The sequence below is a fragment of the Mesorhizobium sp. M0802 genome (genome assembly GCF_040320115.1).
Classification (GTDB): domain Bacteria; phylum Pseudomonadota; class Alphaproteobacteria; order Rhizobiales; family Rhizobiaceae; genus Mesorhizobium.
The window spans coordinates 1-54,436 of sequence record NZ_JAMYOY010000017.1 but is presented as its reverse complement, the minus strand read 5'-3'; the positions used below and the strand labels follow the sequence as shown (position 1 = coordinate 54,436).

61 protein-coding genes, 1 tRNA gene and 2 pseudogenes are annotated in these 54,436 nt (G+C 63.9%); 38 read left to right on the top strand and 26 right to left on the bottom strand.

Going from position 1 to position 54,436, the window contains the following annotated elements; all coding sequences use genetic code 11:
• Positions 1-265 precede the first annotated feature (265 nt).
• Positions 266-637 carry a hypothetical protein gene (locus NKI10_RS22365; protein ID WP_023681251.1) on the top strand — a complete coding sequence of 124 codons (372 nt, stop codon included), beginning with the start codon at positions 266-268 and terminating at the stop codon, positions 635-637.
• Positions 638-831: 194 nt separating this feature from the next.
• Here the strand turns inward: NKI10_RS22365 and NKI10_RS22360 are convergent, their stop codons facing one another.
• Positions 832-1,152, bottom strand: coding sequence for a hypothetical protein (locus NKI10_RS22360; RefSeq protein WP_023692961.1), 321 nt, complete (start codon positions 1,150-1,152; stop codon positions 832-834).
• Positions 1,153-1,315: 163 nt separating this feature from the next.
• Here NKI10_RS22360 and mbfA point away from each other — a divergent pair, with 163 nt between their 5' ends.
• Positions 1,316-2,299: an iron exporter MbfA gene (mbfA, locus tag NKI10_RS22355; protein ID WP_023681248.1), complete on the top strand. Its 984-nt coding sequence runs from the start codon at positions 1,316-1,318 to the stop codon at positions 2,297-2,299.
• A 159-nt stretch (positions 2,300-2,458) separates the two neighbouring features.
• On the opposite strand, the gene NKI10_RS22350 is transcribed toward mbfA, so the two are convergent.
• The 3 genes from NKI10_RS22350 to NKI10_RS22340 form a co-directional block, all read right to left on the bottom strand.
• Positions 2,459-2,803, bottom strand: a complete 345-nt coding sequence (locus tag NKI10_RS22350; RefSeq protein WP_352861984.1) for an antibiotic biosynthesis monooxygenase family protein — start codon at positions 2,801-2,803, stop codon at positions 2,459-2,461.
• A complete protein-coding gene (locus NKI10_RS22345) occupies positions 2,800-3,156 on the bottom strand; it encodes an NIPSNAP family protein (RefSeq protein ID WP_352861982.1) in 357 nt (118 codons plus the stop codon). The genes NKI10_RS22350 and NKI10_RS22345 overlap by 4 nt, the downstream gene beginning before the upstream one ends.
• Positions 3,157-3,241: 85 nt before the next feature.
• Entirely contained in the window at positions 3,242-3,445 is a 204-nt protein-coding gene (locus NKI10_RS22340; protein ID WP_352861980.1) for a DUF1127 domain-containing protein, read from the bottom strand.
• 69 nt (positions 3,446-3,514) lie between these two features.
• Between NKI10_RS22340 and NKI10_RS22335 the strand changes: the two genes are divergently transcribed.
• Positions 3,515-4,219, top strand: coding sequence for an ArsR/SmtB family transcription factor (locus NKI10_RS22335; protein ID WP_352861978.1), 705 nt, complete (start codon positions 3,515-3,517; stop codon positions 4,217-4,219).
• Positions 4,220-4,451: 232 nt separating this feature from the next.
• Here NKI10_RS22335 and ligD read toward each other — a convergent pair whose 3' ends face one another.
• Both ligD and ku read right to left on the bottom strand, forming a co-directional pair.
• On the bottom strand, positions 4,452-6,962 hold the full coding sequence (gene ligD, locus NKI10_RS22330; protein WP_352861976.1) for a DNA ligase D: 2,511 nt from the start codon (positions 6,960-6,962) through the stop codon (positions 4,452-4,454).
• 11 nt (positions 6,963-6,973) lie between these two features.
• On the bottom strand, positions 6,974-7,840 hold the full coding sequence (gene ku, locus NKI10_RS22325) for a non-homologous end joining protein Ku (RefSeq protein WP_352861975.1): 867 nt from the start codon (positions 7,838-7,840) through the stop codon (positions 6,974-6,976).
• A gap of 344 nt (positions 7,841-8,184) precedes the next feature.
• On the opposite strand from ku, the gene NKI10_RS22320 reads away from it, so the two are divergent.
• From NKI10_RS22320 to NKI10_RS22290, 7 genes are all read left to right on the top strand, one after another.
• Positions 8,185-8,334 (top strand): hypothetical protein, encoded by a 150-nt coding sequence (locus NKI10_RS22320; RefSeq protein WP_196813601.1) that lies wholly within the window; start codon positions 8,185-8,187, stop codon positions 8,332-8,334.
• A 148-nt stretch (positions 8,335-8,482) separates the two neighbouring features.
• Entirely contained in the window at positions 8,483-8,938 is a 456-nt protein-coding gene (locus tag NKI10_RS22315; RefSeq protein ID WP_352861973.1) for a thiol-disulfide oxidoreductase DCC family protein, read from the top strand.
• Positions 8,939-9,001: 63 nt separating this feature from the next.
• Positions 9,002-9,649, top strand: a complete 648-nt coding sequence (locus NKI10_RS22310; protein WP_352861971.1) for a saccharopine dehydrogenase NADP-binding domain-containing protein — start codon at positions 9,002-9,004, stop codon at positions 9,647-9,649.
• 22 nt (positions 9,650-9,671) lie between these two features.
• Positions 9,672-9,971, top strand: a complete 300-nt coding sequence (locus NKI10_RS22305; protein ID WP_352861969.1) for a hypothetical protein — start codon at positions 9,672-9,674, stop codon at positions 9,969-9,971.
• A gap of 300 nt (positions 9,972-10,271) precedes the next feature.
• Positions 10,272-10,667 (top strand): DUF4166 domain-containing protein, encoded by a 396-nt coding sequence (locus NKI10_RS22300; RefSeq protein ID WP_352862074.1) that lies wholly within the window; start codon positions 10,272-10,274, stop codon positions 10,665-10,667.
• Positions 10,668-10,827: 160 nt separating this feature from the next.
• Positions 10,828-11,196 (top strand): YciI family protein, encoded by a 369-nt coding sequence (locus NKI10_RS22295; RefSeq protein ID WP_352861967.1) that lies wholly within the window; start codon positions 10,828-10,830, stop codon positions 11,194-11,196.
• 7 nt (positions 11,197-11,203) lie between these two features.
• Positions 11,204-12,448 (top strand): RNA polymerase sigma factor, encoded by a 1,245-nt coding sequence (locus NKI10_RS22290; protein ID WP_352861965.1) that lies wholly within the window; start codon positions 11,204-11,206, stop codon positions 12,446-12,448.
• Positions 12,449-12,457: 9 nt separating this feature from the next.
• Here NKI10_RS22290 and NKI10_RS22285 read toward each other — a convergent pair.
• From NKI10_RS22285 to NKI10_RS22275, 3 genes and pseudogenes are all read right to left on the bottom strand, one after another.
• Positions 12,458-13,083, bottom strand: a pseudogene (locus NKI10_RS22285) (glutathione S-transferase family protein).
• Positions 13,084-13,284: 201 nt separating this feature from the next.
• Positions 13,285-14,259, bottom strand: coding sequence for a cysteine synthase A (gene cysK / locus NKI10_RS22280; RefSeq protein WP_023672045.1), 975 nt, complete (start codon positions 14,257-14,259; stop codon positions 13,285-13,287).
• A 179-nt stretch (positions 14,260-14,438) separates the two neighbouring features.
• Entirely contained in the window at positions 14,439-15,056 is a 618-nt protein-coding gene (locus NKI10_RS22275) for a LysE family translocator (RefSeq protein ID WP_352861963.1), read from the bottom strand.
• 177 nt (positions 15,057-15,233) lie between these two features.
• Here NKI10_RS22275 and NKI10_RS22270 point away from each other — a divergent pair, with 177 nt between their 5' ends.
• Positions 15,234-16,139 carry a hypothetical protein gene (locus NKI10_RS22270; protein WP_352861961.1) on the top strand — a complete coding sequence of 302 codons (906 nt, stop codon included), beginning with the start codon at positions 15,234-15,236 and terminating at the stop codon, positions 16,137-16,139.
• A 23-nt stretch (positions 16,140-16,162) separates the two neighbouring features.
• Here NKI10_RS22270 and NKI10_RS22265 read toward each other — a convergent pair whose 3' ends face one another.
• The 3 genes from NKI10_RS22265 to hrcA all read right to left on the bottom strand — a co-directional run bounded on the left by NKI10_RS22265 (position 16,163) and on the right by hrcA (position 18,943).
• Positions 16,163-17,512: a PQQ-dependent sugar dehydrogenase gene (locus tag NKI10_RS22265; protein WP_352861959.1), complete on the bottom strand. Its 1,350-nt coding sequence runs from the start codon at positions 17,510-17,512 to the stop codon at positions 16,163-16,165.
• A 109-nt stretch (positions 17,513-17,621) separates the two neighbouring features.
• Positions 17,622-17,822 (bottom strand): hypothetical protein, encoded by a 201-nt coding sequence (locus tag NKI10_RS22260; RefSeq protein ID WP_023672050.1) that lies wholly within the window; start codon positions 17,820-17,822, stop codon positions 17,622-17,624.
• A gap of 35 nt (positions 17,823-17,857) precedes the next feature.
• Positions 17,858-18,943 (bottom strand): heat-inducible transcriptional repressor HrcA, encoded by a 1,086-nt coding sequence (hrcA, locus tag NKI10_RS22255; protein ID WP_023681233.1) that lies wholly within the window; start codon positions 18,941-18,943, stop codon positions 17,858-17,860.
• 156 nt (positions 18,944-19,099) lie between these two features.
• Between hrcA and rph the strand changes: the two genes are divergently transcribed.
• The 7 genes and pseudogenes from rph to NKI10_RS22220 form a co-directional block, all read left to right on the top strand.
• Complete coding sequence (gene rph / locus NKI10_RS22250; RefSeq protein ID WP_023672052.1) at positions 19,100-19,816, top strand: ribonuclease PH; 717 nt, start codon at positions 19,100-19,102, stop codon at positions 19,814-19,816.
• Between the two features lie 190 nt (positions 19,817-20,006).
• Positions 20,007-20,417, top strand: coding sequence for a VOC family protein (locus NKI10_RS22245; RefSeq protein WP_023672054.1), 411 nt, complete (start codon positions 20,007-20,009; stop codon positions 20,415-20,417).
• Positions 20,417-21,064: an RdgB/HAM1 family non-canonical purine NTP pyrophosphatase gene (gene rdgB, locus NKI10_RS22240; protein WP_023692946.1), complete on the top strand. Its 648-nt coding sequence runs from the start codon at positions 20,417-20,419 to the stop codon at positions 21,062-21,064. The genes NKI10_RS22245 and rdgB overlap by 1 nt, the downstream gene beginning before the upstream one ends.
• On the top strand, positions 21,064-22,221 hold the full coding sequence (gene hemW, locus NKI10_RS22235) for a radical SAM family heme chaperone HemW (protein WP_352861957.1): 1,158 nt from the start codon (positions 21,064-21,066) through the stop codon (positions 22,219-22,221). Before rdgB ends, hemW begins: the two co-directional genes overlap by 1 nt.
• 71 nt (positions 22,222-22,292) lie before the next feature.
• Positions 22,293-22,661, top strand: a complete 369-nt coding sequence (locus NKI10_RS22230) for a hypothetical protein (RefSeq protein ID WP_155923877.1) — start codon at positions 22,293-22,295, stop codon at positions 22,659-22,661.
• A gap of 3 nt (positions 22,662-22,664) precedes the next feature.
• Complete coding sequence (locus tag NKI10_RS22225; RefSeq protein WP_023698066.1) at positions 22,665-22,988, top strand: low molecular weight protein tyrosine phosphatase family protein; 324 nt, start codon at positions 22,665-22,667, stop codon at positions 22,986-22,988.
• Between the two features lie 191 nt (positions 22,989-23,179).
• Positions 23,180-23,314 (top strand): annotated as a pseudogene (locus NKI10_RS22220) (EamA family transporter); the annotation flags it as partial.
• Between the two features lie 79 nt (positions 23,315-23,393).
• Here NKI10_RS22220 and NKI10_RS22215 read toward each other — a convergent pair.
• Positions 23,394-23,579, bottom strand: a complete 186-nt coding sequence (locus NKI10_RS22215; protein WP_023687558.1) for a hypothetical protein — start codon at positions 23,577-23,579, stop codon at positions 23,394-23,396.
• 173 nt (positions 23,580-23,752) lie between these two features.
• Here NKI10_RS22215 and rsmI point away from each other — a divergent pair, with 173 nt between their 5' ends.
• A complete protein-coding gene (gene rsmI / locus NKI10_RS22210) occupies positions 23,753-24,661 on the top strand; it encodes a 16S rRNA (cytidine(1402)-2'-O)-methyltransferase (RefSeq protein WP_352861956.1) in 909 nt (302 codons plus the stop codon).
• Positions 24,654-25,031, top strand: a complete 378-nt coding sequence (locus tag NKI10_RS22205; RefSeq protein ID WP_023698068.1) for a YraN family protein — start codon at positions 24,654-24,656, stop codon at positions 25,029-25,031. Before rsmI ends, NKI10_RS22205 begins: the two co-directional genes overlap by 8 nt.
• A 176-nt stretch (positions 25,032-25,207) precedes the next feature.
• Here NKI10_RS22205 and NKI10_RS22200 read toward each other — a convergent pair whose 3' ends face one another.
• Positions 25,208-26,014 carry an undecaprenyl-diphosphate phosphatase gene (locus NKI10_RS22200; protein WP_023687560.1) on the bottom strand — a complete coding sequence of 269 codons (807 nt, stop codon included), beginning with the start codon at positions 26,012-26,014 and terminating at the stop codon, positions 25,208-25,210.
• A 169-nt stretch (positions 26,015-26,183) separates the two neighbouring features.
• Between NKI10_RS22200 and NKI10_RS22195 the strand changes: the two genes are divergently transcribed.
• The 9 genes from NKI10_RS22195 to NKI10_RS22155 all read left to right on the top strand — a co-directional run bounded on the left by NKI10_RS22195 (position 26,184) and on the right by NKI10_RS22155 (position 35,378).
• Entirely contained in the window at positions 26,184-26,876 is a 693-nt protein-coding gene (locus tag NKI10_RS22195) for a glutathione S-transferase family protein (RefSeq protein WP_023672063.1), read from the top strand.
• Positions 26,857-28,011: a tRNA epoxyqueuosine(34) reductase QueG gene (gene queG, locus NKI10_RS22190; RefSeq protein WP_352861954.1), complete on the top strand. Its 1,155-nt coding sequence runs from the start codon at positions 26,857-26,859 to the stop codon at positions 28,009-28,011. Before NKI10_RS22195 ends, queG begins: the two co-directional genes overlap by 20 nt.
• Positions 28,008-29,108, top strand: coding sequence for an SDR family oxidoreductase (locus tag NKI10_RS22185; protein ID WP_023672065.1), 1,101 nt, complete (start codon positions 28,008-28,010; stop codon positions 29,106-29,108). The genes queG and NKI10_RS22185 overlap by 4 nt, the downstream gene beginning before the upstream one ends.
• 46 nt (positions 29,109-29,154) lie before the next feature.
• Positions 29,155-30,237, top strand: coding sequence for a penicillin-insensitive murein endopeptidase (gene mepA, locus NKI10_RS22180; RefSeq protein WP_373420153.1), 1,083 nt, complete (start codon positions 29,155-29,157; stop codon positions 30,235-30,237).
• 137 nt (positions 30,238-30,374) lie between these two features.
• Positions 30,375-31,394, top strand: a complete 1,020-nt coding sequence (locus NKI10_RS22175; RefSeq protein WP_023687565.1) for a glucokinase — start codon at positions 30,375-30,377, stop codon at positions 31,392-31,394.
• A 279-nt stretch (positions 31,395-31,673) separates the two neighbouring features.
• Entirely contained in the window at positions 31,674-33,533 is a 1,860-nt protein-coding gene (locus tag NKI10_RS22170; protein ID WP_352861952.1) for an ABC transporter ATP-binding protein, read from the top strand.
• Complete coding sequence (gene dapB, locus NKI10_RS22165; RefSeq protein WP_352861950.1) at positions 33,530-34,351, top strand: 4-hydroxy-tetrahydrodipicolinate reductase; 822 nt, start codon at positions 33,530-33,532, stop codon at positions 34,349-34,351. Before NKI10_RS22170 ends, dapB begins: the two co-directional genes overlap by 4 nt.
• A gap of 27 nt (positions 34,352-34,378) precedes the next feature.
• On the top strand, positions 34,379-34,999 hold the full coding sequence (locus NKI10_RS22160) for a 2,3-bisphosphoglycerate-dependent phosphoglycerate mutase (protein ID WP_023672068.1): 621 nt from the start codon (positions 34,379-34,381) through the stop codon (positions 34,997-34,999).
• A gap of 294 nt (positions 35,000-35,293) precedes the next feature.
• Positions 35,294-35,378 (top strand) — tRNA-Leu (locus tag NKI10_RS22155).
• Between the two features lie 100 nt (positions 35,379-35,478).
• Here the strand turns inward: NKI10_RS22155 and NKI10_RS22150 are convergent.
• The 3 genes from NKI10_RS22150 to NKI10_RS22140 all read right to left on the bottom strand — a co-directional run bounded on the left by NKI10_RS22150 (position 35,479) and on the right by NKI10_RS22140 (position 36,609).
• Complete coding sequence (locus tag NKI10_RS22150) at positions 35,479-35,823, bottom strand: low affinity iron permease family protein (protein WP_023672069.1); 345 nt, start codon at positions 35,821-35,823, stop codon at positions 35,479-35,481.
• Positions 35,824-36,021: 198 nt separating this feature from the next.
• Entirely contained in the window at positions 36,022-36,330 is a 309-nt protein-coding gene (locus tag NKI10_RS22145; RefSeq protein WP_352861948.1) for a DUF1236 domain-containing protein, read from the bottom strand.
• Between the two features lie 48 nt (positions 36,331-36,378).
• Positions 36,379-36,609, bottom strand: coding sequence for a hypothetical protein (locus NKI10_RS22140; RefSeq protein WP_033001362.1), 231 nt, complete (start codon positions 36,607-36,609; stop codon positions 36,379-36,381).
• A 206-nt stretch (positions 36,610-36,815) separates the two neighbouring features.
• Here NKI10_RS22140 and NKI10_RS22135 point away from each other — a divergent pair, with 206 nt between their 5' ends.
• A complete protein-coding gene (locus NKI10_RS22135) occupies positions 36,816-37,115 on the top strand; it encodes a DUF1236 domain-containing protein (RefSeq protein WP_023698077.1) in 300 nt (99 codons plus the stop codon).
• Here the strand turns inward: NKI10_RS22135 and NKI10_RS22130 are convergent.
• The gene (locus tag NKI10_RS22130; protein ID WP_352861945.1) at positions 37,106-37,537 is read right to left on the bottom strand and encodes a hypothetical protein; all 432 of its coding nucleotides are present in this window, start codon (positions 37,535-37,537) and stop codon (positions 37,106-37,108) included. The genes NKI10_RS22135 and NKI10_RS22130 overlap by 10 nt on opposite strands.
• A 29-nt stretch (positions 37,538-37,566) precedes the next feature.
• The gene (locus NKI10_RS22125) at positions 37,567-37,827 is read right to left on the bottom strand and encodes a hypothetical protein (RefSeq protein ID WP_352537504.1); all 261 of its coding nucleotides are present in this window, start codon (positions 37,825-37,827) and stop codon (positions 37,567-37,569) included.
• A gap of 464 nt (positions 37,828-38,291) precedes the next feature.
• On the opposite strand from NKI10_RS22125, the gene NKI10_RS22120 reads away from it, so the two are divergent.
• The 3 genes from NKI10_RS22120 (at position 38,292) to NKI10_RS22110 (ending at position 43,686) form a co-directional block, all read left to right on the top strand.
• Complete coding sequence (locus NKI10_RS22120) at positions 38,292-41,483, top strand: amino acid permease (RefSeq protein WP_084566745.1); 3,192 nt, start codon at positions 38,292-38,294, stop codon at positions 41,481-41,483.
• Positions 41,484-41,713: 230 nt separating this feature from the next.
• Positions 41,714-43,381 carry an FAD-dependent oxidoreductase gene (locus NKI10_RS22115; RefSeq protein ID WP_023819312.1) on the top strand — a complete coding sequence of 556 codons (1,668 nt, stop codon included), beginning with the start codon at positions 41,714-41,716 and terminating at the stop codon, positions 43,379-43,381.
• Complete coding sequence (locus NKI10_RS22110) at positions 43,381-43,686, top strand: UBP-type zinc finger domain-containing protein (protein WP_023698083.1); 306 nt, start codon at positions 43,381-43,383, stop codon at positions 43,684-43,686. The genes NKI10_RS22115 and NKI10_RS22110 overlap by 1 nt, the downstream gene beginning before the upstream one ends.
• A 39-nt stretch (positions 43,687-43,725) precedes the next feature.
• Here the strand turns inward: NKI10_RS22110 and NKI10_RS22105 are convergent, their stop codons facing one another.
• The 6 genes from NKI10_RS22105 to NKI10_RS22080 all read right to left on the bottom strand — a co-directional run bounded on the left by NKI10_RS22105 (position 43,726) and on the right by NKI10_RS22080 (position 49,326).
• The gene (locus NKI10_RS22105) at positions 43,726-43,917 is read right to left on the bottom strand and encodes a hypothetical protein (protein ID WP_196813750.1); all 192 of its coding nucleotides are present in this window, start codon (positions 43,915-43,917) and stop codon (positions 43,726-43,728) included.
• 132 nt (positions 43,918-44,049) lie between these two features.
• A complete protein-coding gene (locus NKI10_RS22100; RefSeq protein ID WP_023819313.1) occupies positions 44,050-45,231 on the bottom strand; it encodes a trans-sulfuration enzyme family protein in 1,182 nt (393 codons plus the stop codon).
• Complete coding sequence (locus tag NKI10_RS22095) at positions 45,228-46,661, bottom strand: pyridoxal-phosphate dependent enzyme (RefSeq protein WP_023819314.1); 1,434 nt, start codon at positions 46,659-46,661, stop codon at positions 45,228-45,230. Before NKI10_RS22095 ends, NKI10_RS22100 begins: the two co-directional genes overlap by 4 nt.
• 226 nt (positions 46,662-46,887) lie before the next feature.
• A complete protein-coding gene (locus NKI10_RS22090) occupies positions 46,888-48,255 on the bottom strand; it encodes an FAD/NAD(P)-binding protein (RefSeq protein WP_023672083.1) in 1,368 nt (455 codons plus the stop codon).
• Between the two features lie 16 nt (positions 48,256-48,271).
• The gene (locus NKI10_RS22085) at positions 48,272-48,748 is read right to left on the bottom strand and encodes an RrF2 family transcriptional regulator (RefSeq protein ID WP_023692934.1); all 477 of its coding nucleotides are present in this window, start codon (positions 48,746-48,748) and stop codon (positions 48,272-48,274) included.
• A gap of 416 nt (positions 48,749-49,164) precedes the next feature.
• The gene (locus tag NKI10_RS22080; protein ID WP_352861941.1) at positions 49,165-49,326 is read right to left on the bottom strand and encodes a hypothetical protein; all 162 of its coding nucleotides are present in this window, start codon (positions 49,324-49,326) and stop codon (positions 49,165-49,167) included.
• A 232-nt stretch (positions 49,327-49,558) separates the two neighbouring features.
• Here NKI10_RS22080 and tauA point away from each other — a divergent pair, with 232 nt between their 5' ends.
• From tauA to NKI10_RS22060, 4 genes are all read left to right on the top strand, one after another.
• Positions 49,559-50,572, top strand: a complete 1,014-nt coding sequence (tauA, locus tag NKI10_RS22075) for a taurine ABC transporter substrate-binding protein (RefSeq protein ID WP_023710332.1) — start codon at positions 49,559-49,561, stop codon at positions 50,570-50,572.
• A 160-nt stretch (positions 50,573-50,732) separates the two neighbouring features.
• On the top strand, positions 50,733-51,524 hold the full coding sequence (locus tag NKI10_RS22070; RefSeq protein WP_352861939.1) for a taurine ABC transporter ATP-binding protein: 792 nt from the start codon (positions 50,733-50,735) through the stop codon (positions 51,522-51,524).
• The gene (locus NKI10_RS22065; RefSeq protein ID WP_352861937.1) at positions 51,521-52,381 is read left to right on the top strand and encodes an ABC transporter permease subunit; all 861 of its coding nucleotides are present in this window, start codon (positions 51,521-51,523) and stop codon (positions 52,379-52,381) included. The genes NKI10_RS22070 and NKI10_RS22065 overlap by 4 nt, the downstream gene beginning before the upstream one ends.
• Before the next feature lie 81 nt (positions 52,382-52,462).
• Entirely contained in the window at positions 52,463-52,645 is a 183-nt protein-coding gene (locus NKI10_RS22060; RefSeq protein ID WP_023672089.1) for a hypothetical protein, read from the top strand.
• A 136-nt stretch (positions 52,646-52,781) separates the two neighbouring features.
• Here the strand turns inward: NKI10_RS22060 and NKI10_RS22055 are convergent, their stop codons facing one another.
• Positions 52,782-53,069 carry a GIY-YIG nuclease family protein gene (locus tag NKI10_RS22055; protein ID WP_023710330.1) on the bottom strand — a complete coding sequence of 96 codons (288 nt, stop codon included), beginning with the start codon at positions 53,067-53,069 and terminating at the stop codon, positions 52,782-52,784.
• 283 nt (positions 53,070-53,352) lie between these two features.
• On the opposite strand from NKI10_RS22055, the gene NKI10_RS22050 reads away from it, so the two are divergent.
• Positions 53,353-54,306 carry a sulfonate ABC transporter substrate-binding protein gene (locus tag NKI10_RS22050; RefSeq protein WP_023687582.1) on the top strand — a complete coding sequence of 318 codons (954 nt, stop codon included), beginning with the start codon at positions 53,353-53,355 and terminating at the stop codon, positions 54,304-54,306.
• The last annotated feature ends 130 nt before the right edge of the window (positions 54,307-54,436 follow it).

The following is a 54,436-nucleotide window of genomic DNA, read 5'->3' as shown; positions in this document are numbered from 1 at the left end:
GGCAGGACAGAGGGGGCGCGAAGGATCGCCAGCGTATGGATCAGCAAGCCTAAAATTGAAATGACGCGGCTGCAGGAATGAGAGGTCGGCGGGACAGCGCCCCCCTCCGCCTTGCCAGGCATCTCCCCCACGAGGGGGGAGATCAGCCGTTCCGCCCTCCACCAATCCCCCCAAAATCAGTCACGCCCCACCCTTCAATCTCCGCCGCCATCATGCGATGCTGATTCCCTCGGCCGGGGGGCCGATTTGCCTCGGGGGAAACACCATGTCTTTCACTTGTCTGCGCCGCGTCGTCGTCGCGCTGTCGCTTGCGGCGCTGTTTGCGCCGGCGGCTCACGCCGCCGACATCACCTTCGCCGTCAAGAACAGCCATCCCAACGCCATGCGCCTCGAGCTCTACAGCCAGGACCGCGACTATGTCTGGCCGGGCAACGACAAGGATTTTTATCTCGACGACGGCGAGACCAAGCAGATCCCGGTGTCGTGCGACGAGGGCGAGTCCATCTGCTACGGCGCCTGGGTCGACGGCGACGAGGGAACCTATTGGGGCGTCGGCCCCAACAACAAGGAAAGATGCGAGGATTGCTGCTACACCTGCAATGGCGGCGAGACGGAGGAAATTGAACTGACACCGTAGGGCGGGCGAAGCTGCTAATCTCCCCCCTCGAGGGGGAGATGTCGCCGAAGGCGACAGAGGGGGTCGCCGCGCGTGAAGCGCTAGCCCTCCATCTGCCGCGCAGGACGTCGAGCCCGGTCGGACCGACCCCCTCTGCCTTGCCAGGCATCTCCCCCTCAAGGGGGGAGATCAGATGTCGCTTCGGCTTTCGCCAATTATCCCATCAACGCCCTCTGCCGCTTCGGCCCGCCCGCCTTGCGCCAGGAATTGAACCGGTGCGTGGCGGCGGCAAACGAGATCTTCATCTGCTGGGCGACCGAGTAGCGCGACTTGCCTTCGTCGAACAGGCGGTAGCAGCATTCGACGCCCTCCTCGGTCAGCTTGCCGTCGGGCGCCTTGTTGTGCGGATTGGCGGGGTCGAATTTTTCGACTTGCTGTTCGACCAGGCCTTTCAGCCGCTGCAAATCGGCCTCGATGCTGGCGATAAGATCGAGGACGGGTTTCGGATCGAAGTGGTCGTGCGGCTTTGCCGTCATCTTGCTCATGCCTTTCGCTTGCGTGTCGCGACAATATAGGTGAACATTTGCCGATAATGAAGGGCGCGTTGCAATCCGGCGCTTCAACATTTCTTGACTGGTGATTGACCGCGGAGACTGCAGCGCCTAGTTTAGAATTGTTCTAAACTGGGGTGAATTTCTCATGCTTTCCCGTGTCTTCGGTTTCGGCCGCCGTCCTTTCGAAACGCTGTCGGAACAGGAGATCCTGGCCCTGGCAATTTCATCCGAAGAGGATGACGGGCGCATCTACCGCGCCTATGCCGACGGGCTGGCGGACAGTTTTCCGCAATCGGCGAAAGTGTTCGAGGCGATGGCGGAGGAGGAGGACGGCCATCGCGATTCCCTGATCGAGCTTTACCGCAAGCGTTTCGGCGAGCGCATTCCGTTGCTGCGCCGCGAGCACGTGAAAGGCTATTACGAGCGCAAGCCCGACTGGCTGGTGCGGCCGCTCGGCATCGAGCATGTGCGGCGCCAAGCCGAAGAGATGGAGCGGCAGGCCTATCGCTTCTATGTCGAGGCGGCCAAGCGCACCGGCGATGCCTCGACGCGGAAACTGCTCGGCGACCTGGCCGCGGCCGAGCAAAGCCATGAGAATTCGGCGCATCGGCTGGAGCAGAAACTCGTGCCGGGCGAGGTGAAGGACGAGGAAGCCAGCGCCGAGCAGCGCCAGTTCATCCTGACCTATGTCCAGCCGGGACTGGCCGGGCTGATGGACGGCTCGGTGTCGACGCTGGCGCCGATCTTTGCCGCGGCGTTTGCCACGCACGACACCTGGCAGACGCTGCTGGTCGGCCTCGCCGCCTCGATCGGCGCCGGCATCTCGATGGGCTTTACCGAAGTCGCTTCCGACGATGGCAAATTGTCGGGACGCGGCTCGCCGATCAAGCGCGGACTGACTGTCGGCATCATGACGACGCTGGGCGGCCTGGGCCACGCGCTGCCTTACATCATCCCGCATTTCTGGACGGCGACGGCGGTCGCGGCCGTGGTGGTGTTCTTCGAATTGTGGGCGATCGCCTTCGTGCAGAACCGCTACATGCAAACCCCGTTCCTGCGCGCGGCGTTTCAGGTGGTGCTGGGTGGGGCGCTGGTGTTTGCGGCCGGGGTGCTGATCGGGAATGCGTGAGCGCCAAGCGCCCCTCACCCAGCCTCCGCTACGCTCGGCTGACCTCTCCCCGAGGGGAGAGGAGATTTTCGACGCCTGCGCCAGTCTCTTCTCCCCAGCGGGGAGAAGGTGGCCGCGAAGCGGCCGGATGAGGGGGCCTGGCGCGACGCCGATACCTAGTCACCCATTCACCGCCCTGCTGTCCGCCGGCGCTTCATCCCGCTCCGTCAGGCCATAGTCCCGCACCACATGCGCAATGCGCAGCCGGTAGCCGCCAAATATTCCGCCGCGGCCCGCATGCTGCGCCTGCCGATGCTCTTCCGTATTGCGCCAGGCTTTCACCGCTTCCTCGTCGCGCCAGAAGGACAGCGACAGGACCCGGTTGGGATCGCCCAGGCTCTGAAAGCGCTCGATCGAGATGAAACCGTCTATGCCGTCGAGCAGCGGCCTGAGTTCCGCGGCGATGCCGAGATAGGCATCGCGCTTTCCCTCAGCCGGTTGCACCTCGAAGATGACAGCGATCATATCTCCTCCTTGACCGCGGTCTGGAACAGCTGCCGCGGTCCATGCGGCCCCGACACCAGCTTCAGGAAGATGCGGTTCTCTTTCAAGATGAACTTTTCGCGGCGGGCGAATTCGTAATTGGCCTTGCCCGCCGGATCGGCGGCGAGACGGGCGCGATAGGCTTCGTAGGCGGCGAGGCTGTCGATGTTGTAGGCGGCGTAGGCGGTGGTGGCCGAGCCCTCGTGCGGGGCGTAGTAGCCGATCAAATCGGCGCCGCAGCGCGGGATCGCCTGGCCCCAGGCCTTGGCATATTGCTCGAAGGCCGGCTTGCCGAACGGGTCGATCTCATAGCGGATGAAGCAGGTGATGGCCATCGTGAACTCCTTGGGTTTCGCGTGGATAGTTCGAGCGGCGTCGAAACGTTGTGCCGCCGGGTGTGCTAAGCAAACGCGCTGGCGGTCAGGCCTTCCAGAAGGGGCTTGCGCATTCGCGGCGCACATCCTCACGGGTCAGGCCGAGATCGCGCAGCAGATGGTCGTCGACCTCCGCGAGGTCGAGCCGCTGCAGATGGCGGTCGTACCAGCGGGCGAGCAGCCGCCGTTGCAGCCAGGTGACGAACGGAAACGGCCGGCGGCCGGCGAGTGGGGCGGAAGCGGTTGGCATCGGCGTTCTCCTTGATCCCGCCCGACAATAATGCTTATTTGACGAGAATGCTTCGATGGAGGCCTAACTATGCGTGAAGGACCCGACATTGCCCGCATCGCCAGCCTGGTCGGCGATCCGGCGCGGGCAAACATGCTGAATGCGCTGATGGGCGGCACGGCTTTGACGGCGAGCGAACTGGCGCTGGAGGCCGGCGTCTCGCTGCCGACGGCGTCCTCGCATCTGTCGAAACTGATGGAGGGCGGGCTTTTAACTTTGGCCAGCCAGGGACGGCATCGCTATTACGGCCTCGCCGGGCCGCAGGTTGCCGGCATGATCGAGGCGATCACCGGGGTGGCCGAAGCGGTCGGCCCCAAGCGGGTGCGGCCCGGCCCGCGCGACGGCGCCATGCGCGTGGCCCGCGTCTGCTACGACCACCTCGCCGGCGAGCAGGCGGTGGCGATGCTGGACCGGTTCGTCGCGCGCGGCATCCTTTTGCGCGACGACAATGAGATCAGGCTCGGGGAGATCCGGCCGGGGGAGATCAGGCTCGGGCCGTCGGCCGCATCGCATTTTTCCGCCATCGGCGTCGATGTCGGCGCCAAGGCGCGCCGGCCGGTCTGCCGCGCCTGCCTCGACTGGAGCGTGCGCCGCTCGCATCTTGCGGGAACGCTGGGCGCGGCTATTCTGGACAAGATCCTGGCGGAGAAATGGGCAAGACGGGAGAAGGACAGCCGCGCGGTGATGTTTTCACCGCCGGGGAAGCAGGCGTTCGAGCGGGTGTTTTTAGCGTAGAGGTTCGGCGGCGCTAATTGGGCGACGCTGGCGGGACAGCACCCCCCTCTGGCCTGCCGGCCATCTCCCCCTCAAGGGGGGAGATTACGCGCTCAACAGCTTTCGCCAATCTCCAACGTTGCAACAATGAACGAAACCTCGAAGCTGCCCAATCTCCCCCCTTGCGGGGGAGATGTCCGGCAGGACTGAGGGGGGTGGGAAGGATCGCTACGTTTGCGAATGTGCCGATGGCTCACCCCCGCTTCAACACCTTCCCCTGCTTGAAGAAATCCGCCCACGGATCGGCCTGCGCTAGTTCCTTCAGCGTCGTCTTGTCGCCGATCGGGAAGGAATTCGGCGGCAACCCCTTCTCAACCTCCGCCCACGTCACCGGTACCGACACCGTCGCGCCCTTCTTGGCGCGGGAAGAGTAGGGCGCGACCGTGGTCGAGCCCCTGCCGTTGCGGAGATAGTCGACGAAAATTTTTCCAGTGCGCGCCTTTTTCGACAGCGTCGCCGTGTAGCGGTCGGGCGCGGCCTGCTCCAGCGCCTTGGCGAAATCATGCGAGAAGGTTTTGACCGCCTCCCAGTCCGCCGGGGGTTTCAGCGGCACCAGCACGTGATAGCCCTTGCCGCCTGACGGCTTGACGAAATTCGGCAGCGACAGATCGTCAAGCTTGCCTCTGATGTCGAGTGCGGCCTCGCGCACCGCCTTGACGTCGACGCCTTCATCGGGATCGAGATCGAAGATGATCTGATCCGGCTTTTCCAGCTCATCGATCTTGCAGCCCCAGATGTGGACCTCGACCACGCCGTACTGGACCAGAGCGGCAAGGCCGTCGAAATCGCGGATGAACAGGATTTCCTCGCCATCGGTCGGGTCCTTCATGCGGGCGATTTTGTCGCTCATGCCGGCCGAGGCATGTTTCTGGAAGAAGCGCGGACCGCCGATGCCGTCCGGCGCCCTGACCAGGCTGAGCGGCCGGTTGACGACGAACTGCTCCATGCGCGGCCAGACCAAGGCATAGTGCTCAAGCAGAGCCTGCTTGGATATTTTTTCCTCGGGCCACAGCAGCTTGTCGGGATGGGATAGTTTTACGCTGGTCGTGATCGTCGCGGGCGCCTTAGCCCCGGCGGCCTTGCCGGCGCCGCTTGCCGCCGGCTTTGCCTTGTTCGCCGCGCTCGATGGCTTTTCCTGCACGACTTCCTCCGCCGGCTTGTCCTCGCGCAGTCCCTGGAACGACGCGTGGCGTATTATACGGTCCGACGTCCAGCTGCGGAACTCCACTTCGCCGACAAGTTCGGGCCTGACCCAGACCAGGCCCTTGCCCTTGGGAACCGCGGCGGCAAACGGCGAGGCGTCTGCCTTCAGCGCATCGAGTTTTTTCTTCAAATCTGTGGCGCTCCTGGCTGTGAAGCCCGTGCCGACGCGGCCGGCGTAGTGGAGCTTGCCGCCCTCGTGGTAGCCGACCAGCAGCGAACGCAGGCCGCGGCCGGTCTTGTCCGAGGGCAGATACCCGCCGATGACGAATTCCTGGCGGGCCGTGCATTTCGATTTCACCCAGCTCGGGCCACGGCCGCTGCGATAGGGCGCATCGGCGCGCTTGGAGACGATGCCTTCGAGGCCCATGCGGCAGGCGTGCTGCAGCATGATCTTGCCGGGCTCGGCGAAATGGTCGCTGAAGCGAACAGCGGCATTTTCGGCCGTCTCGCCGAGCAGCTCCTGCAGCGCCTGCTTGCGCTCGACCAGCGGCTCGCGGCGCAAATCCTTGCCGTCAAGCCGCATCAGGTCGAACACATAGTAGGTGAAGCGGTCGGTTCGATTGGCGGAGAGATCCTGCTGCAGCAGCGAGAAGGACGAAACGCCGCTGTCGGCGAGCACGACGATCTCGCCATCGATGATGGCGTCGCTGCATTTCAGCTGGGCGAGTTCCGCGACGATCTCGGGGCCGAATTTCCCCGTCCAGTCGAGGCCGGTGCGGGTCAGCAGCCGCACCTCCGTGCCGGCGATCTGCGCCTGCATGCGGTAACCGTCGAATTTGACCTCATGCAGCCAGTCCTCGCCGGGCGGCGCCTCGCGCTCCAGCGTCGCCAGTTGCGGCTCGACGAAGTCGAGGCGCTTGCCGGCTTTCGCCTTGCTGGATGCCGCAGGCTTGTTGGAGTGCCAGACCTTCGGCTTCTTGCCGTCGGCGGTCTTGCCTTCCGCGACCTCTTCGATGTTCAGGCCGGACTTCACCGATTTCGGTGCGTGCTTCAGGATATCCTCGCCGGGGCGGGCGGCGGCATCGTCGGATTTGATCAGCAGCCAGTTGTCGCGCTTTTCGCCCGGGCGGGGTCTTAATCTGACCAGATGCCACCGCCCATTCAGCTTCTGGCCGTTGAGTTCGAAGTCGATATGGCCCTTTTTCATCGCCTTGGCGGGGTCGATCTCTGGCGTCCATGTGCCTTCGTCCCAGACGATGACGGTGCCGCCGCCATACTCGCCCTTGGGAATGGTGCCCTCGAAGCCGGCATAGTCGATCGGGTGGTCCTCGACATGCACGGCCAGCCGCTTTTCGTGGGGGTCGAGGCTCGGGCCTCGCGTCACCGCCCAGCTCCACAACACGCCCTCATGCTCGAGGCGGAAATCATAGTGCAGCCTGGTCGCGTCGTGCTTCTGGACGACGAAGATGCCGCCGGGCTGCTTGCCGCGCGCGACCTTGCCCGCCGGCTCGGCCGTCTTCTTGAAATCGCGTTTGGACTGATATTGTTCGAGGTTGGCCACGGCGCCGACCCTCAAGCCGACTTGCGCTTGGGCGCAGAAGCTTTCGCCTTGCCGCTTTTTGCCGCCGGCTTGGCCTTCTTCGCCGAGCCTTCCGCCTGGCCGCCATCGGACAGGCTCTTCTTCAGCGCGTCGAACAGATTGACGACATTGGACGGCTTGGGCGCGGCCTGCGCTTTCGGAGCCTTCTTTCCGGCCTTCTTGGCGCGGATCAGTTCGAGCAGCGCGTCCTCATACTTGTCCTCGAATGTCGACGGATCGAACTTCCCCTTCTTCTTGTCGATGATGCGTTCGGCCATATCGGTCATCTCCTGGTCGGTCTTCACCGCCTTGATGTCGCCGAAGATGCTCTCCGGCTCCCGCACCGTGTTGCCGTAGCGCAAGGTGGTCAGCACCATGCCTTTGCCGCGCGGCTCGATGACCACGGGCCGCTCGCGGCTATAGAGCACGACGCGCGCCAGCCCGGCCATCTTCTTGTCCGCCATGGCATCGCGAATGACGGCAAAGGCCTCCTCCGACACCTTGTCGGCGGGCGTGACATAATAGGGCGTGTCGAGATAGATCTGCTCTATCGAGGCTTTGTCGACGAAGCCGTCCAGCGCCATCGTGTGCGAGGACTCGATCTGCACCGCTTCGATCTCTTCCTCCTCGATATAAACGAACTCACCGGGGCTCACCTCATAGCCCCTGATCTCGTCGCCATCGCCCAGCGGCTTGCCGGTTTCAGAATCGACATAGATGCGCTTGACCGTGTTGCCGGTCTTGCGGTTGAGCACCCGGAACGAAACTTTTTCGGCGTGGGTGACGACGTTGGTCAATTCGACAGCGCAGGTGACCAGCGACAGTTTCAGATAGCCCTTCCAGGCGGGGCGAGGTGCCATGGCGAACTCCTGCGCGATGCGGTTCAAGCGAGAACGGGCAAGGCCCGTTCCGGTTCCGGGCGCGCAACCAGGGGCATTTCGGCAGCGAGCATGGAATTTCGAGAGGCTCGCCAAATCTGAAACAGAACCGCGCTCAAGCGACATCCAGACGAAACATATGTGATGCAAAAGTCACAATGCCGGAAATGGCGACGAACCACACCGAAAGACCCCCAAACAGCCGCATTCCGGCCACGAAGCATGGGGTTTTCGACCAAAGATTAACATCGTGTTCACCGACTATTCACGCCTCGACACTATGATCCCCGCAATCGGACGGGACATCCGAAAATCGGGACAGGGACTTGAGTAAAATGAAATTCTGGGGCCACATCGCCGGCTATGCCGCCGCCATCCGCGAGTTCATCGCGCCGACCTATCGACCGGAGCGCTACTACATGCGCGGCCCGGGTCCGGCCTGCGCCCGTCGCGGCAGCTCGCTCGGCGCGCACTGATCATGACGTTCGAAACGCGTCACGACAGCCGGATCTGCAGACCGGAGGCCGATCCCCGCGCAACCACCTATCGCGCCGAGCGCCCCGCGCTGGCCGCGAGAGGCCGTGCGACAACGCCGCGGCTTTGATCCCGCTGCCGGCGGGCTTAGTGTCTGAAGACACAAGTTGCCGGACGTCCCGTGACTTTTCTCCTGAACCCTTCGATGCCAACCAGCCATTGATCGTTTTCGACGGCGTCTGCGTGCTGTGCTCGGGCTTCGTACGCACGGTGGTCGGGCTCGACCGCAAAAACCGCTTCCGCTTCGCCACGGCGCAGTCGCCCTTCGGCGAGGCGCTGTTCCAGAGATACGGGCTGCGCACCGACAGCTACGAGACCAATCTGGTCCTTGTCGGCGGCGCTCCCTTCATGCGGCTGGACAGTTTCATCGCGGTGATGGCCGAACTCGGCTGGCCGTGGCGGGCGGCGAAGGCCCTGCTGCTCATCCCGCGCCCCTTGCGTGACTGGCTCTACGAACGCATCGCCAAAAACCGCTACGCCATGTTCGGCCGCAAGGACAGTTGCGAGATCCTGTCCGCCGCGATACGTGCGCGCGTGATCGGCTAATCGCCTGTCACCCAAAAGTGACCTCGGTTCCGGGAAAACGACATACGCAAAAAGAGCGGCGCCATGAGGCTTCTGGTCGTTGGCGGCTATGGCATTTTCGGCGGCCGCATCGTGCAATTGCTGGAGAGCGAGCCACGCCTGATCCTGCTCGTCGCCGGGCGCTCACTGGCCAAAGCCGAGGCCTGGTGCAAAACCCGCACCGGCGCGGCGCCGCCGCTCGTGCCGACGCGCTTCGATCGCAACGGCGACGTCGCGGCACAGCTCACCGCGCTCAACCCCGATTGCGTCGTCGACACCAGCGGCCCGTTCCAGGCCTATGGCGAGGAGCGCTACCGGCTGATCGAGGCCTGCATTGCGCAAGACATCCATTATCTCGACCTCGCCGATGGGTCGGATTTCGTCGCCGGCGTCTCCATGCATGACGAAGCAGCGCGCAACGCCGGCCTTTTCGTGCTGTCCGGCGTGTCGAGCTTTCCTGTGCTGACCGCAGCGGTCCTGCGCCGTCTGTCCGCCGGCATGGCGCGGGTCGACACGATCCGCGGCGGTATCGCGCCGTCGCCCTATGCCGGCGTCGGCGAGAACGTCATTCGCGCCATTGCCGGTTACGCCGGCCAGCCGGTCGAACTGAAGCGCGACGGCGACAGGGTGCAGGGCATCCGCTCACCGAACAGATGCGCTTCACGATTGCGCCGCCGGGCAAGGTACCGCTGAAAAGCACGCTTTTCGCTGGTTCGTGCCGCATCTGCGCGCGCTGGCGGACCTATGGCTCGAGGCAAAAACCATCTGGATGGGCGCCGGGCCGGTTCCAGAGATTTTGCACCGTGCGCTGATCGGGTTTGCCTGGCTGGTGCGGATTGGACTGGTGCGGTCGCTGTCGCCGCTGGCGCCGCTGATGCATTGGGCGACCCCAACCGGCTGCGCTGGGGCGAGCATCGCGGTGGCATGTTCGTCGAGGTGGAGGGAGCCGGCAGGGCCGGCGAAGCCCTCCGGCGCTCGTGGCACCTGCTGGCTGAAGGCGATGACGGGCCGCTGATCCCGGCCATGGCGGTCGAAGCGCTGGTGCGCAAGGTGCTGAACGGACAGGCTCCGGCGCCGGGCGCACGGGCAGCGGTGCGCGACCTGGAACTGCAGGACTACGAAGCGCTGTTTGCCAGGAGGACAATGTACACCGGCTTCAGGGACGATAGCGCCGGGGACAAAAGACCGCTTATCCGCAAGTGGTCGGCGACGCCTGGGAGGCACTCCCAAAAGAAGTCCGCGCCATGCACGAGCGGGTGGAAACAGCGGAGGGACGCGGCAGTGTCAAGCGCGGCGGAAATATTCTTAGCCGGCTATCTGGCTGCCTGGCCGGGTTCCCTTCAGCCGGTGCCGATGTTCCCGTCCGTGTTCGTTTCGACGCCGACAAGGAGGCGAGACCTGGATCAGGACCTTCGGCGCGCACACATTCTCCAGCCGCCAGTTTGCCGGCCGGGGCCGGTCGCAGCGGTTGTTGTGCGAGCGCTTCGGCCCGCTGAGCTTCGCCATGGCGCTGGTGGCGGAGCAGGGAAAACTGTCTCTCGTGCTGCGCCGCTGGAGCTTCCTCGGCCTGCCGCTGCCGATGTGGCTCTGCCCGCGCTCGGCATCCTATGAGAGCGTCGAGGACGGCCGCTTCCGTTTCCGTGTCGAGATTTCGCACCCGCTCACCGGATTGATCGTGCGCTATCGCGGCTGGCTTGAGCCGAAAGCCTGATTCCCCGACCCGCCACCCCGCTCCCACCGGCGGAACCCTGGCCCTTGCGAAACTTCCGGGCGAAGGCGAAAGTTTTCTCCGGAGCCTGTCGAAATCTGGCATGGCCGCACGACATACGTCCGGCACGCAACGTTGCTGCCTTCCTAAACGGGAGAAGACCATGCGATACATGCTTTTGATCTACGCGAACGAGGCCGCGATGGCGACCGCGCCGAGCGACAAGACCTACGAGATCAGCGCCGCCTACGGCGCCTACACCGAAGCTTTGAAGAAATCCGGAGCGTGGCTCGCCGGTGACCGGCTCAAGCCGACCCAGGCCGCCACCGCGGTGCGGATCGCTAACGGCAAGACCAATGTACTCGATGGCCCCTATGCCGACACCAAGGAACAGCTCGCCGGTTTCTATATGATCGAGGCCGAGGACGCCGACGCGGCAATCGCGTGGGCGGCGCGTTGTCCGGGCGCCAGCGCCGGTACGATTGAGGTGCGGCCGATCTGGGAATTGACCGAGTACCCCGCAGCGAAATGAAACCGTGATGGACAATCGCCCGGAGATCGCGCGGGCGGCGGCCGAAGCGGCCGCCCGGCAGAGTTACGGCAAGCTGGTCGCCTGGCTAGCGGCGCGCACCCGCGACGTGGCCGGCGCCGAGGACGCGCTGGCCGAGGCCTTTGCCGCGGCGCTTGAGCGCTGGCCACAGACCGGCGTGCCTCAGAAGCCTGAGGCATGGCTGCTGGCCGTCGCGCGCCGCCGTGGCGTCGATGCGGTGCGCCGTCGGCTGACCAGCGAGGCGAGCCGCGACCATCTCAAGCTGATGGCCGAGGAGATGGAGGCGAGCATGGAAGACGAAGACCTGCCCGACGAACGTCTCAGGCTGATGTTTGCCTGTGCGCATCCGGCGATCGAAGCCAGCGTGCGGGCGCCGCTGATCCTGCAAACGGTTCTGGGTTTCGACGCGGCGACGATCGCCTCGGCCTTCCTGGTTTCGCCGGCGACGATGGGCCAGCGTCTGGTGCGCGCCAAGAGCCGCATCCGCGAGATCGGCATTCCGTTCCGCGTGCCGGATCGCGCCGAACTCGGCGAGCGGCTGGAAACGGTGCTGGAAGCGATCTACGCGGCTTTCGCCGAAGGCTGGACCGACCCGGCAGGGGCCGAGACGAGAGCGCGCAATCTGGCGACCGAAGGCATCTGGCTCGGGCGGCTGGTGGCATCCATGATGCCGGACGAACCGGAAGCGCTCGGCCTGCTGGCGCTGATGCTGTTTGCCGAGGCGCGGCGCCCGGCGCGGCGCGATGCGGCTGGAGATTATGTGCCGCTCGCCGACCAGGATTGCCTTCTTTGGGATCACGCGCTGATCGACGAAGCCGAGGCGCTGCTGGGCCACGCCGCCACCATGGGCGTCATCGGCCGCTACCAGCTCGAAGCGGCGGTACAATCGGTGCATGCGACGCGGCGACGGACCGGCCAAACCGATTGGGCGGCGATCCGTAACTTCTACGATGCGCTGTCGGCGATATCAGGCTCGCCGGTGATTTCGATCAACCGCGCCGTGGCGATTGCCGAGGCCGAAGGGGCGGCGGCAGGACTGGCGGCGCTCTACGTGCTGGGCGACGACAAGCGGCTCAACGACTATCAGCCCTATTGGGCCGCTCGCGCCGGCCTGCTGGCCAGGCTCGGCAATGCGGCGCAAGCGGTCGAAGCCTATGGCCGGGCGATTGGCCTTGAACGCGACCCCGCCGTGCGCCGCTTCCTGCAGGCGAAACGGGCGATCCTGCGAAATTGAAGCGTCCGTTCAGGCCGGCCACATCTCATGCGTGGTGTTGAGCCGTTTCATCAGCGGATGCGCGCGCAGCGCCGACCATAAGCGTTCGATGTTCGGCCAGTCGGCTCGCGCCTTGTCCATATCGGGGTGCCAGGCCACCAGCATGACGAGGTAGATGTCGGCCAGCGACATCGCGTCGCCGACCAGCCAGCCGCGCCCCTCGAGGGCTGCATCGACAATGGCGAAGCCGCGGTCCATATCGGCAATGGCTGCCTGCTTGACGGCTTTCTTGCCGTCGGCATCGGTGGTGTAGCGATGGGCATAGTAGAGGCGCAGGATGGCGGGGTAGAGCACCGATGACATGAACGCCATCCAGCGCAGGAAACCGGCGCGATCCGGCGATCCGCGGCCGGCGCCAGACCCGCCTCCGGATGGCGCTCGGCAAGCAGGATGCAGATCGCCGCCGATTCGGTTATCGATTGACCGTTGGGCAAGGTCAGCACCGGAACCTGGTTCAACGGGCTGATGTCGAGGAAAGCCGGGTCCGGCGGATCCTTCTTGGGCACATCGATCTGGTCGAATTGCGCGTTTGCCAGCGCCAATGCGGCCTCGACGACAAAACCGCCGCTGCCTGGGCGCGTGTAAAGCTTGTACATGTGATTCTCCCCCTGCCCGCGCGAAGCAGGCCGGGGCGATTTGACCCTGAAGCCGCCTCCCGCTCAAGCCGGTGGCGGACGCCACGGCCGGGTTTTCTGCGGTCCAGCCATGAGACTTCCGATGTCGGAGGGACAGCACCCCCCGATGCCCGGCAGGGCAGAGGGGGGGTGCGAAGGATCGCCGCCTATCCAGTTAAGACGTTAAGCCCCCAGCCCGTCGAACAGGATCGTCGACAGATAGCGCTCGGCGAAGGACGGGATGATCACCACTAGGTTCTTGCCCTTGTTCTCCGGCCGCGACCCGACGGCGATGGCGGCCTGCAGGGCAGCGCCCGACGAGATGCCGACCGGCACGCCTTCAAGGCGGGCGACGAGGCGGGCGTTGGCGACCGAATCCTCGTTGGAGACCTTGACGATCTCGTCATAGATCGAGGTGTCGAGGATCTTGGGCGCAAAGCCGGCGCCGATGCCCTGGATCTTGTGCGGGCCGGGCTGGCCGCCCGACAGCACCGGCGAGGCCTCCGGCTCGACGGCGACGACATGCACCGAGGGCTTGCGTTGCTTCAGCACCTGGCCGACGCCGGTGATCGTGCCGCCGGTACCGATGCCGGCGACGAAGATGTCGACCCCGCCATCGGTGTCGTTCCAGATCTCCTCAGCGGTGGTGCGGCGGTGGATCTCCGGGTTGGCCGGGTTTTCGAACTGCTGCGGGATGACGGCGTCGGGCAAGGTGGCGGCCAGCTCGTCCGCCTTGGCGATGGCGCCCTTCATGCCTTTCGGCCCTTCCGTCAGCACCAGTTCGGCGCCGAGCAGCGCCAGCATCTTGCGGCGCTCCACCGACATGGTTTCGGGCATGGTCAGGATCAGCTTGTAGCCCTTGGCGGCAGCGGCGAAGGCGAGCGCGATACCGGTGTTCCCGGAGGTCGGCTCGATCAGCGTCGTCTTGCCGGGTTTGATCCGGCCCGACGCTTCCAGCGCCTCGATCATCGAAACGCCGATGCGGTCCTTGACCGAGGCGATCGGATTGAAGAATTCGAGCTTGGCAAGAAGGTTGGCAACTACGCCCTTCTCCTTGGCGAACTTGTCGAGCCGCACCAGCGGCGTGTCGCCGATCGTCTCGGTGATCGAGTTGTAGACACGGCCGCGGCCGGGCACGCGCGCGGAAGGCTTGTTCATTGGTTTCGCTCCCAAATCAGATCAGGCAATTGGCGTCGGCGGACAGAATAAGGCTTTCGCCCGCGCAAGATAGGCTGCCGGCCGAAAATATCGAGTGGGCCGCTTGCTGAAAACGCTTGCCTTCCGAAGCCGCATTTTCCGGATGGACCGATCGGAGGAATGGATGGGCCTGAACCGATCTACTGACGTGCGGCAATGGCTGCGGCCGCGCCCACCATGAAGCCGGCGGCGGTGCGGTTCAGCGCCTTCAGCGCGCGCGGCGATTTCAGGAACCAGCGCGCCTTGGCGGCCAGCGCCAGATAGGGCACAAGCACCACGAAGAGCACGATAACGGTGAGCGCGACCAGGATGCCATAGTCGGCGAGCGTGATGGTCTTCAGGTCGACGATGGTCGGCGTGATGGCGAGGTAGAAGACCATCGTCTTCGGGTTGCCCAGCGTGACGGTGAGGCCGGCAAGGAAGCTCGATACCAGGCCGCCCTTGCCTTTCCTGGCCTCGACAGTCTCGGGCGTGATCCCGGCCGTCCAGAAACGCCAGCCGAGGAAGGCGAGATAGGCGACGCCCAGCCATTTGATGGCGAGAAACACCATGCCGAAGCTTTGCGCGACAAAGGCAAGGCCGAGCACCACCGCGGTGAGATAAATGAGGTCGCCGAGCATCAGGCCGAACGACATCGCCAGCGACGAGCGGAAGCCGGATCCGAGCGCCCGCGCCACAAGCGCGGTGACGCCGGGGCCGGGAATGGCGGCGGCGATGCCCAGCGCAGCACTATAGGCAAGGAAGCCGGTGAGGGTCATGACGGTCGCACCTCCTGAGCCGCTCTGATGCCATGAAAGCCTGCAGCGGCAAAACGGATTCGATTGCGCCAAGCAGGACATGAAAGCCGGTCATCCTCGCCTGAAAGCGAGAGATGGTTCACTTACGCCCCGAAGGCGGTCGGCTATCTCGCATGGCTCCGAACGGCAGGAGCACCCATGTTAGCCAAAAGACTTCACATCCAGCTCATGAAGTGGATGCCCAACAACTATTCCGAGGCACGCGGTCACGTCCACGAGCTGGAATGGTATCTGTGGTTCGATGGGCGTCAGGCTTTCAGCCTGTTCGACAAGGGCGATAGCGATGTCGTTCCGCAGACTGGATATTTTACCGACAGCCGGAACCCTGGCGCCTACCCCGTTCGTCCGATGATCTATCCGCTGGTCGTCAACAACCGCTTCAAGGTGCGACTGGTGGCGATGGAGCGTGACGGACCGCAAAAGATAGACCCCGACGACACCGCCAAAGGCGAATTCTACATCGACCTCGACACCAAATATCCGCCGGTCTCCGACTGGCGCATCATCGCTGCCGATCCGCGCAACACCGACCTCAACGTGGAAGCGTCGTTCCAGCTGCAATGGCTGGACTATGTAGATACCGCCGAGATCGCCGAGGATGGCCCGCCACGCATCATCGACAAGTCCAATTATCCCTATCCCTGGGGCGCCAATGTGATGGTGTTCGAGCACTGGCTCGGGCTTGGCCGCAAGGCGCCGCTCAAACTCATCGACCCGAACCGCGCTTCGCGCCGCGAATACTGGATGATCAATGGCAATGCGGCCCGGCGCATGGTGCAGGACCTCTATCGCTTCAACGTCAACCAGCTTGGCGTCGCCAACGACGCCATCAGCAGTGTTTACGTGCCGAAGCTCAATGCCGGCCACGTCACGGTGACGCTTTACGAACACGATTTCAGCGACGGCCGCTTCGCGCAAGGGGCGAAGAAGTCCTTCGGCTCGGTCGGCCTCTTCAATCTCAGGGATACCGGTTTCGATGACCGTGTCTCATCGGCCGAGGTGATCCATACCTATCCCAAGGTGATCCATCGGGACGTACATTAGGGCCGGTTGCGCAGTTCGCCGGCTCAGGACGGGCCGTCGACATGGGCGATGCGCCAGATGGTGCCGTTGCCATCCTCGGTGACGATAAGCGCACCGTCCCTGGCCACCGCGACGCCGACCGGCCGGCCCCAGACGGCGTCGTCGGAGAGGACGAAGCCGGTGATGAAATCCTGGTACTCGCCGGTCGGCTTGCCGTCGCTAAATCTCAGCCGCACCACCTTGTAGCCGGTCCTCATACCACGGTTCCAGGAGCCGTGCAGGGCGACGAAGGCGTCACCCTTGTACTCTGCCGGGAAATTGCCGCCGTCATAGAACGCGATGTTGAGCGGCGCCGAATGCGCCTGCATCAGCACGTCGGGCACGGTGACCGAGCCGGCGAGGTCTGGGCGCGCGCCCTCGTGACGCGGGTCCTCGTTGGCGCCGATATAATACCAGGGCCAGCCATAGAAGGCGCCGTCCTTGACTGAGGTGGCATATTCGAACGGCACATCGTCGCCGAGACCGTCGCGCTCGTTGACGACACACCACAGCGCGCCGGTGGCCGGCTGCACGGTCATGCCCGAGCAATTGCGCAGGCCGGTAGCGAGGATGCGGCCATTCTTGCCGTCGGGGCCGAAGGCCAGCACGTCGGCACGGCCATCCTCGGAACCCCAGGTGGCGCCGAGTGGCTGTGATTTTGCCCAGGCGTCAAGGCCGCCCTTCGGTGCCTTCTGCATGCCCTCCGCGACGTTCGATCCGGAGCCGACCGAGAGATACAGCGTCTTTCCGTCCGGCGAGAAGGCGATATCGCGGGTCCAGTGGCCGCCGGTAGGGATGTCGGAGACAATCGTCTCCGGTTCGCCGGAGGCTTTAAGGTCGCCGTCGCGATAGGCGTAGCGGACCACGCTGTCGTTGTTGGCGACGTAGACCCATTGCGGCTTGTCGCCAGGCGGGTAGAAGGCGATGCCATAGGGCTGGTTGAGATTGTCGGCAAAAATGCCCTCTTCGGCCGGCTTCGCGCTACCCTTGGCCAGCCGATAGACGCGGATCTGGTTGGCGTCGCTGTCGGCGACGAACAGGTCGCCGTTCGGCGCCACGCGCACGACCCGCGGATTGGAAATGCCGGAAGCAACCAGTTCGGCCGAAAACCCAGGCAGCAGGACGGGCTTCGCGCCCTCGGGCCGATCGCCGAGGCCGGCGCTGTTGGAGGCGGATTCGGTGATGTTGGGCTTTTGCAGATCATCCGGCTTGATCAGCCGGCGCACACCTGGCTTGTCGGCCTTCCAGTCGCCGAAAGCGTCCTTGCCGGTCAGCAGCGGTTGATCAGCCTGCTGGGCGAAGGCGCTGGTGGCCAGAAGCAGGGCAAGCCCTGCGAAGCCGGCAATCCGGATCATGCTGTTCTCCTCGAATTCGCGCCGGTCGCCGCGTCATGCACAACGGAGATATTGTGCGGCCGCCGCAAAAGAGAAGCGTGCGCGTGCGCAGATTCGACGAGAGAACCGCTCAACTTTCCTCTTCGACGTCGAGATCGTCGTCGAGACGCTTTTCCAATGCGACGAGATCTTCCGGCAGCGGCAGGCCCATGGCGCGCATTTCCCGGAGTTTTTCGCGCAGCTGCTCCTGGATTTCGTGCTCGTCCTCGGGCTGGTTGACCATTTCCTCGAGCAGCATACTGATCTGGGCCTTGAACGATTCAAGCGCCATTCTGCGCCCTCCTTTACGGTGATCCCGGCTTCGAATTATCTTAACATCCGGGTAATCAATTGCGCCGTGTAGTCGACCATAGGCACGATGCGGGCATAATTCAGCCTGGTCGGGCCGATGACGCCGAGCGCGCCGACGACGCGGGCGTCCTTGTCGCGGTAAGGCGCCACGACCAGCGACGAGCCGGAGAGCGAGAACAGCTTGTTTTCCGAGCCGATGAAGATCCGCACGCCGGGGCCGTCCTCGGCGAGGTCGAGCAGCTGGATCAGCCCGTCCTGCGTCTCCAGATCCTCGAACAGGTGGCGCAGCAATTCGATATCGGCCTGGGCGGTGACGTTTTCGAGCAAATTGGCGCGGCCGCGCACGATAAGGCGCGCCGGCAGGCCGCTATCGGCGCCGGCCCACACCGCCAGGCCTTTCTCGACCAGATCCTGCGACAGCGTGTCCAGCGCTGCCCTGGTCTCGTCCTTGATGCGGGCGATCTCGATGCGCGCCTCGGCGAGCGTGCGGCCCCTGATATGGGCGTTGAGGAAGTTGGAGGCCTCGTGCAGCTGCGAGACGGTGATGCCGGCCGGCAGGTCGACGACGCGGTTCTCGACATCGCCATTCTGCGACACCATCACCGCCAGCGCCTTGGTCGGCTCGAGCTGGATGAACTCGATGTGCTTCAGCGCCACCTCGTTCTTGGTGGCGAGCACCAGGCCGGCGCCGCGCGACATGCCCGACAGCATCTGGCTGGCCTCGGTCAGCATGTGTTCCAGCGTCGCGCCCGAGCCGGAGGCGCGCACCTGCGCCTCGATGACCCGGCGTTCCTCGTCGGAGAGATCGCCAAGCTCCATGAAGGCATCGACGAAGAAGCGCAGGCCGGTCTGGGTCGGCAGGCGCCCGGCCGAGATGTGCGGGGCATAGATCAGGCCGAGATGCTCGAGGTCGCTCATCACGTTGCGGATGGTGGCCGGCGACAGCGACGACGGCAGGATGCGCGACAGGCTGCGCGATCCCACAGGCTCACCGTCCTTCAAATAGGATTCGACGATGCGCCTAAAAATGTCGCGCGAACGCATGTCGAGCGATTGCAGCGCGGGCGCCAGCAGACTGGGTTCGGTGACTGCCTTGGTCATTCGAGCCAAAAACCTCCGGCCCAAGGATATAGACTTCCATCGCCCCCGCGCAACCCGGCGTCTGTGCCAGATCGCCCGGCCTTTTCCTTTGCGCCATGGGCTGCATGCGTCTACAAGCCGCCGACGCAACCCTAAAAAGAACAGAAAGAGGCCTCGATGCGCCCTTCCAAACGCCAAGCCGACGAAATGCGCGCCATCTCCTTCGAGCGCGGCGTGTCCAAACACGCCGAAGGCTCGTGCCTGGTGAAATTCGGCGACACGCATGTGTTGTGCACGGCAAGCCTGGAGGAAAAGGTGCCAGGCTGGATGCGCAATTCCGGCAAGGGCTGGGTGACGGCGGAATACGGCATGCTGCCGCGTTCGACCGGCGAGCGCATGCGCCGTGAAGCCTCGGCCGGCAAGCAAGGCGGCCGCACGCTGGAAATCCAGCGGCTGATCGGCCGCTCCTTGCGCGCCGTTGTCGACCTGCAGGCACTGGGCGAACAGCAGATCACCGTCGACTGCGACGTCATCCAGGCCGATGGCGGCACCCGCACGGCCTCGATCACCGGCGGCTGGGTGGCGCTCTACGATTGCCTGCGCTGGATGGAAGCGCGGCAGATGGCCAGTGTTGCCAAGGTGCTGAAGGACCATGTCGCGGCAATTTCCTGCGGCATCCATGACGGCCAGCCGGTCATCGACCTCGACTACATCGAGGATTCATCTGCCGGCACCGACGCCAATTTCGTCATGACCGGCAAGGGCGGCATCGTCGAGATCCAGGGCACCGCCGAGGGCGAGCCGTTCTCGGAAGGGCAGTTCGCGGAGCTGATGGGCCTGGCAAAGAAGGGCATTCAGCGGCTGGTGAGCTTGCAGCAGATGGCTGTGGCCTGATTGAATTTAACGTGATGACGTCGGCGATCCTTCACACCCCCCTCTGGCCTGCCGGCCATCTCCCCCGCAAGGGGGGAGATCAGAGGTCGCTACCGTTTTCGCCAACCATCAACGTTGAGACGCCGCCAGCGGAACTGCCAATCTCCCCCCTTGCGGGGGAGATGCCCGGCAGGGCAGAGGGGGGCGCCTGATGCAACCCTCCGCTATTCTTGAGTCAGCGCTTTACGTCACGGATCTCGCCGCTGCCGAAGCCTTCTACTCCAACGTCCTCGGCCTCCCTCTCCTCGGCAAGGTCGACGGCCGCCATCTCTTCTTCCGCTGCGGCCCGGGCGTACTGCTCATCTTCAACGCCGAAGCCACCAAAATCCCGCCGGCACCGGATGCGCGGCTGAAAGTGCCGCCGCATGGCACGGTCGGCGAGGGCCATCTCTGCTTTGCCGCAAGTGCGGATGAACTCGCACAGAGGAAGGCGCAACTTGAGGCGAAAAACATCGCCATCGAAAGCGAATTCGAATGGCCGCAGGGCGGGCGTTCGATCTACATACGCGACCCCTCGGGCAATTCGATCGAATTCGCCGAGCCAAGGATCTGGGGCCTTTGATGCATTCTCTCGATGGAAAGAAGATCGTCGTTGCCAGCCACAATGAAGGCAAGCTGCGCGAATTCGCCGATTTGATGGGTCCGTTCGGCTTCGAGGCGAAGTCGGCCAAGGACTACGGCCTGCCGGAACCGGAGGAGACCGGCACCACCTTCGAGGAAAACGCCTACATCAAGGCCTTCGCCGCGGCTAAGGCGACCGGCCTGCCGGCGCTGTCGGACGATTCGGGCCTGTGCGTCGACGCGCTCGACGGCGCCCCCGGCGTCTACACCGCCAATTGGGCCGAAGCTCCCGATGGCAGCCGCGACTTCGGCATGGCCATGCAGCGCACCGAAGTGGCCTTGCAGGAGGTCGGCGCCGCCAAGCCAGCGCAGCGCAAGGGGCGGTTCGTCGCCGTCATCTGCCTGGCCTTCCCCAATGGCGAGGCTGAATATTATCGCGGCGAAGCTGAGGGAACGCTGGTGTGGCCGCCGCGCGGCGAACTGGGCTTCGGCTACGACCCGGTGTTTTTGCCCGACGGTTTCGACAAGACGTTCGGCGAGATGAGCGCTGAGGAAAAACACGGCTGGAAGCCCGGTCAGCCGACGGCGCTGTCGCACCGCGCCCGCGCCTTCCAGAAATTCGCCCGCGCCAGGTTAGGCTCAGCTTAATGTCGCTGGACCGCAGCCCGGGCTTCGGGGTCTACATCCATTGGCCGTTCTGCGCGGCCAAATGCCCGTATTGCGACTTCAACAGCCATGTCCGTCACCAGCCGGTCGACCAGGAGCGCTTTGCCCGCGCCTTCGAGAACGAGCTGAAGACCATGAGCGAGCGGACCGGGCCGCGCGAAGTGACCAGTATCTTTCTCGGCGGCGGCACACCGTCGCTGATGCAGCCGCAGACGGTGGCGGCGGTGCTGGACGCCGTGGCGAAGAACTGGACGGTGCCCGACGGCATCGAGGTGACGCTGGAAGCCAATCCGTCCTCGGTCGAGGCCGAGCGATTTCGCGGCTACCGCGCCGCCGGCGTCAACCGTGTGTCGCTCGGCGTGCAGGCGCTGAACGACAAGGATCTGCGCTTCCTCGGCCGGCTGCACAATGTCGACGAGGCGCTGCATGCAATTGGCCTGGCACGGGACATATTCCCAAGACTTTCCTTCGACCTGATCTACGCCCGCCCCGGCCAGACGCTGGACGACTGGCAGGCGGAGCTCGAACAGGCGATCGGCCATGCCGCCGACCATCTGTCGCTCTACCAGCTGACCATCGAAGAAGGCACGCCGTTCCATGCCCTTCATGCGGCGAACAAATTCATCATCCCCGATAATGACCGGGCCGCCGATCTCTATGCGCTGACGCAGGAGATCACCGCAGCGCATGGCCTGCCGGCCTATGAGATTTCCAACCACGCCAGGCCGGGCGCCGAGAGCCGGCACAATCTGACCTATTGGCGCTATGGCGAATATGTCGGCGTCGGACCGGGCGCGCATGGCCGCTTTATCGAGAACGGCCACCGCACCGTGACGATCGCCGAGCGGATGCCGGAGACCTGGGCCAATCTGGTGGAGGCCAGGGGCCATGGCGTCACCGGCGGCGAGATCCTGACGCGCTCCGAAGAGGCCGACGAGTTCCTGCTGATGGGGCTGAGGTTGGCCGAAGGCATCGACCTTTCCCGCTACGAGGCGTTTTCCGGGCACGGCCTGTCGAGCGCCCGGCTGACCGTGCTGCAGGATGAGGGGCTGGTGGCGCCGATCGGCAATGCCAGGCTACGCGCCACGCCAGCCGGCATGATCGTGCTCGATGCCGTGGTGGCGGATTTGGCGCGGTGAGCCCACAGGGCAAATGGCCGGGCTGTTGGACGATTTATCGGCTTGAGCAAGGATGTTAGAAAGTCGACTTGTTGAACCGCTGGCGTGCCAGCGCCGCATCCGAGGTGACTCCTGCGATGACGTTCCTGATCCACGAGACCTTGATGACATTGAACACGGATGATGTGTTCGAGTTTGGATTGACCGAAATCTTGAGATCTCCAGAGCAAGACGACCTCTTTGAGGCTCAGGCGATTTTCATCAGGAACGCAACGGTCACATCGAAACTAAAATTGACCCACTTGAGCGAATTCAGCGTTGTCCTCAGTTTCATAACATATATTGGAAATAAGCTTCGCGGAATCGCCAAGGATGAGTTGCTCGAGTTTGATCTGAATGGACTCACATTTGATCAGTACATCCCTCTCAGCAAAAATCTGCGTAAGATCTGGGATGAGTAGTCGGTGAAGAACGTCCTGTTCGTCTGCAGCCAGAACCGCTTGCGCAGCCCGACCGCCGAGCAGGTGTTCTCCAAACGTAGGGATATCGAGGTCGAGTCGGCCGGCACCAATCACGATGCAGACACGCCGCTGACGCATGAGCTGGTCGCCTGGGCCGACATCGTCTTCGTGATGGAAAAGGCGCACCGCACCAAGCTGCAGAAGAAATTCAAGGAGAGCCTGAAGAAGGCCCGCGTCATCTGCCTCGACATCCCGGATGATTACGGATTCATGGATCCGGAGTTGGTGCGATTGCTGGAGGTGAGGGTGACGCGATACCTGGGCTGACTGATGTGGTTGGGGCGTTCCACGCCCGCGTTCGCCATCCTCGGACTTCACCCGAGGATTCATGCCGCGAGGTTAAGGCGCTGCAGCGGTTCAGAATTCTGCGCCGCTGCATCCTTCGGCAGAGGTCACGGAATGGATCATAGGGTCTGCGCCGCGTCACTTCGCTCCTTGCTTCGCCCTAGGATGACGATGTTGCACCGATCGACAAACTAAGCGTCGTGCTTGAAGCGGCGCTTGCCGCGGTGTTTCTCGGCATGCGCCTCTCCGGTCCGGGCCGGCTTGGCGTCGCTCTTGTCCCGGCGGACGCTGTTCTGGTCGTTCATCGGATGCGGCGGCGCGCCTTCGCGGGCGCTCTTCGTTTCAAGACGGGTGATGAAGATATCGAAACGATTGGGCATCGTACGGTCAGTGCTCCGTCGTGCTGTCCGGTTTGTTGTCCGAAAGCCTGACATTCGTCGGCAAGGCGGTGGCCGCCCGACTGGCCAGGCCGGTGTCGCTTTCGGCGAGCGCACGCTTGCCCTTTCGCGCAGTGAAGCGCTTGCGCTCGGCATAATAGGGCTCGAAAACGTCCTGCAATTCCAGGCTGTCCATCCTGTCCTCCTCCTCAAGAGACTCAGGTATTCAATCCGCCAGCCACGCTTTCGTTCCCCACTGTGGCAAAGACATGGCCGCCGGGTTACATCGGCGTCAGGTTTGGCTCGACGTTCGGGAGTTTTGCAACCCGGCGCGCGCCGTGCCAAACAGGGCGAAATGGAGAGACCCCGGTGACCGGCGAGAAGCGCAGCTATGTGATCGGGCAGACCGAGATCGCGGTCCGGTCGCTGGCGCCGGCGCTGTATCTGGTGGCGACGCCGATCGGCAACCTCTCCGACATCACGCTGCGCGCCTTGGAAACGCTGGCTGCCGCCGACATAGTCGCCTGCGAGGACACCCGCGTCTCACGCGTGCTGCTCGACCGATACGGCATCCGCAGGCGCACAACCGCCTATCACGAACACAATGCCGGCGAGGCGGGACCGAAGCTGATCGCAGCACTCGAGGCCGGGCAGAGCGTGGCGCTGATTTCGGATGCCGGCACGCCGCTGATCTCCGACCCAGGCTACCGGCTGGTCGGCGAAGCGCTGGAGCGCGGCCTGCGCGTGGTGCCGATCCCCGGCCCATCGGCGCCGCTGGCGGCGCTGACGGCGTCGGGCCTGCCGTCCGACGCCTTCCTGTTTGCGGGGTTTTTGCCGGTGAAAGCAGGGCAGCGGCTCACAAAGCTCGAAACGTTCAGGACGGTGTCGGCAACGCTGATCTTCTTTGAGTCGCCACGCAGGCTGGCCGATACGCTGCTTGCGATGGTCGAGGCGCTGGGTGATGGGCGCAAGGCGGCCATCGGCCGCGAGCTTACCAAGACTTTTGAAGAGATGCGGACGGGAACGCTGCAGGCGCTGGCCGATTATTATGCGGCGGCCGATACGCCGAAGGGCGAAATCGTCATCTGCGTCGGGCCCGCCGAGATCAAGGCCGACCAACCCGCCGACATCGACAGGCTGCTGCTGTCGCTGGCCGCCGAAATGCCGGCGTCCAAGGCGGCGGCGGAGGCGGCGAAGATGACCGGCGGGCAGAAGCAGGCGCTTTACCGGCGGCTGCTGGAACTCAGGGATGCGGTTGGAGAAGGCGAAGGTGGCTGAGCGCCCGGCCGCCAGCCGCCAAAAAGCCTATCGGCGCGGCCATCGCGGCGAGTGGCTGGCGGCAGCGGCGCTGATGCTGAAAGGTTATCGCATCCTCGCCCGCCGGCATCGCACCCGCTTCGGCGAGATCGACCTGATCGCCAGGCGCGGCGACCTGGTGCTGTTCGTCGAGGTCAAGGCGCGGCGCACGCTCATGGAAGCGATGGAGGCGATCGGCCACGAATCGGAGCGCCGCATCGAGGGCGCCGCCGACATCTGGCTGTCGCGGCAGCCGGACTACGGCAGATTGTCGATGCGCTTCGACATGATCGCGGTGCTGCCCTGGCGCTGGCCGGTGCATGTCGAGAACGCGTTTTTTGGGAGGAGTTAGCGGCCTTTACCCTCCCCCTTGTGGGGAGGGTCGGTGAGCAAGCGACCCGAAGCGTCGTTGGCGAAACGGGGCGGGGGCGTGGCGCCCCCACCCCGATCCGCTTTGCGGATCGACTGACCGGGGCGAGCCGCCTGTCTCGCCCGTCCTTCGGACCCCCACAAGGGGGAGGGTAAAGCTCACCCCCAAATGAAAAGCGCCACCAACCCAACCGCTCCCACCACCAGGCGCCACCAGCCGAACAGCGAATAGCCGTTGCGCGAGACGTAATCGAGCAGGAAGCGGACGACGATCAGCGCGGTAAGGAAGGCGGCGATGAAGCCGATAGCGATGATCGGCAGGTCGGCGCTGCTCAGCACGTTGCGGTTCTTGAACAGATCGAAGGCGAAGGCGCCGACCATGGTCGGGATGGCGAGGAAGAAGGAGAATTCCGCCGCCGCGCGCTTGTCGACGCCCAGCAGCAGCGCGCCGACGATGGTCGAGCCGGAGCGCGACGTGCCGGGGATCAGCGACAGGCACTGGAACAGGCCGATCTGCAGGTAAAGCCTTGTCGGGAAGCGCTCGACGTCACGGTAGACCGGCTGCAGCTTCATGCGGTCGACGACCAAGAGCACGACGCCGCCGATGATCAGCATGATGCAGATCAGCCTTGGCGATTCGAACAGCACCGTCTTGATGAAATCATGCGCCAGCGCGCCGATGATGGCGGCCGGCAGGAAGGCAATCAGGATGCCGATGACGAAATGCCGCGTCAGCCGATCATGCGGCAGGTCGAGCAGCATCTGCCACAGACGGCGGAAATAGACGCTGAGGATCGCCAGGATGGCGCCGAGCTGGATCAGGATCTCGAACGCCTTGCCGGTGGAATGGAAGCCGAGGAAATGGCCGGCGAGCAGGATATGGCCGGTCGAGGAGACCGGGATGAACTCGGTCAGCCCCTCCAGCAGGCCGAGCAGCAGGGCTTCGACGATGGTGTGGCTATCCATGGCAACCTCGGCATTCAAGGGACGGAAGGAAACGGCTGGCAAAAGGGCTTGCTTGTCACGGCGCGGAAGTCCCCCTATAGGTCGCAGCACCGTGACGGCCGCATGACGGGCCGCCAAGACTTACCGGTGCGGACGGCGATTCGCCAGTGCGCCTTAATATCGCGGAATCATGCTGACGCTTTTCCATCACCCGATGTTCGCCACCTGCCGCTTCGTGCGCCTCGCCTTCGGCGAATATGGCGAGGAGCTGGCGCTGATCGAGGAAAAACCGTGGACGCGGCGCAAGGAGTTTTTGGCGCTGAACCCCGCCGGCACCTTGCCTATCCTGCTGGCCGAAGGCGACGTGCCGATCGTCGGCGCCATGGTGATCGCTGAATATCTCGACGAAACACGTGGTGTCCTGAAGCGCGACAAGCGCCTGTTTGCGGAAGACCCGATGCAGCGCGCCGAAATCCGCCGCCTGACCGACTGGTATCTCAACAAGGCCGAGAGCGAAGTGACCCGGCATCTGGTGCGCGAGCGCGTGCTGAAGCCGGTGATGCCGGAAACGGCGGGCGGCGGTTCCCCCGATTCGGCGGCGATCCGCGCGGCGCGCGCCAACATTCGCCAGCACATGAAGTACACCAACTGGCTGGCCGGCACCCGTCATTGGCTGGCCGGCAGCAAGGTCACCTATGCCGACCTGGCGGCAGCGGCGACGCTGTCGGTGCTGGATTATCTCGGCGAGATCGATTGGCGCGAGCATGCCGCGGCGCGCGAATGGTACACGCGGGTGAAATCGCGGCCGTCGTTCCGGCCGCTGCTCTCCGACCGGGTTCGCGGCCTGTCGCCGGTTTCGCATTATGCGGACCTCGACTTCTAGAAGCCAAACCCTGCGCGCGCTGATCGACGCCGAGGCGCGGCGCGCCGGCTTCGATGCGGTTGCCGTCACCACGCCTGACGCGATCCCGCTGGCGCCTGCCAGATTGGCAGAATTCGTCGCCGATGGTTTTCACGGTTCGATGGCGTGGATTGCGGAGACGCTTCAACGCCGCAGCGAGCCTTCGACGCTGTGGCCCGAGGTGCGCTCGATCATCGTGCTGGCAATGAATTACGGCCCCGACCACGATCCGCGTGCGCTGCAGGCAAGGCGCGATCTCGGCGCGATCTCGGTCTATGCGCAAAACCGCGACTATCACGAGGTGATGAAGGGCCGGCTGAAGGAGATCGCCGGCAAGATCGTCGCGCGGGCCGGCGGCGACGTGAAGGTTTTCGTCGATACGGCGCCCGTGATGGAAAAGCCGCTGGCTGAGGCCGCCGGGCTCGGCTGGCAAGGCAAGCACACCAATCTGGTCAGCCGCGAGCACGGCTCCTGGCTGTTTCTCGGCACCATCTTCACCACGGCGGAGCTCACGCCAGATTCGACCGAGGTAGACCATTGCGGTTCCTGCCGCGCCTGTCTCGACGCCTGCCCGACCGATGCCTTTCCGGCGCCCTATCGGCTCGATGCCAGGCGCTGCATCTCCTACCTGACCATCGAGAACAAGGGGCCGATCCCGCAAGAATTCCGCGAAAAGATCGGCAACCGCATCTATGGCTGCGACGATTGTCTCGCCGCCTGCCCGTGGAACAAGTTCGCCCGCGCCGCCTCGGAGGCCAAGCTCGCCGCGCGCGATGAACTGCGCGAACCGCCGCTGGCGGAACTGTTGCAGCTGGACGACACGGCGTTCCGGACCTTTTTCTCCGGCTCGCCGATCAAGCGCATCGGCCGCGACCGCTTTGTCCGCAACGTGCTGACCGCCGCCGGCAATTCCGGCGATGTTTCGCTGGCCGGCCCGGTGCGCGATCTGCTTGGCGATGCCTCGCCGCTGGTGCGCGGCGCGGCGATCTGGGCGCTGGCGCGGCTGGTGACGGCCGCCGAATTCAACGGGCAGGCGGCGATCTACTCGAACACTGAAACCGACACGACAGTGCGGGGCGAATGGCTGTCCGTATTGCCAATTGAGGCGCACGCATGAGCGAAAAACAGGTTTTTATCTTTGGCGCCGGCTATTCGGGCAAAGCCTTTGCACGGGCCAATGCGGGCTGGCACGGTTTGCGCACTACGAATACCCCCACCCCTAACCCCTCCCCACAAGGGGGAGGGGAACTCGCGGAAGCGCCTACCTTCGCAGACCCAGCGACTGGGATCGGTAAGAGCGCGCGGCAGCGTTCCCTCCCCCTTGTGGGGAGGGGTAGTGTGGGCGCCCCTCTTCACAAGAATCTCATTTTTGGCACCACGCGCTCATTGGAAAAATTCGACGCGCTGCGGCAGGTCGGCATCGCGCCGCTGCTGTTCGACGGCGCCCTGACCCCTGAAATCGGCGATGCGCTGGAAAAGACCACCCATCTCGTCGTCTCGGTGGCACCGGAGGAGGCCGGCGACCCTGTGCTTCTCGCCGCGCGCAAGGCGATCGAGGCGATGCCGGCGCTTCGCTGGATCGGCTATCTCTCGACCGTCGGCGTCTATGGCAATTATGACGGTGCCTGGGTCGATGAAACGGCCGAATGCCGGCCGGTGTCGAAACGCTCGTCGATGCGAGTGGCGGCCGAGCGGGGCTGGCTGCAGCTTGGACTCGAGACCGGCAAGCCGGTGGCCATCCTGCGGCTTTCCGGCATTTACGGGCCGGGTCGCAACGCGCTGGTCAATCTGGAAAACGGCACGGCCAGGCGGCTGGTCAAGCCCGACCAGGTGTTCAACCGCATCCATTGCGACGACATCGCCGGCGCGCTCTGGCACCTCATCGGTGGCAATAGAGGCGGCATTTTCAACATCACCGATGACGAGCCGGCGCCGCCGCAGGATGTCGTCACCTATGCCGCTTCGCTGATGGGCGTCGAGCCGCCGCCGGAGATTCCTTTCGAGACCGCCCAACTTTCGCCCATGGCGCGGTCCTTCTATGGCGAGAACAAGCGCGTCGCCAACGCCGCGATCAAGGCAGCGGGCTACCGGTTCCGCTATCCGGACTACCGCCAGGCGTTCGATCGGATGTGGGCCGACGGCAGCTGGCGCGACGGCGAGCCGCGCAGCCCGATGAAGGTAGATAATCGAAACGCGAGCCCGAGGGTGATATGATTCGATTGTGTTGCGGACTTTTGCAGTGGGGTTCATGACGATTTCGATGCGATCCTTGACCGGCAGACGGCCGTTCCTGACGGCGGCGCTGGCGATCGTGGCGCTGGCCGGGCTGGTGGCGGGCGCAATCACGGCCGAGCCACGGGCAAAAGACCTGTTCGGCGCCAAGAAGCTGCCGGCGGTGGCTGCGGCGCAATCCTTCGGCTTCTATTCAAAGGGCTGCTTCACCGGCGGCGTCGCCATTCCGATGGACGGCCAGAACTGGGAGGTGATGCGTCCCTCGCGCAACCGGCGCTGGGGTCATCCAACGATGATTGCGCTGATCGAGAAGCTGTCGCGCGATGCCGCCGCCGACGGCTGGCCGGGGCTTCTGATCGGCGACATTTCGCAGCCGCGCGGCGGCCCGATGCTGACCGGGCACGCCTCGCACCAGATCGGCCTCGACGCCGACATCTGGCTGACGCCGATGCCCGACCGCAAGCTTACGACCCAGGAGCGCGAAAACATCAGCGCCACGCTGATGGTCGACGACAAGACGCATCTGGTGAAGGACAGGCTGTGGAAGCCCATACATACCAAGCTGTTGAAGCGCGCCGCGAGCTATCCGGAAGTCGAGCGCATCCTGGTCAATCCAGGCATCAAGAAGAAGCTGTGCGACACCGTCACCGGCGACCGTACCTGGCTGAGAAAAATCCGGCCGTTCTGGGGCCATGACTATCATTTCCACATCCGCATCGGCTGCCAGCCGGGTTCGCCCAACTGCAAGGGACAGGAAGCGACGCCCGACGATGACGGCTGCGGCAAGCCGCTGGCCTGGTGGTTTACCGAGGAGCCGTGGCGCCCCAACAAGAACCCGGACGCGCCCAAGGCGCGCGACCTGATGACGATGGCGAACCTGCCGAAACAATGCCAGTTCGTGCTCGACCAGCCCGACGCGGACTCGGCGGAAGCCGTCACCTATCGCGGCGGCGGCGTGCCGATCGCCGCCAGGGCGCCGGAACCCGACGCGCCTCCGCCTATTGCGGGCAATGCGGGCGGCTTGCCAAACGCAGCCAACGCCTTCACCGCCACGCCGGAGATCGGCATTCCCCTGCCAAGGCGACGGCCGCCGGCAAACGTCGGACAGTGATGGCGAACTGACGCTTTCCCTTTCCGGGGCCATGCGCTAGTCAATCGATTGAACACCGGGCGATTGAACACCGGGCGATTGAAAAACCGGGCGATTGAAACGGTCGCAACGGCGCCGCAAAGGGGACGAGCAAGAGCATGTCAGGCGACGACGACACCGCGTTGCGGTTTCCAGTGCTGATCGGCGACATCGGCGGCACCAATGCGCGCTTTTCGATCGTGCTCGACGCAAATTCGGAAGCCGGTGAGCCGCATATCGTGCAAACCGCCAATTTCGCCACCATAGACGAGGCGATCCAGGCGGCGGTGCTCGACCGATCGTCCATCCGGCCGAATTCGGCAGTGCTGGCGATCGCCGGACCAGTTGATGGCGACGAGATCCCGCTTACCAACTGTCCCTGGGTGGTGAAGCCGAAGCAGATGTTTGCCAATCTGGGCCTGGGCGACATCGTCGTGCTCAACGATTTCGAGGCGCAGGCGCTGGCCGTCGTGGCGCTCGGCGAAGAGCATATGGAAAAGATCGGCGGCGGCACGCCGGAGGAGAATGCCGGACGCGTCGTGCTCGGCCCCGGCACCGGCCTCGGCGTCGCCGGGTTGGTTCATGCCCTCCACCACTGGATCCCGGTGCCTGGCGAAGGCGGCCATATGGATATCGGTCCGCGGACGCCGCGCGATTTCGAGGTGTTCCCGCATATCGAAAAGCTGGACGGCCGCATTTCGGGCGAGCAGATCCTGTGCGGGCGCGGTCTGGTCAATGTCTACCGGGCGGTCGCCAAGGCCGACGGCAAGCCGGCGCCGTTCACCACGCCGGCCGAAATCACCGGGGCGGCGCTGGCCAAGACCGACCCGGTTGCCGAGGAAGCGCTGGCGCTGTTCGTCACCTGCCTCGGCCGCACCGCCGGCGACCTCGCGCTGGTGTTCATGAGCCGCGGCGGCGTGTTTTTGACCGGCGGCATCGCGCAAAAGATCGTTCCGGCACTGAAGGAAGGCAGTTTCCGTGCCGCCTTCGAGGACAAAGCGCCGCACAGCGCGCTGATGGCCTCGATGCCGGTCTATGTCATCATCCACCCGCTGGCAGCGCTTCTGGGCCTTGCCGCCTATGCCCGCAACCCGTCGCTGTTCGGCGTCCAGACCGCGGGGCGGCGCTGGCGCACGTAATCCATTTCGTCCCGAACATGGGTCTGTTCCTGGAAATGGCTGCCGCTTTCGTGACCCTGACCTCGAGCCGCGACGAAGTTTCGCCATAGGCAAGCCGTAGCCGGGGCGCTAAGAGGGGGCCGAATTCCAGCCTGGCATCCCTAGATGCCGGTTGATTTCAGATCGAATCGACCTGAAATCATCCGGCTCTAAATCAAAGAGATAGAGCAATGATGTCGTCCGAAAACCGCTTCACACTTTTCGGCATCATGCTCTAGCAAACCACGAAGCGCCCGCGATTTGACCGCTCAAAGTCCACTCAAACTGAAAGTCCAGCCAGCTGAGGTCACTGCGGTGCTGCGCCGCATCCTGGCCGAAAACGGTAGTGAATATCGCTGGACCTATGTCGTTGCCGTCGGCTGCCTGCTGATTGTTTCCGCCACCACCGCCTTCACGGCGTGGATCATGGCCCCGATGATCAACGAGATCTTCTACGAACGACGCGGCGACATGATCGTCTGGATCTGCGCCGGGTTCATGGCCGCCTCCGTGCTGCGCGGCTTCGCCGGTTACGGCCAGGCGGTCGCGTTGGCCAAGATCGGCAACAATCTGGTCGCCCGCTACCAGAAGCGCAGCTTCGACCATCTGATGAAGCTCGGCGTCGACTTCTTCAACGATACGCGTTCCGGTCGGCTGGCGGCGCAGGTCAACGAGAATGTCGGCGGCGTTCGCGATCTGCTGTCGCTGACGCTGACCTCCATCAGCCGCGACGCGGTCTCGCTGATCGCCCTCGTTGGCGTCATGATCTACCAGGATCCGGTGTTGTCGCTCAGCTCGCTGCTGATCGGGCCGCCGCTGATCTGGGCCGTCGTCTACATCACCCGCCGATTGCGGCGCATCAACCGGGAATCGGTGCTGATCAACTCGCGGCTGAACGGGTCCGTACAGGAGGCCACGCAAGGCATCGCCATCGTCAAGGCCTTCACCCTGGAAGCCGAGCTGGCGCGCCGGATCGGCATCATGGCCGATACGGCCGAGCAGCGTAACAACAAGATCGCCCGGGTCGCGGAGCGGCTGTCGCCGATTTCCGAGATTTTGGGCGGTTTCGCCATTACCTCCGTCCTTGCCTATTCCGGCTACCGGGCGCTGGTGCTCGGACAACCACCAGGCGCTGTGTTTTCCTTCATCACCGCGCTGATCATGGCCTACGATCCGGCACGGCGCCTGGCTCGTACGCAGGTCGGTATGGAACGTGCCCTGGTCAACGCCCGGATGATTTACGAGCTGCTCGACCTGGAGCCTAAACAGGGCGATGCGCCCGACGCGGTCGAAGCCAGGATCACCACCGGCGAGGTTCGCTTCGACAATGTGACGTTCGGCTACAGCGCCGACATGCCGGTGATCAGGAACCTGAGTTTCACCGCCGCGGCCGGCAAGGTTACGGCGGTGGTCGGGGCCTCGGGTGCCGGCAAGACGACGCTCGTGGCGCTGCTGCAGCGCTTCTACGATGTCGACAAGGGTTCGATCGAGATCGATGGCCAGGACATTTCCAAAGTCACCAAGCACTCGCTGCGCGGCTCGATCGCCTATGTCTCGCAGGCGCCCTATCTGTTCGAAGGCAGCATACGCGACAACATCCGTTTTGGCCGACTTTCGGCGACCGACGCCGAGATCGAGCGGGCGGCGGTGCTGGCGGCGGCCGACGAGTTCATCCGTCAGCAGCCGCAGGGCTACGACACGCCCGTCGGCGAGGGCGGCTCGACCCTTTCCGGCGGCCAGCGCCAGCGCGTCTCGATTGCGCGGGCGATCGTGCGCAACGCGCCGATCCTTTTGCTCGACGAAGCGACCTCGGCGCTCGACAACGAGGCCGAGGCGCGCGTCCAGGAGGCCCTGACCCACGTGATGGAAGGGCGCACCACCATCGTGATAGCGCATCGCCTGTCGACGGTCGTCAACGCCGACCACATTATCGTGCTTGAAGAGGGGCGCCTGGTCGAGGAAGGCACCCATGCCGCACTGATGGCCGATCCAAACAGTGTCTACGCCCGCTTCCACCGCATTCAAGGCAAGAACGGACTGGGGCTTGTCGACGACTCGAAGCCCGTCCAAACTCCGGTCCGGCGCAGCCGCGCCAAGAAGGCGGTGGGGAGAACAGCATGAGCGAATCCAGCGAAATGGGCCTGGTGGTGGTGGGGGCGGCCGGCCGCATGGGCCAGACGCTGATCCGCGCCATCCATTCGATCCCCGGCGCCCGCGTCGTCGGCGCGGTCGAACGAACCGGATCGCCCTATCTCGGCAGGGATGCGGGCGAGCTTGCCGGCATCGGCATCATCAATGTGACGATCGGCGACGATCCGCTGCCGGTGTTCGCCAAGGCCGACGGCGTGCTCGATTTCACCATGCCGGCAGCCACCGTCGAATTCGCAGGCTATGCCGCGCAGGCACGCATTGCCCATGTCATCGGCACCACCGGCTGCTCGGCGGAAGACGACGCCAGGATCGAGGCCGCGGCGCGCCACGCGACGATCGTCAAATCCGGCAATATGAGCCTCGGCGTCAGTCTTCTGGCGGTGCTGGTCGGGCAGGCCGCGCGCGCGCTCGGTCCAGAGGATTTCGACATCGAGATCCTCGAAATGCATCACAAGCACAAGGTCGACGCGCCCTCGGGCACCGCCTTGCTGCTCGGCGAAGCGGCGGCGGCGGGACGCGGCATTTCCCTTGCCGGCAACGATGTGCGGTCACGCGACGGCCATACCGGCGTGCGCAAGCCAGGAACGATCGGCTTTGCCAGCTTGCGCGGTGGCTCGGTGGTCGGCGACCACAGCGTCATCCTGGCCGGGACCGGCGAGCGCATCACGCTGTCGCACCATGCCGAGGACCGCGCCATCTTTGCCCGCGGCGCGGTCAAGGCCGCGCTCTGGGCGCGCGGTAAAAAGCCCGGACTTTATTCCATGCGGGACGTGCTCGGCTTGAGCTAAACCATCCATAATTTTGAAGGAGCAAACATGTCGGGAACTCTCGTGCTCGTGCGCCACGGCCAGAGCGAATGGAACCTGAAGAACCTGTTCACCGGCTGGCGCGATGTCGACCTTACCGAGCAGGGCCACAAGGAGGCCAAGGAAGCCGGCCAGAAGCTCAAGGCACGCGGCTTGAAATTCGACATTGCCTTCACCTCGGCGCTGATCCGGGCGCAGAAGACCTGCCAGCACATTCTCGACGCGGTCGGCCAGAGCGATTTGAAGACGATCCGCGACCAGGCGCTGAACGAGCGCGACTACGGCGACCTCTCCGGTCTCAACAAGGACGACGCGCGTCAGAAGTGGGGCGAAGAGCAGGTGCACATCTGGCGCCGCTCCTACGACGTGCCGCCGCCCGGCGGCGAAAGCCTGAAGGACACCGGCGCCCGCGTCTGGCCCTATTATCTTCACGACATGCAGTCGCATGTGCTGAAGGGTGGCACCGTGCTGGTCGCCGCGCATGGCAATTCGCTGCGCGCACTGATCATGGCGCTGGACGGCAAGAGCGGCGAGGAGATCGTCAAGCTCGAGCTCGGCACCGGCGTGCCGGTGATCTACAAGCTCAACGCCGATTCCACTGTGGCGTCGAAGGACGTGCTGGAGGGGTGAGGTTTTCGGCCAACTCATTCGCCGAGTCGGCGCTGCCCCTCATTGCCGGGCAGTTCTCCCCGTATAGTGACGGGGAGAAAGGGCTGGCCGCAGCCTCGGCGCTCTTCTTGTGACGCAGGTGACCGGCGAAAATCATCGATGAGAGCGCCCCTCTCCCCGTCACTGTGCGGGGGGAGGATGCCGGCAGGCAGGTGAGGGGCGGCGCTGACCCCTGGGAAACTAAGCCGGCAGGCAGCGGCCCTCGAAAAAGCGCGTTGACACATATCGTTTGCCCGCTTACATGAGCCCGCACCAGCCCAGATGGCGGAATTGGTAGACGCGCACGGTTCAGGTCCGTGTTCCGCAAGGAGTGGAGGTTCGAGTCCTCTTCTGGGCACCAAATTCCCGTTTCGGATAAATCCGAAATGATTTAGATGCGAAGCAAAAGCCCGGTTTCCCGGGCTTTTTTGCTGATGGATGACAGATAGTCCAGCGGAGGGTCAATGCGGCGGGCGAACCGCTTTCATTGCTTCTTCTTCGAGTGTCTGGAGCTTCTCCCGAATCTCCTCCGGCTCGGCATGCTCCAAGCCGACGACATCGTTTCTGGTCTCATTCAGCGAAACGATAATCTCATCAAGCTTGGCGTGAATGGCGGCCGTGTCGCGGTAACCCTGGATCAGTACAACGCCGGTGATCACGATGGCCGCTACCGACAATGCGTAGGTGACCACATTCGTCAGGCCGAATGGCACCAACGCAGTACAGAGCAGCATGGCTACAAGAAGGACATAGAAGCCCGGTGGCCGGGATAGAAAGTCGCCCATCACAAACAGGAAGCGATTCATATCCAGGCCGCGGTCAAAAATGCCACGAGTGCGGTGACGGCTACGCAAATTGGAATTGCCGCGAGTAAGGCAGCTTCCAGGACCCAAGTTTCCTTGTCGCTAAACATCAGACATCCTCCCGTTGAGAAAAGGCTGCCCGTAGAATTTCACAGGGCAGCCACAGCCCGCCGCTCCAGACCGGAGCGGCGGGCTCGCGCATTATTCGATGATCTGCACGACCTTGCGCGTGTCGGGATCGACGAGAACCGCATGATCTCCGACAACCGTATACTTGTAGCGGACATCCGGAACGTCGATTGCGTGGAGCTCGACAGTGCCTGGAAGTGCCGTGCCGACATTGAGTTCGACGCCGAGCAAACTGACTGATGCCAGCTTTTGCTTATGGATATATTCGCGAACGACCGTCTGTTGTTCGGGCTTGAGAACAATAACGTCCTCGGCAAACGAGGTGCCGATGCCCGCCATAAGGACGAGGGCGCCGGCGGCGCCGACGAAATATCTGGTCATGGGAATTTCCTTTTCATAGGTCAGTTCGGAAGCGTGGATGCGAGCAGATCAGCCGCCACTCGCAGGGGCTGGGGCAGGTGCCGCAGGCTTTGCGGGTGCAGCCGGAGCTTCCACCTTTGGCGCTTCAACCTTGACGTTGATATCCTTGCCGCCGTCGCCGCGGATATTGATGACGCCGGTAAAAATAAGCAATACTACGACTGCAATAAGTGCAAGAACAACAGCAATCGCAGTGCCGCCCCCACCACCAGAATTAACAACAGTTGGGCCGTCGGCCATGTGTTCCTCTCCTGTTTTATTTAGTTGCATTTGGGAAACGCCTGCCCCGCTTGAACGTTCCGCCTCGGGACTTGGGTCTTAGCTGATATCCGACTTTGGTCTGGTTCGCCGCGGACTGAAGTCATAGGAACAATCTGGCTGATCTCAAGTTCGGTCCCTCGGCGAACAGGCGTGGTGCCGTCGCCGGATTACGCGAGGAGAAAACCATGAAAATCCACTTTGCAAGTGCCGCTGCAGGCTTGTTGCTTTTGGCTGGCGTAGGCGGCGCCGCAGCTCAGGATGTCGTCATCACACCGGAGCAGGATACGGTCGTCCGCGAATATGTGAAAAAGCAGCCGCTGGCTTCGGTGAAGATCCCGGGCGTGGAGCTGAACGTCGGCAGTGCCTTGCCTGATACGGTCGAGCTGCACGAAGTTCCCAACGTCAAATACCGCTATGTCGTGGTCGACAACCGCACCGTCCTGGTCGACCCCGGCACCCGGAAAATTGTGAAGGTCTACGACTGATCGAATAGCTGCAGCCCGCCGCCGACCATGGCGGCGGGCTGCGGATTTAACATTGCGCTCCAGGATGATCGAAGATGATCGATGACGTCGAGACATCGCCAGCCCTCGATGCCCGCCTGGGTTCTCTCAGGGCGAGAATGCGCGATGCGCGCATAACAGAGGCCGACATGAAGACCTTTCAGAAAGTCGCATCCATCATGGTTGGCGGCAGTGGCCGCATCAGCGGCGATGACCTGATTGCAGCGTCGTTCGTCCTCGAGGACCAGCCGGAAGGCTTGTGAGGCGGAGTACTCACGTGTGCAGGCGCCCGCAACGCTGATCCCAAGTGTTCTGGTGCTGAACACATTCCTGCTGCGGGCCGGCGTCGAAGGCGTGCCCGCTGGCGAGGTCGCGTCGCGCTCAAGCATCGTCCAGAACACCATGTCGCCGCATGTGAAGATACCCGGCCATGCTAGCCGAAGCCGGCGCCGTAGAAAATCAGCGCGGCCGGCAGAACCGGCAGGCCGGTCCAGAGCGTCGCCACGCCTATGGTCACAAATGTCACCGAGGCCAGTTTGGTCCAGATCCGATGATGGTAGCGAGCGATCGCCATATCGACCGTACGGGCGCCGGCCTGGGAAGGACCCACCAGCGCGCCAAGGCCGACCGCCGCGCCCAGCGTGGTCGGCGCGCTGTTTACCCTGCAACGCGGGGCTATGCGGCGTGCTCGCACAAGTTAGCTCCAGCTTGAGGCACGGCGTGAAGTCTCGGTCCTTGCCCCCCACGATGGCGAGTTACGAAGTCAAAAGCGGTCAATGTGCTTAGCGATCTACAGTCGACTTCAGCCGCCGTTTCGAATGATGGCGCTCCGCAATCACGAGATTTGTCGATAATAAGCGATATTAGGCTGTATTCGCGACTATTCGATGGCTCTTCCATAGTGGGCGATTAGATAAAATTGGAAATGATATCCCGGATCGGAGGAGATCGAGCCATTCGGACCGGCATCAGCATGATTGAACCGCAGCCACCGGAAGTTGACAGTGATCATCAGCGGGATCGGATTTGGTACGAAGTCTTAATACGTCTCACCTAAGTTCCAACTTTGACTTCGGGAGCGCGACGTTCGACAGAAATATCTCCGCAGGTTACATTCGCCAGTCAGACAGCGCTCCGCACTCGAATGGATGTCTCTGAATGCCGGGCCTCACGCCTTCACGACCGCACCCGAGAACCTTGGGATGGATGGGCACGACAGCGCTCGCCATGGGTGGCAGCAATCAAAGCCTGTTTCTGATTGCCGCCCTTTTTGTCGGTCAGGGGAATATTCCCGGTCAAGGAAGCGCTGCGGTTCCTTTGCTCGTTGTTGGTCTGCTTCTAAGCTGGGCCGCCGCGCCTGCGTGGACCGAATTGGTTCTCATGTGGCCAAACCGCGTCGGCGGTATCTCTGCAGCGTGCGCCGAAGCCTTCCGACCTTACAGTCCCGTTCTCTCGGCTTTGACGGGCACCTGCTATTGGTGGGGTTGGGTGCCGACCTGCGGACTGACAGCGGTTCTTTCAGCGTCTGCAATCCAGCAATGGTACCTGCCGGGCCTCCCCGTGGAGGCGGTCGCCTGCGGGCTCATCGCATTCTTTACGGCGGTCAACCTGTGTGGAATCAAGTGGGTGGTCCAACTGGCGATCCCGATCGCCACGGCCTCCGCGACGCTTGCGTTTCTCTCATCCCTCGTACCGGTCATCAGTGGCTCGGTCGACTGGCGGCAGGCGACGGATTTTGCCCTGACCAGCCCGTTTACCGGCCTGTTCGGCGACATCACGTCGGTGATGGCGGGACTGTATCTGATCGGGTTTGCCGCACCGGCATTTGAGGCTGCAGCCTGCCATGTTGGCGAAACCATCGATCCCAACCGCAACATTCCTCTGGCGATGTGGGCCAGCGCCGCAATGGCGGGCGTCTATTTCCTGGTCCTGCCGGTTGTCTGGCTGGGTGTGCTCGGACCGGAGCCGCTCGGCACCGACCTCGCCATAGCTCTCGGGCCCACCTTTGCGCCCTTGTTGGGGAGTTTCGGCAAGGCGGCCGCCATCTGGCTCATCATGCTGAACATGTTCCATGGAACGTTGCAGCCATTGGCAGGCGCCGCGCGGACCCTTGCGCAGCTGAGCGAAGACGGCCTGCTGCCGAGCTTCCTGGCCAGGCGCACCTCAACAGATTGTCCCTGGGCGGCAACGCTGCTCACAGCTGCCGCGGCAATCGGCTTCATGCTGTGCGGGTATCCGCTCTGGATGATCGCCGCGGCCAATTTTACGTACCTGATCAGCATCTGCATGCCAAACATCGCAGTCTGGCTCTTGCGCCGTGACAGTCCCGAAGCCGAGCGACCCTTCCGGGCTCCCAGGGGAACGATCATCCTTGGCGTAGGCGCGGCTGCAATATGGCTGTTGACCGCCATACTGGGATTTCAGCAATTTGGCCTTCCTACCGTCCTGTTCGGTCTGGCTTTGGCATATTCGGGTGCTGCGCTCTACGCCTGGCGCACGATGGAGGATCGATACGCACTCGGTCTACCCTTGCTGCCACATACGCTTCACCTGAAGCTTACCGGAGCCATGCTTTTTGTGCTCGTGCTCGACGGTGCCGGCTATTTCCTGGCGATCGGCAGCGTTCCCCAAGGCGACACTTCATTGGTCGCCGCGCTGGAGGACATTTTTGTGGTTGTCGCGCTGCTGACCATCAGCGTTGGCCTGATCTTGCCGGGAATGATCACCCATTCGGCGACCGAGGTGAGCAACGCGGCAAAGCGTCTGACATCCGGAACGCTGAAGGATTTCTCTCTCGCCATGGTCGCCCTGGGGCGGGGAGACCTCGCTGCGGCGCATGCCTCCGTGAATATCATGCCGGTTACGGTAAACTCTCGTGACGAACTTGGAGAGATGGCCGAAAGCTTCAACCTGCTCCAGGACAAGGTGAGGGAAGCCGCCCACGGCCTGGACGACGCGCGCGAGAACATGAACGTAGCGCGCACCGAACTGATGGCACGGCACGAGGAAATCGCGCATCTCGCGCACCACGATCCGCTTACCGGCCTGGCGAACCGAGCCGCGCTTGCAGCACACCTGGCCACGACGCTCGAGCGCGCAAAAGCAACGCACGCCAGCTTTGCCGTCTTCAGCATCGACCTTGACCATTTTAAAGAGGCGAACGACGTTTTCGGGCACGCCGCCGGCGACGATCTGCTTTGCACCATTTCCCGGCGTCTCCAAACCGCGGCGCCTGAGGCCTTTATCGCGCGCATGGGCGGCGACGAATTCACGGTTGTCCTGGCCATGGATGACCGGTCCGCGAGTGCCAAGGACGTTGCGGACCGTCTGTTCGAATCGGCGGCAGGCAAATTCGAAATCCGAGGCCAGCACATTTCGATCGGGGTGAGCATCGGCGCGGCGATCTATCCGAAAGACGGAGAGAATGCCGCGGCGCTGATGGCAAATGCCGACGCAGCGCTGTACCGGGCCAAGGCGGACGGTCGTCGAATGGTGCAATTCTTCGATCCTGAGATGGATAAGCGGCTAAGAGAGCGCTACGCCTTGCAGCGAGATTTGCGCTCTGCGGTCGCCCATGGCGAACTTGTGCTTCATTATCAGCCGCAAGCCAGGATGGACGGCGAAATCTTCGGTTTCGAGGCACTCGCCCGATGGCACCATCCAAAGCATGGGCTCATCTCGCCAAACGCGTTTGTCTCGCTTGCCGAACAGGATGGCACGATCGTTGAGATAGGTGAATGGACGCTCAGGCAGGCGTGCAGAGACGCGGCCTCCTGGCCCTCACCGCTGCAGATCGCCGTCAACCTCTCTCCCGTGCAATTCCGTTTCGGCGACCTGGTAGGCCTCGTTCATTCTATCCTCTACGAGACCGGCCTTGCTCCGGGGCGGCTGGAACTGGAAATCACGGAAGGGGTTCTCATCCGCGACCGGGCAACCGCCTTGTCGGTTTTGCGGAGGTTGAAGGCGTTGGGCGTCAGGGTCTCGATGGATGATTTTGGCACGGGGTATGCCTCGTTGTCCTCGTTGCAGGCGTTTCCATTCGACAAGATCAAGATCGATCGCAGTTTTGTTTCGGGTGTCGGTTCGAATGCCCAATCGGCCGCCATCGTTCGCACGATACTCAGCCTGGGGAATGCGCTGGCCTTGCCTGTCATCGCGGAGGGTGTCGAAACAGAGGACGAGCGTGCCTTCCTGATGAAGGAAGGATGTCCCGAAATCCAAGGATATCTGGTGGGGCGCCCGCATCCGATAGCGCTCTACAAAGATGTGACGAATGGGCTTTCGCCGGGATCTGCCTTCGGGGAGCCCGAGGATACCACCGCACCCCAGGCGCTTGGCGTAACGCGATAGCCGCGGCGCCGTTCGTCGGCGCGCTGCTCCTGCAACACACCGGTGATCGAGGACTGCCGACGGTACTGCTCGGGCTCGCCCTTATAAAGGTCGCACTGGTCGGCGCGCTGTTTGCCTTGCGGGGCCATGCGAAGCATCCGAACCAGCTGGCGCGGGAGCCACCTCCCCTTCCGGCCAGTCCTCCAACAAACCACTTCAAACCCGGCCGTCTCGGCGCTACGTTCGCACCTATGGCCCCACCCACCCAGCCGATCACCGTCACCCGCCGCGACCAGATGTTTCCCATCCTGGGCGACGCCGATATCGAGCGCATGCGCCGGTTCGGCGAGGCGAGTTCCTATGCCGCCGGCGAGCACATCGTCACCGCCGGCACCGTGGCGCCGGGGCTGATCGTCATCCTGTCGGGCACGGTCGATATCACCCAGGATGTCAGGCCCGGCCGGCGCGAGACCATCGTCACCCATGGCCCAGGCAATTTCATCGGCGAGCTGGCGCAGCTTTCCAGCCGGCCGTCGCTGGTCAATGCGGAGGCGGCCGAGCCGGTCGAGGCCTTCGTCATCCCCTCGCAGCGGCTGCGCGACCTGATGGTGCAGGAGGCAAGCCTTGGCGAGCGGATCATGCGGGCGCTGATCCTGCGCCGCGTCGGGCTTCTGGAAAGCGGCTCGAGCGGGCCGGTCGTCGTAGGCCCGGCCGGCAATGGCGACACGCTGCGGCTGCAGGGATTTCTGCGCCGCAGCGGCCAGCCGCACCGCGCGCTCGATTCCGACAGCGACCCGTGCGCCAAGACGCTGATTGAGCATTTTCATGTTGACCCGCACCATCTGCCGATCGTGCTCTGCCCCAACGGCAAGCTGATGCACAATCCCGGCGAAACCGAACTTGCCCGCTGCATCGGCCTGCTGCGGCCGATCGATCCCGACATGGTCTATGACGTCGCCATTGTCGGCGCCGGGCCGGCGGGGCTGGCGGCCGCGGTCTATGCGGCATCCGAAGGGCTGTCGACCATCGTGCTCGATTGCCGCGCCTTCGGCGGCCAGGCCGGCGCCTCCGCGCGCATCGAGAACTATCTGGGTTTCCCCACCGGCATTTCCGGCATGGCGCTGATGGCGCGCGCCTATAACCAGGCGCAGAAATTCGGCGTCGAAATAGTCATCCCCGACGAGGCCAAGCTGCTCGGTGCAGCAGGCGAGGGCTACACGCTTACCGTCGGCGACGGTGAAAGCCTGCGCGCACGCACGGTGGTGATCGCCAGCGGCGCGCGCTACCGCCGCCTCGACGTCGCCAAGCTGGCCGAGTTCGAGGGCACGTCGGTGCATTACTGGGCCTCGCCGATCGAGGCGCGGCTATGCACAGGGCAAGAAGTGGCGCTGGTCGGCGCCGGCAATTCGGCGGGGCAGGCGGCGGTCTATCTCGCCAGCCAGGTCCGCAAGGTGACGATGCTGGCGCGCCGCGGCGGCCTCAGGGAAACCATGTCGCGCTATCTGGTCGAGCGTATCGAGGCGCAACCCAACATCGAGGTGCTTGGCGAGACAGAGATCGAGGCGCTGGAAGGCGAAGGCGGCAATCTCACCCAGTTGCGCTGGCGCAACCCCGGCGGCGTCGAGACGCGCCCGATCCAGCATCTCTTCCTGTTCATCGGCGCCGACCCCAACACCGATTGGCTGGCTGGGTGCGATATCGCGCTCGACGCCAGGGGCTTCGTGCGCACCGGCGCCGACATAGGGGCGGGCCAGATGGAGACCAGCCGCAGCGGCGTGTTCGCCATTGGCGACGTGCGCTCCGGCTCGGTCAAGCGGGTCGCCGCCGCCGTCGGCGAAGGCGCCCAGGTGGTGGCTGCCTTGCACGCCTATCTCGCGCGACCCGACGCAGCAGCGCCCGAACTGGCCAGGAGAGCATAATGGATGAATGCAAACACACGCGCGACATCAAGACGGTGACGCCGAGCGCGCTCGGTTGCGAGGAGTGCCTGAAGAGCGGCTCCATGTGGGTGCATCTCAGGCTCTGCCGCACCTGCGGCCATGTCGGCTGCTGCGACGACTCGCCCAACCGCCACGCCACCAAGCATTTCCACGCCACCAAGCACCCTGTCATCGAAGGCTACGACCCGCCGGAAGGCTGGGCCTGGTGCTTTGTCGACGAGGCGTTCATCGACCTGGAAGGCGACGTGACGCCGCAGAACGGCCCGATCCCGAAGTTTTTCTGAGGCGGCCGTTCCCGGGCAGGCAAGCCGACGGCCGTGCCGCTATTTCACCGAGCCCGTAACCGTGCGGTCGAGGGCGTCGGGACTGTGGTCGTTGCCGGCAAGTGCGGCAATGATCAGAAGACTGGCGACGACCGGGACGAACAGGATGGCCACGCGGGCCTGCACATAAAAGATGGCTCGCCATTCGCTGCGCTTTTCCGGGCTGTTGTCCATCACACTCACTCTCGCCATGCCTCCCCGAGGCGGGACATAGCGGCGAAGGGTTAAGCAAAGGCTGCTGAATGTGTTAACGCGCGGCGGATTGGGATTTAATCTTCACGGTCAGCGCCGCCCCTCATTGTCATCGGTACGCATCCGGTACGCCTACCCCCGCAGCGCCTGGTCCAGATCGGCGATCAGATCATCGCCATCCTCGATCCCCGCCGACAACCGCACCAGCGAATCCGAAATGCCGATTTCCGCGCACTTTTCCGCCGGGATCGAGCCGTGGGTCATCAGCGCCGGGTGTTCGATCAGGCTTTCGACGCCGCCGAGGCTTTCAGCCAGCGTGAACAGTTGCGTCCGTTCGAGGAAGCGTTTGGTGCCGGCGAGGTCGCGGTCGAGGTCGACCGAGATCATGCCGCCGAAGGCATGCATCTGCTGGACGGCGATGGCGTGCTGCGGATGGCTGGCCAGGCCGGGATAGACGACGCGGCGCACATCTTTTCGCGCCTCCAGCCACTGCGCAATCTTCAGGCCGTTCGTGGAATGCCGCTCCATCCTGAGCGCCAGTGTCTTGATGCCGCGCAGCGCGAGAAAACTGTCGAAGGGACCGGAGATGGCTCCGATGGCGTTCTGCAGGAATTTCAGCTGGGCGGCGAGGTCCTTGTTGTCGCCGACGATGGCGACGCCGCCGACCATGTCGGAATGGCCGTTGAGATATTTCGTCGTCGAGTGCACGACGATGTCGATGCCGAGTTCCAGCGGCCGCTGGATGTAGGGGCTGCAGAACGTGTTGTCGGCGACCGTCAAAACCCCTTTGCGCCTGGCGAGTGCCGCAACGCCTTCGAGGTCGACGATACGCAGGAGCGGATTGGTCGGAGTTTCGACCCAGAGCAGTTTTGTCTCCGGGCGAATCGCTGCTTCCACCGCCGCCAGATCGGTGAAGTCCACAAAACTCACCTGCAGATTGGCCGAGCGCTTGCGCACCCGCTCCATCAGCCGGAACGAGCCGCCATAGATGTCGTCGGTTGCAACGATATGGGCGCCGCTGTCGAGCAGCTCGAGCACGGTCGAGATCGCCGCCAGGCCGGAAGCAAAGGCAAAGGCCGCGGAGCCGCTCTCGAGATCGGCCACCGCGCGCTCGAAGGCAAAGCGGGTCGGGTTCTGGCTGCGGGCGTACTCAAACCCCTTGTGCACGCCGGGCGACTGCTGGCCATAGGTCGAGGTCGCGTAGATCGGCACCATCACCGCGCCGGTCAGCGGGTCATGGCTCTGGCCGCCATGGATGGTGCGCGTGGAAAAAGCCAGGCGGTTCTTGCCCGATGGGGATGTTTCAGCAGTCATCGTGCGCGCCTCAAATGGTTGATCAGGTCGATACGGGTTATCAGGCCGACGAACTCGTCGCCATCGAAGATGATGGCGACCTCGTTGCGGTCGAACACCGGCAGCAGCGCATCCAGCGTCTGGCTGGCCTGCAGCGTGTGCAGATTGGAGGTCATGGCGGTGCGCACCGGGGCGTTGAAGCGGTCCCAGCGGCCGTCATAGGGGCCGTCGACCTTGGCCAATATATCGCCCTCATCGATAATGCCGACCAGCTTGCCATTGTCCAGCACCGGCAGCTGCGAGACATCGGAGCGGCGCATGCGGCCATAGGCGTTGAGCAGGCTTTCGTCGGGGCCGACATAGACGGTGTCGCCGGTGCGGTGCGAGCGCATGACAAGGTCGCGCAGATCGCCATGCTGTTCCTGTTCGGCCAGCCCCTGTTCGGCCAGCCAGAAATCGTCGAACACCTTGGACAGGTATTTGTTGCCGCTGTCGCAGACGAAGGTGACGACGCGTTTCGCTGTCGTCTGCTCGCGGCAATAGCGAAGCGCGGCCGACAGCAGCGTGCCGGAAGACGAGCCGGCGAGAATGCCTTCCTTCGAAAGCAGGTCCCGCACGGCCAGCATGCTCTGCTTGTCTGGGATGGAATAGGCTTTCCTGACCAGCGACAGATCGGCATTGGGCGGCACAAAATCCTCGCCGATGCCTTCGACGGTCCAGCTGCCGGCCTCTTCCATCTTGCCGGTCTTGATCAGCGGCGCCAGCACCGATCCGACGGGATCGGCCAGCACCATTTCGGTCTTCGGCGATGTTCTGGCGAAGTAGCGGCCAAGCCCGGTCAGCGTGCCGCCGGAGCCGACGCCGACGACCACGGCGTCGAGGTCGCCGTCGAGCTGGGCAAGGATTTCCGGTCCGGTGGTGGTCTCATGCGCCTCGGGGTTGGCCGGGTTGGCGAACTGGTTGGCGTAGAAGGCGCCGGGCGTTTCCGATGCGATCTTCTCGGCCATGTCCTGGTAATATTCGGCATGGCCCTTGCCGACATCGGAGCGCGTCATGCGCACTTCGGCGCCGAGCGCGCGCAGATGCTGGATCTTTTCGCGCGACATCTTGTCGGGCACGACGAGGATGATGCGGTAGCCCTTGGGGATGCCGACCTGGGCGAGGCCGAGGCCGGTATTCCCGGCGGTCGCCTCGACGATGGTGCCGCCGCGCTTGAGCTTGCCTTCCTTCTCGGCCGCGGAAATCATAGACAGCGCAATGCGGTCCTTGATCGAGCCGCCTGGATTCTGGCTTTCGAGCTTGATGAACAGCCGGCACTTGCCGGTGTCGAATTTGGTCAGTTCGACCACCGGCGTCTGGCCGATGAGGTCGAGCACCGAGGCGTAGGGCGGACGCAGGCGCGATAACGCGCCGTCCGAACTGCCTGGCGCAGCTTTTCCGTGCTCGCTCATGTCGATGTGCTCCCTTGAACAAGCGACCGCCTCGGGGGCAGAGCGGCAGCGTAGCTTCTTTTCCGGCCGTTTGCAGTCGGAAAGAAGGTAGATCGTGCCAATCAACCGGCGAGAGGGGGAATGGAATTCCAGTTTTAGGCCGGCTTTGGACTCAAGCCCAACACCCTCCGTAGCGATCCTTCCCACCCCCTCTGAGGGGCGTGCTATCCCGCCGACGTCAACAGCTTTACCCCAGCAGCTGCTTGCTCAGCCTAGCGCATTGCACGCGGATGTCGGGGATGGCGTCGATCTCGAAGAAGGTGCCGCGGGTCAGCGGCCCGACGGCGAGGATCTTGGCCGATGCGGTGCCGTCGCCGGCGATGATTTCGCACTTGGCTGTGACATCGAGGCCAAGCCGCAGCGGGTCGGGCCGCGCCAGGCCGCGGTCGACCAGCGAGCGCACGACGCTGTTCGACGTCGTCGAGATGTCGCGGGCGATGCCGGTGCAATCATAGATGCGGGCGACCTGCAGCGTTTCCAGCGCCTTTGTGTGGCGGGACTGGATGCCGACGGTGAATCCATCGCCAGCCTCGATGCCGACGACACGGCCGGCGACCGGGCGGATGCGGCCGGTGCGCACCGCTTCGGTGACGCGGGCATGCACCTCGGGCGCCAGCCGATGGCGATGGATGTCCCACCAGGCCTTGGTGTGCTCGACGAAGCGGCGCTTGGCCGAGGACGGCCAGTTCTGCCAGATCTTCTGATTGAAGGGTCGCAGCCCATCGACGACGTCGCGCCAGTCGATGCCGGCCTTCTGGTTTTCGCGGATCAGGTCGCGGAACCAGCCGACGAAATAGGAGAGCTGCGTGCCGAGCGGAATGTCGGCGACGTCGAGCTTGATCGGGTTGCCCTTGCGGTGCGGCGACGGCAGCAGGCCGCGCCGCGACACGGCGACGATCTCGCCGCGATGGCCGCGCTGCTCGAGCGACAGGAAGGCATCGACCATGCTGAGCCCGGTGCCCAGCACCAGCACGCGGGCTTCAGGATCGAGCGCGGTGTCGGCCTCGGTGCCCATACGGATGGCGTGGCCCTGGCCGGCGCCGGGCTGCTCGTCATGGCCGGTGGCAAGCACCGCCAGATGCGCGACGACGCTGGTGCCGTTGGCCAGCACCACTTCGACACCGGACGATGTCGGCGAGATCGACAGGCTTTCCTCGCGAATCAGCCTGAGACGGCCGGTTTCCTTTTCGCGCGCTTCGAGCTCGTCGAGCACTTCCTTGAGGTAGCGGGCATAGACGCTGCGCGGTGCATAGAAGGGTGTCTGCGGCGTCTGTTCCTGGCTTATCAGGCCGCGCCCCTGCAACCAGCGCCAGAAATTCAGGGGATCGTCGGCATAGGCGCTCATCCCCGCAGCGCTGACATTCAGCACGTGCGCCGACAAAAGCGTCGAATAGGCGATGCCCTGGCCGAAATGCGGACGCTTTTCGATCAGCGTGACGCGAAGGTCCGGGTTGGGCGACTTCAGCAGATGCGCGGCCAACACGACGCCGCTGGCGCCGCCACCGACGATGATGATCGAGCTGCGGATGATCGAATTGGCGCGCGCGACGCTCATGCGAGCACGCTCAGGATCAGGCGGGGACCTTTTGCGCCGGCGCAAGCTCGTCGATGTCCCTCGCGACCGGAAGGTCGTCGAGGACGATGTCGCGCATCTCGGCCAGCGTGCGCTGGTCGAGCACCTCGGCGATCGCCTGCCGGACCTCGAGCATCAGATGTCGGACTTGGCATGTCGCCTCATTGCAGTCTTCACAGCGCTGATACTGAGTGCGGCTGGCGCAGGGGATGGGCGCCAGCGGTCCGTCGAGGACGCGCACGACATGGCCGACCTTGATCTCGTCGGCCGGGCGCGCCAAGCGATAGCCGCCATCCTTGCCCTTGCGGCTCTGGACGAAACCGGCATTGCGCAATTCGCCCAGAATGGCGTCGAGGAATTTCTTCGGAATGTTGTTGCCGCTGGCGATGTCGCCGACAAAGGCGAGCTGTCCCGTCGGCAGTTGCGCCAGATGGACCAGCGCCTTGAGGCCGTACTTGCCTTTTTTGGTGAGCATAGACCGAATGTTTCTCTGTCAGGCGATGGCCCAAAACCATCGGTTGCGAAACGCCTGACGTGCCTCCCCGCCGCGTGCAAGCTGCTTCGACACATAAATTCTACTGACATGATATACAAGCCGAGAAACCTTGATATTGCTTCGTTTTCACGCCGCAGGGGCCACTTTGGCAAGGCTTTGTGCCGTTAAGGTCACAGCCAGCCGCGAGCGATAGCGGCGATGAGCGGCGGCTCCTGCTCCCAATGTCGATAAGATTACTATACTTACCGTCGAACACGCGGAACGTGTTTTCAAATCAACCGTCTTTTACAGCATGGATTTGCGCCATTTGGGGCTTTGCCAGGAATTTTGGGTCGCAGCCCGCGGATCGGCGAAACATGACTCCCGACAACTCGGGCGCCGCCCTGCGCCCGATATCAGGACGCCGCGTTGCCGCTCTGAGACCGGGCGGCCTTGGCGGCCACCGGCACGCCGCTTGAGCGCAGCATCCAGCGGTGGCCGTCGCTGCGGAAGTCGGTGAGGCTCAACGGCTCGACATCGATCCTGCGGCAGGCCGCAAGCGGCGCGCCGAGCACCAAATCAGGCCTCTTCCGTAGCCAGGGTTGGCAGGACCACCAACTCTTCAGCACCTTTCGGGCGCCGTTTGCGTTTGCGCACGGTTCGACACGGGCCGGTCACCGCGCCCGCATCAGCCGGTGGTTTTTTTCTAACAAGTGCTTCTTGCTTGGAAGGATTTAACTCTACAAGAATGATAGAATTAGCTGACTATGAACAGGCATCCGGTTTTTCTCATTTTTCATGGAGCCTTTCATGTCCAGCATTTCGCGACGCATTGTCCTCCTGTCGTCGGCAGCTTTGGCGGGTGCGGCCTTCCTCGGCCCGGCCCAGGCGCAGGACCTCAACATCACCATCGGCTACCAGACGGTGGTCGAACCTTCCAAAGTAGCGCAGGCCGACGGCGCCTATGAAAAGGCGACCAAGGCCACGATCGACTGGCGCAAATTCGATTCGGGCGCCGATGTCATCGCCGCCGTTGCATCCGGTTCGGTCGATATCGGCTATGTCGGCTCGAGTCCGCTGGCCGCGGCCGCCAGCCGCGAACTGCCGATCCAGACCATCTTTGTCGTCGGCCTGATCGGCCAGTCCGAGGCGCTGGTCGCCCGCAATGGATCCGGCATCGAGAAGATCGCCGACCTCGCCGGCAAGAAGGTGGCGGTGCCGTTCGTGTCGACCACGCATTACAGCCTGCTTGCCGCGCTGAAGCACGAAAACGTCGACCCGAAGTCGGTCGAAATCCTTAATCTCAGGCCACCGGAAATAGCCGCCGCGTTCGCTCGCGGCGACATAGACGCGGCCTATGTCTGGGATCCGGCGCTCGGCCAGATCAAGACGACAGGCAAGGTGGTGCTGGATTCCTCGCAGGTTGCCGCCTGGGGCGCGCCGACCTTCGACGCCTGGATCGTGCGCACCGACTTCGCCGAAAAGAACCCGGACGCCGTGCGCGATTTCGTCAAGGTGACCGGCGAATCCTATGCCCAGTTCCTGGCCAAGCCCGAGGCATGGTCGGTTTCGTCGCCGGAAGCGGCCAAGATCGCCAAGATCACCGGCGCCAAACTGGAAGAGGTGCCGCAGCTCCTCAAGGGTTACGTCTTCCCGACATTGGAAGAGCAGGCTTCCGACAAATTCCTCGGCGGCGGCACGGTCAAGGCGATCGAGGCAGCTTCGGCCTTCCTCAAGGAGCAGGGCAAGATCGACGCCGTGCTGCCCGACTATTCGAAATACGTGTCGTCGAAATACGTGACCGAGGCTCTGGCCTCGAACTGATCTTCTGTTTTACGCAATTCCGGACGGAAAACCGCTTCACACTTTTCCTGGAATGCTCTGAACACGCGCGGTTTCCTCTTCCCTGACGCCGCGTGCTGCCTGTCCCGGATCCGCTTAACGAGGGCCGGGGCAGGCTGATTTTCTTCCGGAGCCCCTTTTCATGCCGCATCTCGTACTCGACCTGCATCTCGTACTCGACAAGGTCTCGGTTCACTATGACGGCCAGGCAGCGCCGGCGGTCGACCGAGTTTCCATCGATGTCGCCAAGGGCGATTTCGTCGTGCTGGTCGGCCGCTCCGGCTGCGGCAAGACCTCGCTGCTCAATGTCGCCGCCGGCCTGGTCGAGCCCGCGCGCGGAGTCGCCACGATCGGCGGCAGGCCGATCACCGGCCCAGGCTCCGACCGGGCGGTCGTGTTCCAGAACGATGCGCTGTTTCCCTGGCTGACGGCTCGTGAAAACGTCGCCTTTGCGCTCAGGCTGCGCGGCGTGCCGCGAGCCGAGCGGGCGCGCCGCGCCGACCAGTTGCTGGCGCTGGTCAAGCTTGACGGCGTCGGCGACAAACGCATCTGGGAATTGTCCGGCGGCATGCGCCAGCGCGTCGGACTCGCCCGTGCACTCGCCGCCGAACCGGAATTCCTGCTGCTCGACGAACCGCTCGGCGCACTCGATGCGCTGACGCGCGAGCGCATGCAGACGACGCTGCTCGACCTGTGGACCGCAAGCCGGGTTGGCGTGCTGATGGTCACGCATGGCATCGAGGAGGCGCTGGTGCTGGCCACAAGCATCGTCGTGCTGGCGCCCGGACCGGGCCGCGTGGTGCGGACATTCGAGACCGGTTTCAGCCGGCGCTATGCCGCAGGCGAGCCGATCCGCGCCATCAAGGCCGATCCAGCCTTTGCCGCGGCGCGCGGCGATCTGACCGATGCGATCTTCGAAGGAGAGGCGGCATGAGCGTCACCTCCTACAGCGAGCGGCCAGCCACCGGGACCGGCGAGGCCGATGCCATTTCGGTGCCGTGGTCGCGGCCGGTGCGGAAGCGGCGCGGGGTTTCCTCGCGGGCGATCAGCGCCGTCACCATCCTGGCCGCGCTGGCGGCATGGGCGCTGTCTGCGCGCCTGCAACTGGTGTCGCCGGTGTTCCTGCCGTCGCCCGCTGCCGTGTGGACCAAGTTCATCGTGGTGATCAAGGACGGCTTCGTCGACGCGACTTTGCTCCAGCACATCGTCGCCAGCCTCGGCCGCGTGTTCGCGGCGCTGCTCGCGGCCATCGTCATCGGCGTTCCGGTTGGGCTGGCTATGGGCATTTCGACGGTCGGGCGCGGCATCTTCGATCCCTTGCTCGAATTTTTGCGGCCGATCCCGCCGCTCGCCTATCTGCCGCTGGTCATCATCTGGTTCGGCATCGGCGAGCCGTCAAAGATCCTGGTGATCGCCATTGCCATGCTGGCGCCCGTGGCGCTGTCGACGGCCTCGGGCGTGCGCGGTGTCTCAAAGGAGCGCATCGATGCGGCCCGTTCGCTTGGTGCGACGCAGCGCCAAGTGGTGCGCCATGTCATCCTGCCCAGCGCGCTGCCGTCGATCCTCACCGGCCTGCGCATCGCGCTCGGCGCCGGCTGGTCGACGCTGGTTGCAGCCGAGCTGGTGGCGGCAACGCGCGGCCTCGGCTTCATGATCCAGTCGGCCGCCCAGTTCCTGGTCACCGATGTCGTGGTGATGGGAATAGTGGTGATCGCGACAATAGCCTTCGTGCTGGAATTCATTATCCGCCGAATCGAGCGTCAGCTGGTTCCGTGGGCGGGAAAGGAATGACAACAAGTTTCTGCCGGTTTGACCGGCTGCTTCCCTTCGCAGCACGGCGACCGCCGACCCTGGAACAGAAGGAGTGATGTCATGACCCAGTCCACCGCGGTGCTGTTCGCCCATCTCGGCAACTGGCTGCTCGCCTGGCGGGAGAACTCGTCGTCACAGCCGCAACCGAAATCGCCGGCCCCGGTGCAACTCGACGCCGAACGCGACCGCCTGCCGCCACGCGACGAGGGATTTTACTGGGCCTGGCAGTATTGGTCGCAGTGAGGTGATGGTGATTAGCGCCAGCCTTCGCGATTTCGTCATCCTAGGGCGAAGCAAGGAGCGAAGCGACGCGGCGCAGACCCTAGGATCCATGCCGAGACGCTGATGCTACGCTCCAGGGGAGCAACAAACCGGGCGCCTACCACCCGGTTCCGCGAAACAGCTCAAACCACTCCGGATTGGCCTTCTCTATCAGTTCGATCTTCCACTGTCTCGGCCATCGCTTCAGCGACTTCTCGCGTTGAATGGCATCGGTGATGTCGAAGAATTCCTCATACCAGACCAGCCGTTGAACACCGTAGCGGCTGGTGAAGCCTGCGCCCTGGCCGGATTTGTGTTCAGGCATGCGGCGGGCGAGATCGTTGGTGACGCCGATGTAGATCGTGCCGCGTTTTTGGCTTGCAGTCATGTAGACGTAGCCGGTCATGGTTTCAGGGTATCGAGCCTCGGTTCGCGCACAAGCGACATTCTGATCCGTTCCACTCTACGGCAAACGTCACGGCATGGATCCTAGGGTCTGCGCCGCGTCGCTTCGCTCCTTGCTTCGCCCTAGGATGACGAGCGCTGGGTTCTGAAGAAAATATTTCCACGTCAAGCAGCCAACTCGCAAAATCGTTTCTCTACTAAATTTATAGACCTACCTAGCCTTGTCTCTCATCCACGGCAGGGAGCCCTTCCCGGCGCCGGTTCGCAGCGAAGGAAGAGGGATCATGTTCAGCCTGACCAGACGCGTTTTCGGCCTTGGCCTTTTGGCGGCGGGCATTGCTGCCTCGCTCAGTGCCTCGGCGCAGGAGTTGAAGCAGCTCAACATCGGCTATCAGAAGACCGGCCTGCCGGTCATCGCCCGGCAGCAGCAGGTGATCGAGAAGGCGCTGAGCGACAAGGGTGTCGCGGTGAAATGGGTCGAATTCACCGCCGGCCCGCCGCTGGTCGAGGCGCTCAATGTCGGCGCCATCGATGTCGGCTGGACCGGCGACGCACCGCCAATCTTCGGCCAGTCGGCCGGCGCCAACATCGTCTATGCGGCGGCACTGCCGGCCAATGGCGACGGCGAAGCGATCTTCGTCAAGCCGGCATCGCCGATCCAGTCGCTCGCCGACCTCAAGGGAAAGCGCATCGGCGTCGGCAAAGGCACCAGCGCGCACAATCTGCTGGTCGCGGCACTCGAAAAAGCAAACATCCCCTTCGACCAGATCACCCCGGTCTATCTCAGCCCGGCCGATGCTGCGGCGGCTTTCGCCAGCGACCAGATCGATGCCTGGGCGGTCTGGGATCCGTTCTACGCCATCGCCGAGACACGCTACCAGCCGCGCGTGCTGGCGCGCTCCAGCGAGGTGCTGAAGGTGAACACCTATTTCCTCGCCAACAAGGATTTCGCCAAGGCGCATCCGGAGACGATCGCCACGACGATATCGGCGCTCGGCGTGGCGGCGAAATGGGCGGACGCGAACCGCGACAAGGTTGCCGCGGCGCTGCATGAGGTGACCGGCGTGCCGCTCGATGCACAGACGATCGCGGCCAACCGCACCAAATTCGGCATCTTCCCGATCACCGACGAGATCATCGCCGGCCAGCAGGCGACAGCCGATCGCTTCTACAAGCTCAAGCTGATCCCGAACGCGGTGCGCATCTCCGACGCCGTGTGGACCGCACCGGGCAATTGAACTTTCTTGTGTGGCGGCCGGCCGGCAAACCCCCGCGCCCGTGGCCGATGGACGAAAAGCGGTTTAGGCCAGAAACCGACAACAAACCACCCAACCCGCCCCCCCGAATTAATGTGGTTAATAACACCGC

Bases quoted from the DNA above. Each gene is read 5' to 3' on its own strand.
- NKI10_RS22365 (WP_023681251.1), top strand. From the start codon at position 266: ATGTCTTTCACTTGTCTGCGCCGCGTCGTCGTCGCGCTGTCGCTTGCG.
- mbfA (WP_023681248.1), top strand. From the start codon at position 1,316: ATGCTTTCCCGTGTCTTCGGTTTCGGCCGCCGTCCTTTCGAAACGCTG.
- mepA (WP_373420153.1), top strand. From the start codon at position 29,155: ATGCGATCCTTGACCGGCAGACGGCCGTTCCTGACGGCGGCGCTGGCG.
- NKI10_RS22350 (WP_352861984.1), bottom strand. From the start codon at position 2,803: ATGATCGCTGTCATCTTCGAGGTGCAACCGGCTGAGGGAAAGCGCGAT.
- NKI10_RS22100 (WP_023819313.1), bottom strand. From the start codon at position 45,231: ATGACTGCTGAAACATCCCCATCGGGCAAGAACCGCCTGGCTTTTTCC.
- NKI10_RS22150 (WP_023672069.1), bottom strand. From the start codon at position 35,823: ATGAATCGCTTCCTGTTTGTGATGGGCGACTTTCTATCCCGGCCACCG.
- NKI10_RS22085 (WP_023692934.1), bottom strand. From the start codon at position 48,748: ATGCTCACCAAAAAAGGCAAGTACGGCCTCAAGGCGCTGGTCCATCTG.
- NKI10_RS22115 (WP_023819312.1), top strand. From the start codon at position 41,714: ATGGCCCCACCCACCCAGCCGATCACCGTCACCCGCCGCGACCAGATG.
- NKI10_RS22360 (WP_023692961.1), bottom strand. From the start codon at position 1,152: ATGACGGCAAAGCCGCACGACCACTTCGATCCGAAACCCGTCCTCGAT.
- ku (WP_352861975.1), bottom strand. From the start codon at position 7,840: ATGGCACCTCGCCCCGCCTGGAAGGGCTATCTGAAACTGTCGCTGGTC.
- cysK (WP_023672045.1), bottom strand. From the start codon at position 14,259: ATGAACAAGCCTTCCGCGCGCGTGCCCGGCCGCGGCCGTGTCTACAAC.
- NKI10_RS22140 (WP_033001362.1), bottom strand. From the start codon at position 36,609: ATGGCCGACGGCCCAACTGTTGTTAATTCTGGTGGTGGGGGCGGCACT.
- NKI10_RS22260 (WP_023672050.1), bottom strand. From the start codon at position 17,822: ATGGCGCTTGAATCGTTCAAGGCCCAGATCAGTATGCTGCTCGAGGAA.
- NKI10_RS22340 (WP_352861980.1), bottom strand. From the start codon at position 3,445: ATGCCAACCGCTTCCGCCCCACTCGCCGGCCGCCGGCCGTTTCCGTTC.
- NKI10_RS22265 (WP_352861959.1), bottom strand. From the start codon at position 17,512: ATGATCCGGATTGCCGGCTTCGCAGGGCTTGCCCTGCTTCTGGCCACC.
- NKI10_RS22175 (WP_023687565.1), top strand. From the start codon at position 30,375: ATGTCAGGCGACGACGACACCGCGTTGCGGTTTCCAGTGCTGATCGGC.
- NKI10_RS22345 (WP_352861982.1), bottom strand. From the start codon at position 3,156: ATGGCCATCACCTGCTTCATCCGCTATGAGATCGACCCGTTCGGCAAG.
- NKI10_RS22060 (WP_023672089.1), top strand. From the start codon at position 52,463: ATGACCCAGTCCACCGCGGTGCTGTTCGCCCATCTCGGCAACTGGCTG.
- NKI10_RS22065 (WP_352861937.1), top strand. From the start codon at position 51,521: ATGAGCGTCACCTCCTACAGCGAGCGGCCAGCCACCGGGACCGGCGAG.
- queG (WP_352861954.1), top strand. From the start codon at position 26,857: ATGCGGACCTCGACTTCTAGAAGCCAAACCCTGCGCGCGCTGATCGAC.
- NKI10_RS22130 (WP_352861945.1), bottom strand. From the start codon at position 37,537: ATGGTGTTCTGGACGATGCTTGAGCGCGACGCGACCTCGCCAGCGGGC.
- NKI10_RS22110 (WP_023698083.1), top strand. From the start codon at position 43,381: ATGGATGAATGCAAACACACGCGCGACATCAAGACGGTGACGCCGAGC.
- NKI10_RS22245 (WP_023672054.1), top strand. From the start codon at position 20,007: ATGCAACCCTCCGCTATTCTTGAGTCAGCGCTTTACGTCACGGATCTC.
- NKI10_RS22335 (WP_352861978.1), top strand. From the start codon at position 3,515: ATGCGTGAAGGACCCGACATTGCCCGCATCGCCAGCCTGGTCGGCGAT.
- NKI10_RS22290 (WP_352861965.1), top strand. From the start codon at position 11,204: ATGGACAATCGCCCGGAGATCGCGCGGGCGGCGGCCGAAGCGGCCGCC.
- NKI10_RS22095 (WP_023819314.1), bottom strand. From the start codon at position 46,661: ATGAGCGAGCACGGAAAAGCTGCGCCAGGCAGTTCGGACGGCGCGTTA.
- NKI10_RS22055 (WP_023710330.1), bottom strand. From the start codon at position 53,069: ATGACCGGCTACGTCTACATGACTGCAAGCCAAAAACGCGGCACGATC.
- NKI10_RS22135 (WP_023698077.1), top strand. From the start codon at position 36,816: ATGAAAATCCACTTTGCAAGTGCCGCTGCAGGCTTGTTGCTTTTGGCT.
- NKI10_RS22270 (WP_352861961.1), top strand. From the start codon at position 15,234: ATGTTAGCCAAAAGACTTCACATCCAGCTCATGAAGTGGATGCCCAAC.
- NKI10_RS22185 (WP_023672065.1), top strand. From the start codon at position 28,008: ATGAGCGAAAAACAGGTTTTTATCTTTGGCGCCGGCTATTCGGGCAAA.
- NKI10_RS22275 (WP_352861963.1), bottom strand. From the start codon at position 15,056: ATGACCCTCACCGGCTTCCTTGCCTATAGTGCTGCGCTGGGCATCGCC.
- tauA (WP_023710332.1), top strand. From the start codon at position 49,559: ATGTCCAGCATTTCGCGACGCATTGTCCTCCTGTCGTCGGCAGCTTTG.
- rph (WP_023672052.1), top strand. From the start codon at position 19,100: ATGCGCCCTTCCAAACGCCAAGCCGACGAAATGCGCGCCATCTCCTTC.
- hemW (WP_352861957.1), top strand. From the start codon at position 21,064: ATGTCGCTGGACCGCAGCCCGGGCTTCGGGGTCTACATCCATTGGCCG.
- NKI10_RS22050 (WP_023687582.1), top strand. From the start codon at position 53,353: ATGTTCAGCCTGACCAGACGCGTTTTCGGCCTTGGCCTTTTGGCGGCG.
- NKI10_RS22215 (WP_023687558.1), bottom strand. From the start codon at position 23,579: ATGGACAGCCTGGAATTGCAGGACGTTTTCGAGCCCTATTATGCCGAG.
- NKI10_RS22160 (WP_023672068.1), top strand. From the start codon at position 34,379: ATGTCGGGAACTCTCGTGCTCGTGCGCCACGGCCAGAGCGAATGGAAC.
- NKI10_RS22120 (WP_084566745.1), top strand. From the start codon at position 38,292: ATGCCGGGCCTCACGCCTTCACGACCGCACCCGAGAACCTTGGGATGG.
- NKI10_RS22295 (WP_352861967.1), top strand. From the start codon at position 10,828: ATGCGATACATGCTTTTGATCTACGCGAACGAGGCCGCGATGGCGACC.
- NKI10_RS22195 (WP_023672063.1), top strand. From the start codon at position 26,184: ATGCTGACGCTTTTCCATCACCCGATGTTCGCCACCTGCCGCTTCGTG.
- rdgB (WP_023692946.1), top strand. From the start codon at position 20,417: ATGCATTCTCTCGATGGAAAGAAGATCGTCGTTGCCAGCCACAATGAA.
- dapB (WP_352861950.1), top strand. From the start codon at position 33,530: ATGAGCGAATCCAGCGAAATGGGCCTGGTGGTGGTGGGGGCGGCCGGC.
- NKI10_RS22105 (WP_196813750.1), bottom strand. From the start codon at position 43,917: ATGGCGAGAGTGAGTGTGATGGACAACAGCCCGGAAAAGCGCAGCGAA.
- NKI10_RS22310 (WP_352861971.1), top strand. From the start codon at position 9,002: ATGAGGCTTCTGGTCGTTGGCGGCTATGGCATTTTCGGCGGCCGCATC.
- NKI10_RS22145 (WP_352861948.1), bottom strand. From the start codon at position 36,330: ATGACCAGATATTTCGTCGGCGCCGCCGGCGCCCTCGTCCTTATGGCG.
- NKI10_RS22200 (WP_023687560.1), bottom strand. From the start codon at position 26,014: ATGGATAGCCACACCATCGTCGAAGCCCTGCTGCTCGGCCTGCTGGAG.
- NKI10_RS22090 (WP_023672083.1), bottom strand. From the start codon at position 48,255: ATGAGCGTCGCGCGCGCCAATTCGATCATCCGCAGCTCGATCATCATC.
- hrcA (WP_023681233.1), bottom strand. From the start codon at position 18,943: ATGACCAAGGCAGTCACCGAACCCAGTCTGCTGGCGCCCGCGCTGCAA.
- NKI10_RS22070 (WP_352861939.1), top strand. From the start codon at position 50,733: ATGCCGCATCTCGTACTCGACCTGCATCTCGTACTCGACAAGGTCTCG.